Here is a 57,671-nt window from a genome sequence, read left to right as displayed (position 1 = left end):
CCAGACGGCAGGCGACCTCCAGCAGCTCACGCTTGCCCGTCGCTTCATAGTAGGCAACCGCCGCTTCAATCAGGTGGCCGCCGTTGTACATCTCATGCTTCTCCATATCCGTCCATTTGCTCTCTGGATTCTCCAGTGTGAAGTAAGCACACAGGTAGCCGTCTTCTTCCTGCGCTGCGGCGATCAGCCCGATGATCCGGTCGGCCTCAGCCTCAAGCCGGGCATCCCGCTCCGACATCAGCGTATAGGCAATGCCTTCAAGCACCTTATAGACATCCGAGTCATTATAATATTTGCCCTCGTAATGCCCTTCCAGCAGGCCTCCGGCCTTGGCGAAGTTCTTGATGCGGCCGGTCTCCTCACATTTGGACAGACAGTCCGGCAGTGTGGTCTGCCGGAGCACCTTCAGGCGCGGCAGCCAGAACCGATCATTGATTGTAACTCCCGTAAAAGACACACCCTGCCAGATATGCAGCTTCGTTTGGTGCTCTGTCATTTCCGTTCCCGCCTCCTTTATCCTTTCAATCCCGTTAAGGTAATGCCCTCCAGAAAGTAACGCTGACCGGCCAGAAACACAATGACGCAGGGCAGAACGACGGTGGCCGAAGCCGCCATCAGCAGATCCCACTGCGCGGTGTAGGTACCCTGGAACATTTGCAGGCCCAGAGCAAGGGTGAAGAGACTGTCGCTTTTCAGGTAAATCAGCGGCCCCATAAAGTCGTTCCAGGAAGCCAGGAAGCTGAATAAGGCAACCACGATAATCGCGGAACGGCTTAAGGGGAAGATGATCCGGGTATAGATTTTCCAGTAGTTGGCCCCGTCCACAAAGGCCGCTTCATCGAAATCACGCGGAATGGTCAGATAGAATTGCCGGAGCAGGAAGATATTGAAGATTCCGCCGCCGAAATAGGCTGGCACAATCAGCGGATACAGCGTATCGTAGAAGCCCAGCACCTGCCAGCCGAGAAAACTCGGGATCATCGTGACCGCCGCCGGCAGCATCATGCTGGTCATCAGAATGGCGAATACCGTGTCCCTGCCCTTCCACTGAATCCGTGAGAACCCGAACGCTCCGATGCTGCTGGTAATTACGGTCCCCACAAGCACGGTGACCACAATAATCAGCGTGTTCTTGAAGAACACATCGAACGGCAGCACCGTAAGCGCCTTATGGAAGTTGCTCCACTGAAACGGCTTCGGTATCCACTCGGGGGGCATGGTGAAGATCTGCGATAAATTCATCAGCGAGCTGCGGATCAGCCAGACAAACGGAATGATGAACATGCCGGAGATCAGGATAAGCGCTCCATAGCCTGCGGTAAGTGACAGCTTCGATGGTCTCAAGCCCGGTCCCCCCCTTCGTAATACACCCACGACTTCGAGGTTCTGAAGACGATGAAGGTGAAGAACAGAATGATGATGAACAAGATCCAGGCCAGCGCGGACGCATACCCCATCTCGGCATCCCGGAAGCCCGTTCTCCACAAATAGAATACATAGAACAGACTTCGGTTGTTGGGTCCGCCCTGAGTCAGAATATAGGCTTCGTTGAAGACCTGGAAGGAGCCGATAATCGTCATGATCGTATTGAAAAAGATCGTGGGGGTGACCATCGGAATCGTCACGTGGCTCAGCTTGCGCAGCCAGCCCCCTCCGTCCACCTCAATCGCCTCGTAATACTGCCGGGGGATGCCGGAGAGTCCGGCGAGGAAAATAATCACCGTGCTGCCGATGCCCCACAGCGTGGTCAGCACCACCGACGGAATGACGCTGCCTTCCCCGTACAGCCAGTCACTGGTCGGCAGATGCAGCCGGCTGAGCAGCGAATTAATGAGGCCCAGATCGGGGTTGAGCAGCCACATCCAGATCATGGCCGAAGCCACCGCCGGAACAATGCTCGGAAGATAGATAATCGTACGGAAGATCGCTCTTCCTTTTACATTGAGATTCAGCAGCAGCGCGATCCCGAAGGAGATGAGAATCACCGCAGGCACACGGAGCAGGACGAAATAGAAGGTGATCCCGAGCGATTTATAGAACAGCTCATCCTCTCCTGAGAACAGCCGCATATAATTATCCACACCGACAAAAGCAGTCTGCTCCTTGAATACATTATAGTCGGTCAGGCTGAGCACCAGGCTTGCGATCATCGGACCCAGCGTAAAAATGGCAAATCCAAGTATGGCGGGGGCCGTGAACAGCAGCCCGTAGAACATTCCCTTTCGCATACCGGCCTCCAGTCTCGAAATTTCGGCAAAAAGAACGGCGAACGAGGATTCGGACGCCGCTCCCTGCTGCTAGTTTCGCAGTTGGTTATTCCTTAATATCACGGCGTCCCTTAATCTGGGCCTGAGCTTTCGCAGCGATCGAGTCCATCGCTTCCTGGGCGGTCTGCTGGCCGAGCCATACCTTATCCAGGGCGGGATTGACCAGATCCATAATATTGTTGAAGTTCTTCACATATCCGGTCGGCGTCTGGTGGCCTTTGGTCAGAATCACATCCACGATAGCTTCTTTATAACCGGAAGGTCTGGCATCCAGATTCTCCGTCCATTTGGCGAGCAGCGCCGGATCAGTGTACCAGTCCTTGGGAGATGGCATCCAGGTTCCGGCTGTAAGCATGTCAATGGAGGCTTCGGGATCGAGCAGCGCCTTCAGCAGCTCCCAGGTCTCCTGGGGATGCTTGGTGGATTTGAAGATGGAGAACATGCCGCAGACCACGGTGGTAACCGGCTCCTTCATTACAGGCATAACTCCGACATTGAAGTTGAACTTCGACTTGGCGAGGCCTGCGCTTGCCCATTGCCCGTCCACAGTCATCGCCACCTTCTTGGTCTGGAGGGCTACATTCGTTGCCGGAATATTCTTGGACTGCACGGGGGAAGGGGATACGTGATGCACATTCATCAGATCGGAGATCTTCTGAAGGGCCTCCACCGCCTCCGGCTGGTTCAGCCCGAAGGTTTTGCCGTCCGCCGAGATGAAATCTCCGCCATTGGAATAGATAAAGTTGCTGTACACTCCCCACCAGGTGGAGACATTGGCTCCATATTGTTTGATTTTCTTGGGATCAAAGCCCTCCTGGTCTGCTGTTTTGCCATTCGTGTCCACCGTCAGCTTCTTCGCCACCTCGACAAATTCATCCCAGGTCCAGGCATCGGCCACATTCGACGGGGGAGGTTCAATGCCGGCTTCCTTGAAGATATCCTCATTGTAGAACAGGCCGAAGGATTCCGGTCCCGGTCCGATCCCGATTACATTGCCCGGCTCCAGGGAGTAGATAATATTGGGAACCAGCGTATCCGGACTGATGTCGGCATCCGTATCGAGAAATTCCTGGAGATTGTAGAATTTGCCCTGCTCCGCCATCGGAAAGGCGATCGTGCCCGATTCCATCATGGCGATGTCCGGCACATCATTACCGGCGACCATCGTCGTCAGCTTGGTATCATAATCAGCGGCAATATGCTGAAGCTCAACTTTGACATTAGGATACTTGGTTTCGAATTTCTGAATAGCTGTTTTGTAAGGAGCCACTTCCTCCGGTGATCCCCAGACGGTCATCCGCAGCGTAATCTTCTCCTTCGATCCGGAATTCCCGGAAGATGCGGACGTATCGGGGCCTGCGGTATTGGGTTTCGAGCATGAAGACAGCACAGCGGCAAGCATCAGAACCAGCGCCAATATAAGGAAGACCGATTTTCTTGGTTGCAACATATTCCGAGCCCCTCTCGATTTCTAAGTTCCACGGGTGGTTCATAGCTGCAGTCTATGATGGCTTTATTATAAAAGATTAGATAGCGCTTACATAACCCTAATCTCTTTGGATTGGTGGACTGTGATTGGGCTTACAGAGGTAGCGTAATGATCACCCTTGTGCCTTGTCCGGGAGCGGAGACCATGGATATTCCGTAGGCGCCGCCATAGGTGATCTGAATGCGGTCAATCGTATTCTTGATACCCACGGAAGAAGACCGCTCATGCAAAATCGCTTGTACAGCTTCCTGGCTCATGCCGAGGCCGTTGTCGGCCACCTCATAATAGCGGGTACCTCCGTTAATCCAGCCGCGAATCCCGATGAGGCCGCCCGAATCGGTCTGCTCGAAGCCGTGCAGAATCGCGTTCTCCACGAACGGCTGGAACAGCAGTCTAGGCACATCGTATTCAAAAAGACGCGGGTCCATATCCACCTCTACGGTGAACTTGTCCTCGAAGCGGATCGACATAATATAGAAATAGTTATTCATCCAGCTCATTTCCTCCGACAACGGAACGGCGTCCCAGGTCTTGCGGGAGGTATAATGCAGCATATTGGACAGGCAGACTAGCATCCTGCTTAGCTCCTGCTGATCATTCTCAATTGCCATCCAGTTCATCACGTTCAGCGTATTGTACAGGAAATGCGGGTGCATCTGCATGTTCAGCGCCTGAATCTCGGCCTCCTTCTCCTTCAGCTTGATCTCGTAGTTCTCCGTCACGAGCAGATGAATCCGGTCATTCATGCGGTTGAAGCGCTGCGTCAAAATGCCGAACTCGTCATTGCCGACCACCTCGACGCGGGTCTGGAAATCGCCTTCGCCCACCGATCTCATCGCGCTTAACAGCCGCTTGATCGGCCTGGTAATTTTGCCGGCAATGAAAAAAGCGAACATCAGCGCTACGATTCCCATCACCACCGCCAGTACCGTAATAGAAGTCCGGATCACCGGCACCAGGCTGCTCACCAGGCCCGCTTCAGGAATCCAGACCACAGACATCCATCCGGTCACCTCCGAACGGTCGAAGCAGACAATTACCGCTTCGCCGTTCAGCGTCATACGCCGCGCCCCGCTGTTCTCCCGCTGCAGCTCATCCAGCCATGCCTCCTTGTGTGTCTGCGCAACGGCCCCCGGATCACTGCTGGCCACCACCTTATCTTGCGGATCAAGCACCATATAGTGCGAGTTGCCCGGAATGCTGTCCGCATACAGGGATTTAAGCACCTCGGATTTGAAGCTTATGGCAAGTACGGGGCGTTCCACCCCCGCAGCCATTTTCTCCAGCTTCGTGTTGCTGAGGTAGGTGAAATCAAGCACACGCGTGGCTGAGAACAAATAACGATACTCCAGATTTCCGTTCTGCAGATAGGGCTGATTGAACATGGACACGAAGTCAAAGGTAGGAATCCACACCAGCTTCCCCCCCGCCTGCCGGGCGATCCCGTAGATGTCCGATTGAGTCGGGTCTCCTTGCGGGAGCGATTGTCCGAAGGTGAAGTAGGAGGTCCAGAGCTGGTAGGCGTAAATATCCTGGTTCTGGGAGAAATACTTGCTAAGCACTGCCGTCACCTGACGGTCCGCTGCGAACAAATCCGTCTGATTCGCGGGGTCGAGCTGGCTGAAAATGCGGAACAGATCCTTATCGAGAAATAGGGACATGCTGTTCTGGTCCACAATCCGCAGCTTCGTGTCCATGACTTCATTATTCTTTCTGACAATCTCATACACATTGTTCTGCGCCTGCTCCGTGATAATCTTCAGGCTGGTCCGGTAGAACAATGCCCCGAGTACGAGCAGGGGAATCGCAATCAGCAGAATGTAGCTTGCCAGCAGCCGGTAACGGAAGGTGATTTTCATATCTCACGTTTCCTTTGCGAGCGTACGTGCTGATAGGCTTTGGGAGACAGGCCGTGAACCTTCTTGAAGACGCGGCAAAAATATTTCGTGTCCTGAAATCCGCATTCCAGGGAAATTTCATATATTCTGAGCTGCTCCCCGGCAAGCAGTTCCTTGGCCCGCTTCATCCGGGCTGCCGTCACATGCTCGGAGAAGGTTTTGCCCGTCTTGCTCTTGATCAGCGTACTGAAGTAGGAGGGGTTGAAATGGAACAGCTCGGCTGTCCGCTCCAGCGTTATATTCTTTTTCGTATGGTGCTCTATCCAGTCCAGGCATTCGGCGATAACCGCCTCCCCCTTATCCTGTCTGGATAAGGTGAGGGCCAGATGCACTTCCCGGAGCGCATGGTTCAGCAGGTCGATCAATTCCCCGTACGAGCGGCATGAACGGATGAGCAGTGTGGCCGTATCGGTCAGGATCTGCCCGGCCCTTTTGCCCAGAAGATCCTGATGGTCGCTGCGGATCTGCAGCAGCATCAGCGATGCTTGCTCCTTCAGCCGCATGGGGCTGGCCTGTCCGCCCTCCGCAAGCTGGCAGACAGCCTCAAGGCAGGCTTCCTGAACAAGAGCGGCATCCTCCATGAACAAAGCCTCGTACACTCTGCCCCAATCGGGGGCCACCGCCCCGGCAGCCGAACCAAGCTCATCCGCGAACAGCAGCCCTTGCCGGAAATCGTAGAAGTTATAGCTGTTGGCCGTTCTGGCAGCCAGATAAGACCGCGGCGCTTCAGCCAACAGAGATTGGCATTCCGGCCCGATCCCGTGGACAAGCTGTCCTGTACTTGCCCATTCTTTCGCCAGGGACCGGGAGATGGACCGGGCCTGCTCCCTTTTCTCCGGGGTTAGCCGTTCCAGTGTAACCAAGGTAACGGCTGCCAGAAGCCCCTCCTCCAGCATTCCGCCGAGCGGAACCGTTATGGCTTCCCCCCATTTGCACCAGGCCTGCTCCAGCGCACGGACGAACAAGCTGCTGTCCGGCCCGCCGCCGCTGTCCCGGCCGTATTTCAGCTCCGAATACACAGCGGCCCCGCTCCCCTGAAGCCATTCATAACGCTCCAGCTCCTCCAGCTCCTCCAAGGCTGCACCTCCATTCAGCCAGGACAGCATCAACCGGCTCAGGTAAGCGGAAGAGGCCAGCTTCAATTGGTGCTGCCGCTCCTCCTCTTCCCGGTGCTGCTCCTTTTCCGCTGTCAGCAGAAGGTCAATCCGGCTTAAGACATCCGCGATTTTGTCCGTCTCCACCGGCTTGAGCAGATAATCATAAGCACCATGACGAACCGCCTTCTGCGCATACTCAAACAGATTGTAAGCGGATACCATTACAACCCTGGTTCGCACGCCCTCTACCTTCAGCCGTTCCAGAAATTCAAGCCCGTCCATGCCGGGCATACGGATATCTGTCAATATGGCTTCCGGCCGCTGGGATTTCACCAGCTCCATAGCCGCCAAGCCATCCTTCGCCGTCACCACCTGATCCTCCGGCCGAAGGCGCCCAATCAGATGAACCATCCCTCTGAGATGCCTGGGCTCATCATCTACGATCAATATTCTCACTGTACTCAGCCCCCCGACATTAAGTTTGCAGTGCAGATCAGCCTCAGCTTTGCCCTAATTATAAAAGTCATTCCGGCTTAATCATAGTGCACTAATATTGGATTGGTGGATTATCATTGGGGCCGGGTGGAGTAGGCTATGCCACGCAAAAAGAAGAACCACCTGTTTAGGAGGTTCTGGGGTTCTGGGGTTCTGGGGTTCTTGGCGGTTCATAGCAATTCATCCCTCTTCTTGGCTCTTCATGGACTGCGGACTATAGCCTTTCTCATTATCACATCAACGGCCCTGCGGCCCGCATATTGCTGTCCCTGTTCCTCTCCCTGTTCCTCTCCCTGTTCCTCTCTCTGTTCCTGCATCTCTCCCTGTCCCTCCAAGGTACAGCAGTTGGATTTCCTCCACTTAATCATTCCGGTTGGCTTGCTTTACGGAAATTAATTGGATTTATGGCACTTGCTTCTGCCTATATCCCCGCTATCAGCGAATCCGGCTGAAATTAAGTGCCCTTTTTCCAACTAAGTCACCGGAATCAGAGATTCTGCCAACAGCAGATGGAGTTTTTCCACTTAATGTTCTACCACGCCGTATCATCCATACTCCATCCTGCACCCTCAATCCCCTACTCTCCATCCTCCATACTCCATCCTGCCCCTCTATCCGCTAATCTCCATCCTCCATCCTCCATACTCCATCCTGCATCCTCTACCCTCCATCCTCTACTCTCAACCTCTCCATCCTCTAACCTATATCCCCCATCCCTTCCCCTCACCTCAACCCTTAACCCTCCATCCCCCTAATCACCACTGCCTGAATTAGCTCCGGCACTCCCGGCATTACCGGCATTCCCCGTATTCCCGCCGCTCCCGGCATTTGCCCCCGGCGCAGAGTTGCCGCTACTGTCCGGCGAGTTATTCCCACCGTTGTTCGCATTCCCGCCCGGCCCGCTTCCGCCCGCTGGCGTGCTATCCTTGCCGGTACTGCTATGCTCTGTATTCAGCGAAGGTGCCGGAATGGCGATTCCCGGTGCGCTGCTGCCGTTCTCGCCGACAGGCTGGCCCTGATTATCATAGTAATACATCGGAACATCGCCGACGACCATCAGGTAGGAGACGGGGATTTCTGTATCTACCACCTGCGGCTCCATATCGAATGGAATCACGACTGCAACCTCGGTCACAATATGGATAAAGACTTCTACGAGAATCATATTGATTCCGGCGTTTTGCTGCCGTGTGTTCAGCTCTACCTTAACGGCGCCCTGAGGCTCGATCTTGATCGGAATATCAGGACCATAGGAGGCAATCAGCGGACTGCCGAGCGCCTGGCCGAGCGGAATATGTTCCGTCTGGTTATGCAGCTCCTGCAGCGTGGACTGGATGACCTCGGCAGCCTGGGAGGTAATCCGCATATGCTCCTTGTAGTTGAGCATGAACCCGGAGATCTTGCCGTTCTTATCGGTCTTCCAGTCGATCAGCGCCTCCGCATTCCCGCCGTCCGCAACCTGGGAGGTAATCGCCTTGTTAATGGATTCTGTGGCAATCTGCTTCACCCGGATCTGCGCCAGATGGAGAATCGGCGGCTTCAGATGCTGCTCCACATATCGCAGTCCCTGAAGCACCGCCAGAATCAGCAGCAGGCTCACAATGATCCAGAACCTGCCCCGTCTGCGCGGCTTCCGCCCCCTGCCTTCGCCGGGTTCCGGCCTCTTCCCGCCCCTGCTGCGGAACAGGCTGAACCCGCCCCCGGTCCGGCTGGCCTTGCGCCAGACCCGCTGGCCCGGAGCGCCCGGTCCCGTGCCGGACGCAGCCGCTTCGTTACGGCCCGCCCGGCCTCCGGATCTGGAGGGCTTCGCCACGAAGCCCCCGCTCCGGCCCCGCGCCGCCGGTCGCGGCCCCGATCTTGACGGCTTCGCCTCGAATCTGGTCCCCGGACCCGGCAGCCTGAACCCGGCCCTGGATGGTTTGGCCTTGAAGGCCGAACGGCGTCCGGCCGGTCCCCTCAGCCCGCCCCAGCTGAAGCCCGGCAGACGCAGACCGCCGAAGAATGGTATGCCTGCACTGCGCTTCCCCCATTTTCTGATTCTGCCCATGCCCTGCAGTCCCTCCCGACATTTCTGCGGTCAAGCCGCTCTCTTGTACTAATAGGCTATTCAGGGCAGACGCAAAAAAGAAGAACATCCCTGCGGCAGATCACCGCAGATACATTCTTCATAGGCAAGTGGAAACGGCAATGCTGTCCTTGTAAAGGACGTAGCGTTCAAGCAGACATAACTTCGCCGTCCTAACCCTAATGCCCCGCCCGCTTGCGCTTATCCTCCTGCAAATGCCCCCAATGCAGCCGGACAAAGATCGCAAGGAGAATCAGCATAAACACCGCATACCACGTAAGAAACCCGTTCCATTCCTCCCTGGGGACAATCAGCGAGGAGCTGATCGTGCCGAACAGCCAGATATAAGACAGATTGCCAAGCACCGTTCCCCAGACAAAAGCCGCCGGCTTAATAGGAGATACTGCCGACATCAGGTTGATGATATTGCTGGGCACAATCGGAATCGTACGCAGCAGCACCAGGGTCCAGATGCCGTAACGGTCCAGATAGACCTGCCATTTCTCATACTTCTGGAGCTTGTAGCCCCATTTCCGGTCAAACCAGTCAAAGAGATAACGCCGGAAGAGAAAATAAACAAATACCGCACCAATATTGCAGGCCAGCCAACTGACAGCCATCCCGCCTATCACTTCAAATACAGAGACATGGAGCACAATCAGAATCGCCAAGGGGAAAAATCCGAACAAACTTTGCAGCAGGGCGAGCGGGAAGGTAGCGAAAACAATGTAAGGGCCGCTGAGTCCGAGACTCTGCAGCAGCCAGTCGATCCAGGCATTGATGGTCTCAGTCATGGAGCGCTCTCCTTTCCCGACTTCTTGCAGGTAATCCTTTCAGCCAGAAACATAAAGAACCGCCCGTTCATTAACGTATTCGTTAATTTTCAAGAAAAACACCCCTCTCGGGGTGTTCGTTGAATAAGTCTGCTTATGACATACAAAGATAAAGTACTGCGGGTAGCCTACAAGTTACAGAATTGTTGCTTATGTTCTTGTATCATAGCACACATCGATCTCCGCTGCCAGATCACATTGAACACACCAGCTTTCCTTAAGAAGAAATACCGGTAATCCATTCATTCACTTTGGCCTCATTGTTCTCTACCCATTCTTTGGCCGCATCCTCCGGCGATTGTCCGCCCTGGATCTTGACCATAACCTGAGCCATATCCTCTGCCGTCCACTTGAACTGGCTTAAGAACAAATGCACATCCGGCATATCTTCCTTGAGGCCCTTACGGACCATCGTATGAATCTGCTCGGCACCGCCGTATACATTCTTCGGGTCATCCAGATATTTCAGATCCATATTGGCGAACATCCAGTGCGGAGTCCAGCCGGTTACCACTATAGGTTCATTCTTGTCAAAAGCCTTCTGCAGCTCCTGAGCCATCGCCGCCGAGGAACTCTCCAGCAGCGTATATTCGCTCAAGCCATAGGCTTCAAGCGCAGACTCCGTAGCCGTCATAATTCCGGCACCCGGCTCAATCCCGATAATCCGCTTATCCAGCGTGGCCGCAACCTCCGCATTGTTCAGATCTTCAATGGAGTTAATCTCCATATAAGCCGGAACGGCAAGGCCGGTCTTTGTTCCATCCAGATTCACACCGGCATCCTCAATATCCTTGCCGTATTTCTCCAGATAGGAGGCATGAGTGCCCGGCAGCCAGGCGGCTACCATCGCATCCGCACTTCCGTCGGCAATCCCGGCCCACATCGGCCCGGCATCGACCTGGAGCATTTCCACCTTAACATTAAGCTTGGATTCAAGCACTTCCTTGACTACGTTTGTACTGGCGATCTCGGAATCCCAGGCTACATAAGCCAGCTTCACCGTACTGCCGTCCTTGGACGAGCAGCCGGCTAGCAGAACAACTGCCATCAGCAGCAGCACCAAGATTAACGGACGGCGCTTCATTGATTTCATTGTATTCATATTTATAATACACTCCTATCCTTGTGGTTTGGATTTGAACAGCTTCTGGGTCAGACGGTCCAGCAGTATGGCAATAATAACAATGGCGATCCCCGCCTCGAAGCCCGCGCCGGTCTTGGCCTGCGATACCGCACGGTATACATAGGCTCCGACCCCCTGGGCTCCAATCATGGACGAGATAACGACCATCGACAGGGACAGCATGATCGTCTGATTAATACCGGCCATAATGGTCGGCAGTGCGATCGGCAACTGCAGCTTGAACAGCTTCTGGCTTGCGGTTGAACCGAAGGCATCCGCAGCTTCCACCAGCTCCGGCGACACCTGACGGATGCCCAGGTTGGTTAAGCGGATCGTTGGCGGAATCGCAAATATAATAGAAGCAATGACGCCGGGAACAACCCCCAGCGAGAAGAATGAGACAGCCGGAAGCAGATAGACGAACGCAGGCATCGTCTGCATGAAGTCTAAGATAGGGGTGGCAATGTTCTGGAAGGTCTTGCTCTGCGCACAGAATACTCCCAGCGGAACTCCGATAACTACAGCCAATAAGGAGGCTGTCAGCACAAGGGCCAGCGACTGCATCGACGGGCCCCATAACCCCAGATTATCTATCAGCAAAAGCCCGAGCACTGCAAACAGCGCCATCCGCCATTTGCCGATCCAGTAGGCCAGAGCAGCGATAAGAAGGGTCAACACAATCGCGGGCAGGAAATTCAGCGCCGCATCAATCCCGCTCACCATTCCCCCGATCACAGCATGAATGAAATCAAATATAGGGCCGAAGTAGGTCGTGAGCCAATCTTCGATCCATTCTACGCCCTTTCCGAGCGGTATCTTGGGTATATTCATGAACCTAATCCTCCTTCAGGAACCGCGTTACCGGCCAGGGCAGATAGCACAGCCCCTTTGATAACAATGCCCTTCAGCTTCTCGCCTTCCCCTACTACAGCAACGGGCAGATGTGTCTCCGACATCAGCTCGAACAGATCATTCAGCAGGGTATCCGGCTGAACGCGGGGAATCTCACGCAGCATTACGTCGAGTATGCTGCGGTTCTCCTTCAACGCCTGTGAGGCATTATCCGCAGTCAGCAGACCTTGCAGCCGCATCTCGTTATCTGCCACATACAGGCTGGATACGCCGCTGTCCCGCATAAGCTGCAGGGCAACCCGGGGTCCGCGTTCCGGGCGGATCATCTCCGGCTGGCGCATCACATGAGAAGCAGTCAGGACCTTGGACAGATCCACATCCTCCACGAAGCGCTCTACATATTTGTTCGCAGGCTGGATCAGAATTTCTTCCGGCGATCCGATCTGGACAATGACCCCGTCCTTCATCAGGGCAATTCGGTCCCCGATCCGCAGCGCCTCATCCAGATCATGCGTGATGAATACAATCGTCTTCTTCACTCTGGACTGCAGCTCCAGCAGCTCCTGCTGCATATCCTTGCGGATCAGCGGATCAAGCGCACTGAACGCTTCATCCATCAGCAGGATGTCAGGATCATTGGCCAGACCGCGCGCCAGGCCGACACGCTGCTGCATGCCCCCGCTAAGCTGATCCGGACGGTGATTCTCCCAGCCTTTTAGGCCCACCAGCTCAAGAGCCTCCATGGCAAGACGGGTTCTCTTACTTTTCTCCACCCCTTGAACTTCCAGTCCGTATTCAGCGTTGGCCAGCACACTGCGGTGCGGGAACAGCGCGAACTTTTGAAAGACCATGCCGATGTTCTTCCGCCGGAATTCTCTTAGCTGCTCCGGGTTCATCTTGACAACATCCTTGCCCTTGAACAGCACCTGGCCCCCGGTGGGCTCAATCAGCCGGTTCAATAGACGGACGAGCGTGGATTTACCGCTGCCCGACAATCCCATAATGACGAATATTTCTCCTTCTTCAATGCTGAATTCGGCTTTGTTCACTCCGACCGTCAGCTTGGCCTCCTTGGCGATTCTCTCTTTGGACCAGCCTTGCTCCAGTAATGGAAGCGCCCGTGCTGCATCATGACCGAATACTTTGGTTAACTGTTTCACCTCTATAATTGCCATGGTGACCTCCTTCTCCCCTTTTACTTTCGGGTTAAATGCTACTGACCTAGTGTAACGGACTTACGAAAAGAGAAGCAAAGCGCATATTCGGTTAAAATTTAGTGTACAGTTTTAACTTTACAAACTTTACGTATAGAATACTCTGTTTAACGCCATATTCCGTTACTGATGAATTCTTTACTTCTTGCCAAGGATTTGATTACAATACACTGGAGAGGTTTCTAGCCTGTCAGCCTATTCCTCAGGAGGGACATCATGAACGATTTAGAGGGGCTTCTGCCCGAGCAAATAGAGAAAATCAGCAAGGCCCGTGAACGAGTGATCGATTCTATCGGCAAAAACATGGATTTATACGGAATCACCTTGTCCATCGGGCATTTATACGGTTACATGTACTTCAAGGAGGGCCCGGTCACACTGGATGAACTGAGCAGTAACATGGGCATGAGCAAGACCTCAATGAGTACTGGAGTGCGTACCCTGCTGGATTTGAAGATGATCGACAAAGTCTGGGGCAAGGGCACCCGCAAGGATCTGTTCGAGGTGGTCCCCGACTGGCATCAGAACTTCAGCGACTACTTCTCCATTAAATGGAGAAAAGCGGTTGAAGGAAATATGACCGCACTTAACAAATCACTGGCCGAGATCCGGCAGATGAAAATCGACTATGCGGACGAGCCTGACACTACCCGCCTGCTCCAGACCGACGAGATCAAAATTGAGGAAGCCATCAAATATTACCGCTGGCTGCTGAAGCTGATTGAGTCGCTTGAAACCGGCAAGATCTTTGAATTAATCCCTAAAGAATAATATCAGCTATATGTGCCCATCCTATTCCACAGCCAAGCGGAAAAAGCTATGCCGTCCTCTAAATGGACGGTACGGTTCAGCAATGGACCAACAACAAAAAGCAGCGATTCTCCTATAACGGAATCGCTGCTTTTTTAAATTGTACCCTTACAGATTCTCCACCAGGCTGACGTCATCCATGTAAATATGATTGCCTGCTGCGATGGCAGCATTGGTCTCCGGGCTGTTGCCTTCGATCAGACCCAGCAGGAATACCAGATGCGCTCCGGCATCCGTTCCACCGTTCATGGTGAAGGTGTAGCTGAAGCGCTGCATTTCGCCTGTTAATGCAGCCGGGGTTGCCGGCAGATATTTCGTGTAATCCCCGCCGAAGTGCTCCACCGCCACCTCAACCAGCCGGTTCACATCTGAGCGGGCATTGAAGCTCAAGGTGTAGCTCTTGCCCTGCACCAGCTTCAGATCTCTGTAATCAACCTGGGCGGCGTAGTTCGCTGATCCGGTATAGTTCAGCAGGACTTCCAGTTCCCCGTCCCTGGCTGCGGCTGATCCGGGCCCTTCGAAGTATTGCGTCCAGCCCTTCATGCCTTGACCGGCATCGAAGGTTCCGTTCTCCAGCGTGCCGCTGACCGGTTCAATGACCGGACCGCCTGTAACCTCCCGGACCGCAATATCGTCCAGAGAGATCGTATGCGCTGTGCTGTTGGCCGTTCCGTCTTCGCCCAGCGTTTTGCCGATCAGATAGTTCAGCTTCAACAGATTGTTATTGGTAACCGTGAACTGCGCACTATAGGTCGCCCAGGTTGCCGTGACCTCAAACTTCGCTTGGGCTGGCTGGGCAGAGGTGCCGCCATACTCCACAATCATCTGCCGCGGAACCGTAGACTTGGCTTTGAAGCTCAGTTCATAGGTTGTGCCTGCTTCAAGCCGGATATTCTCCTGATAGAGCTGCGTATGCCAGACTTCTGAACCGGCAGCGTTAATCTGCACCTCCGCTACACCGCCAGCCACTTGGAAGGACGACATGCCCTTGTCCGGGGACCAGATTGACCAGCCTGCATCGCCTGCGCCGAATGAACCGTTGAACACCAGATTATCGCCGCTTTCCAGAATGTACTGGACCACCGGTGCAGCAACATATCCGTCTGCTTCTACGGAGATCATATAGCGGTCCTCTGCCGGGAATACCGCCGCATCCAGCCGAATGATACCGGATTGAACCGCGTACAGCTCCTTCCCGAGCGTTGTTCCGTTTACCTTCACTGCCTTAATCTTGCTCGACCAATCCTCTTTCTCGGCAAAAGTGAGCTCGACCGGCTGCAACACCCGGTTATTGGTGCTGTCCGCAACCAGTTCCTGCGGCTTGGCCGGAGCATCCTTAACCTCGAATTTCACATTGTCGATCATAATATCATGCGCCTGCGCAATGCTTACACCCTCCACTTTGCCGAGCAGGAACTTCAGCGACAAGGTATCCTTGGTCAGTTGTGTAAATTCCATTGCGTAATGCTTCTTCTCCGGTGACAGCTTCACAATCTCGCCATGCGATGGGGAATTTTGTCCATTTTCTGCCCTTACGCTGATCTCACGGGCTACACTGGAACTGGCATCGAATTCGATGATATATTTCGAACCGGCGGCAGCCTTCAGGCCATTCTGGAACATCATAACCGAATAGGCCTCGTTGCCGGTATTCGTAATGTGGAACCTCGCGGCCCCGTCTCCTGCCGCTGAACTGCTCTGTCCGCCCTTCTCGAAGAGCAGCTGATTCCAACCATTGAAGCCATTGCTGAAATCGCCGTTCTTAAGCGGAAAGTAGTCGATATCGGGATCGTAATAGAAGCTTGTGCGCAGCAGCAGGAACTGATCCAGCACCACGGTTCCGGCATCGCCGCCAAGCCGCAGCACGAATTGGCCCAGATGATCCGTTACTCCCGCGAGATCAGTGAACACAGCTTCCGCCTGCTGCTTGCCTGCAGTAAGCTGCACCGGCTGTGAAGCATATACCGAACCGTCATGGCCCCGCAGTTCAACTGTGGCCGTCCGTGCGGAGGAGCTGTCCGCCTCGAAGGTCAGCTTGTAATCATGCCCCTGCACCAGGAAAATCCCCTTCTGCAGCAGGGTAACATCGGCCTCCGCGCCTCCGTTTCCTGCAATCCCCAGCTCCAGCCGGCCGTCCTTAACCACCGGGCTGACCTCAGCACCTCCCGTACCTTCGACATGCCAATAACTGCGTCCGTTCACTTCTCCCAGATCGAAGCTGCCATTGTAGAGATGGTTGCCGCTGCCGAGCGGCGTTTTGGCACTGTCATGATCGAAGGGAATCTGATCAATCTCTTCTAGTCTTGCATTGCCGAGCCATACCGGGGAAGCATTAGTGCCCATGTTGAACTCGACCCGCGCCGCATTATCCGAGTTCTCCTTCATCTGGAACATCGTCTCGAAATGCTGAATGTCCGGTGTCAGCCCAGCCTTGAACGCCGGAGAATACGACGGGAATCCCAGCGTTGCGCCGCCGGTCAGCCGGGCTGTGAACTCCCGGGCCGTATCTGTCTTCGCGTCGAAGCTCAGCTTGTAGAATCTGCCCTTCGCCAGAGAGACAATGGCCTGCGGCTGAATGGAGTAGGAGTTGCCTCCGGGCTTGCTGATGTTCACCTGAAGGAAATTCTTCCCGCCGAGCTGCTCAACGGATAGAGCCGCATCCGCTCCTTCATCCTTATACAGTACCCAGTGTGCTGTATTCGGGATGCCCATTCCGGCATCACCCTCCACTTGTTCAGTGAAGCTGCTGTTATGAATGAAGTTGCCGTCTGCAAGCGGCAGCTTAGCCCCCTCCAGATACGGCTCCTTCTCCCACTGGACCGGAACCGGCTGCCGGTAGTCGCGTCCGGTCAGCTCGTATATTCGTACATAGTCAATCTCCATGGAACTCGGAAATACCGTATCCTCCGTTGGATTACCGTCAAAGTTACCGCCAACCGCCAGATTCATCAGCAGGTGGAACTTCTGGTTGAACGGTGCCGGGTAAGCATTCATGGCCGGCTGGCCGCTGCTCTTGCTGTACCAGTCATTATTCGTGGAGTATAATACGCCATCCACGTACCAGCGGATCTCTCCAGGCTCCCACTCAATAGAATAGTTGTGGAACTCTTCAATCGTGGAGCCGCCCGGCAGCACATATTCCTTGCCGGAATAGACATTATCCGGCCACTGGGAACCATAGTGGATGGTGCCGGCAACCACATTCGGACGGCTGCCCCAGCCTTCCATAATATCAATCTCCCCGGAGGCCGCCCAATTGCCGTAGGCATAGTCTTCCGGCAGCATCCAGATCGCAGGCCAGAGACCTTTGCCTGCCGGAGCCTTCGCCCGGATCTCGAATTTGCCGTACATTTTGCTGTACAATCCATTTGTTTTGATTCGGGTAGAGGTGTATGGCTTGCCGCCTACGGCCTCCTTGCGCGCGGTGATGATCAGCTTGCCGCCCTGTTCCTGCACATTCTTCGCATCATTGGTGTAATACTCCAGCTCATTGTTGCCCCAGCCCGGATTCCCGACAGCGGTGCCATCACCGAGATCATAGGTCCACTTCGCGGGATCAATGACATTGTCATCGAATTCATCATTCCACACAAGGCTCCACGGATCTGTGGTTGGCGCCGGGGTTGCTTCCGGCGTCGGCTCTGGCGTAACTACTGGTGCAGGCGTCCGTGTCGGCTCCGGCGTAGCTGTGACAGCCGGTGTAGCCGTGGCCGTCTCTCCGCCGCCTCCGGCAGCAGGCGCCCGGCTGGCCTGCGGTGCAGCCGGATTCAGGTTCGTGCTGCTGCCCTGCTTGAGGGCGAAGCCGCCGACAGTAACATCCTCCGCCTGGTTCAGCACAGTGCCGAAGCTGCCGCTGCCACGGATCGCCAGGCCTTTGGCACCGGCCCGGATGAGCAGCTCGGCTACCTGTGCTTTGTCCTGCAGCACAATTGTGCCGGGAGCGCCCCAGATCAGCTTGGCGAGCTTGCCGGAGAAGTTCAGCGTAAGGCTGCCTCCGGCCGGATCTGCGGTGGATACCACTCCATAATTCCCTTTAAGGGCGACCGTCTTCTGCCCTGCCGGAAGTATAACATCGGTGAATCCCTCTCCGGTCAGGCTGCTTTCTTCAAGGCTGGCACCGGAGTTCAGGTATACGGTTCCCGTCACGGTGGACCCGCTGGCAACAATGCGGATGGTGCCCCGGGGCTTCGCAACCTGAACAGCGCCGAGGCTGCTGTTCAATAAGGTCACGCTATGTTCACCGCCGCCGCGGATATAGGTTGTGCCTTTTACCTGCACACCTTCAATCCGGATATCGCCTTCTCCGATCCCCTCGGTAAGATACAGATTCCCTTCGATTACGCTGTCCTTGAGCGTAGCTCCTTCATGGTTCAGCACCACATTTCCGTGTACCGTTCCCGGCTTCACTTCCCCGCCGGAGGAATACAGCTCCTGCACCAGTGTGTCTGCCAGCTTGGCCAGCTCGGCGCGGGTAATACTCCCGCCCGGCTTGAACAATCCGCCAGGGTAACCCTGGATGTATCCGGCTGCCGTGAAGGCATCCGCTGCCGATCTGACCTCACTGTCCGCCCCGGCCAGATCGCTGTATAAGGCCCCGGTATGGTTGACAGTCTCCAGCCGGAAGATCTTCTGCAGCGCCACAACCGCCTCCCCGCGCTTCAGCTTGGCTGCGGGCTGGATATGATGATCCGCTCCCGCGCTTAGATATCCCGCCGCTACCGCCTTGGCGATATCGTTCTTGTACCACGCTCCCGCAGGCACATCAGCCGGGAGCGAAGCAGCCATCTCCGTGTAGCCGAATATACGGTTGACGATTGCCGTGAATTCTGCCCGGGTCACCTGCTGATCCGGCCGGAAGCTGCCGTCCCCGTAGCCGGAGATCACTCCGCTGCGGCTCCAGCGCTGCACGGCATGTGCCGCCCAGCTATCTGTCTTCACATCAGTAAACGCTTTCAATTTATCGCTGGCCAAGCTTCCGTTCTGCATAGCAGCGGCGGTCTCCGCCTCTGCTGCATGCCCACTCTTGGCCGGCAAGGCACCTGCCGTTCCGCCTCCCAGCGGCGACAAGAGTCCAGTAACGATTACAGCAGCTGCTAACAACGCTGATATATTCTTTTGCATAGGGTAAATGCCTCCTCTAATCTCAGTCTCGTCCTTCGCGTAATCACACGGTCAGGCCTTGCTCAGCTGCAATAATCGAAATCGGTTTCGATCATATGCGTACTTGTTCCCTGGCTGTAATTAACCTTTGACTTGTTTCGGTAAGTTGAATAGACTCTAGGAAGCGGGGGTGGCAACAGCCATGCAAATGAATATCAAAAAAATTGCCGAAATGGCCGGGGTCTCTGTATCCACTGTCTCAAAAATTATGAACAATTACAGCGATGTCTCCGAAAAAACGAAGCGAAGAGTGCTCGATATTATCGAACAAACCGGATATACGCCCTCAAGCTCCGCCAAGACGCTGGCGACCAAGAAGTCGAACCTGATCGGGGTTATTTTTGCCGGTGAGCTGAATGTGGAATTTACCCATCCTTTTTTCGTAGAAGTGCTGAATTCCTTCAAGAAACAGATGGGCGTACTGGGTTACGATCTGATCTTCTTCTCGAATGAGAAGTTCATTAACAGCGGCGATTACTATTCGCGTTGCCTGCATTTCCATGTGGACGGCTGTGTCATTATCTCCGGTCAACAGATGGAGCCTGCGATCCAGGAGCTGGACCGGAGCCATATCCCCTGTATCGGCGTTGATCTGGAGCTGACCGGCAAGAAATCAGGGTATGTCATGTCGGACAATTACCAGATTGCTTCCAAAGTGGTGGAGCATTTCTACCTGCTCGGTCACCGGGAGCTTGGATTCATAGGCAGCACAGCAGATTCGGACATCTCCAACCGCCGTGAAGCGGGATATGTCAGCGCCATTGCCGGGTTCGGCCTGGTCATGAATCCGCAGTGGTTCGTACACGGTGACGATTTCTTCGAACCCAGCGGCTATGCGGCGATGAGCTCGTTAATTCATTCGGGAGATTTGCCAAAAGCAATCTTCGCCGCCTCCGACCTCCTCGCCCTCGGCGCAGTCCGCGCCTTGAAGGAGCAGGGTCTGCGTGTTCCCGAGGATGTGGCCATCATCGGCTGTGACGATATCGAGGCCTGCCAGTATACCAGTCCTACACTGACTACCATCCGCCAGAACAAGGAACGGCTGGGTGTGCTTGCGGCCCATATGCTGTTCGATCTCATCAACAATCAGTCTGAAGGCGGCTCCTTTGTCGTCGAACCGGCTCTGATCGTCCGCGAATCCTGCGGTAGCGGGCTAAGCCGGTGAACCGCAGTCTCCTCCGGGTACAGATTACACTACCTCCCCTCTGTTTCTTTGTTCTGCTTGCTTGGCTGAACCCTGCTGAAACCGCTTTCGATTATATAATCTCTCATTTGATAGGATGGTTCAAGGCACCATTTTTCTGATTAGGGGGACCATATTTCGGCTTGGTCCCCATTATTTGTGTTTAATTTACAAAGCTGTTGGAGCAGCTACCTGAGGGTCCAGCGATAGTCTGACCAATTGACCCGCATGGGCAAGGCCTGCTCCGAAGCCGTACAGTAATACACGCTGGCCGCTGCGTACCTTACCTTCGCGGATACCCAGGTCAAGGGCAAGCGGAATACTGGCTGCTGAGGTATTGCCGAAATATTCAAGACTATATAACGCCTGCTCAAAAGGATAGCGGAGCCGTTCACAGATCGGTTCAATCATCCGCAGATTGGCGCTGTGCGGGATGAACCAGTCTACTTCTGCGAGGTCTGCCCCTGCGTTCTCCAGCACCTGCTGTACCCCCTGCGGAACTGTACGGACCGCCCATTTGAAGACCTCCCGTCCGTTCTGTACCAGCTTGCCAGTACCTGCGAGTTCTACTCCGTTCACCTTGTCCGCCAGCCCCGTGCGGTAGACATGCTGCGCCCCGCTCCCGTCACTGCCGAGATGGAATCCCAAAAAATCATCCTGGCCGCTCCCGCTCTCCACCAGCACCGCTCCTGCTCCATCACCGAACAGAATGCAGGTGCTGCGGTCGGTGTAATCGGTTATTTTAGACAACGCATCGGCACCTATAACCAGCACTTTATGATGGAGTCCCGAGGACACCAGCGCATGGGCCGTATGCAGTGCATAGACGAATCCGGCACAGGCGGCACTCAGATCTATCGCCCCTGAAGTCAGCGGAATGCCCAGACGATGCTGCACAACGGACGCCACAGAAGGGAATGTGAAATCAGGCGTGCTGGTAGCCACGAGAATCATGTCGACATCCTCTACACTTTTACCGTAACGCTGCATCAGATCCTGCACGGCGGCCGTACATAGATCACTGGTGTGTTCATCGCTGCCGCTGATTCTGCGCTCCCGGATACCCGTCCGCTGCACAATCCATTCGTCATTGGTATCGACCATCTGCTCCAGATCATGATTCGTAAGTCTCCGGGCCGGCACATAAGTTCCAATCGCTGTAATTCTTGCACCCTTCATCTTCATTTAAGTTCACCTCATATTTAAATTTAATTTAGTATCTACTATTAGTACTTGGTACTAATTATAACTCTGCTCCGTATATTTTGCAAAAATGTTTTCTCGGAAGCGTCAAGTGTTTGCGGAGCCTGTAGGGAATGTTGTAACCCATCGCATACTAAGAGTTTGCCGTGCCCGATTAAAGTACATGTCGTCTACTTAATTGCACTCCGTACACCTAAATCATCTGATATTCCAACTATGATACGTTTAGTTGTATTTCGTACACCTAAAATTCCGTCTCTACCGGGTTTCTTCCTATTCGGGCAGATTTAGTTGTACAAATTACAGTTAGAAGAGGAAATTCTTCCTTTTCACAGTTTTTAAATGTACAGAATACAACTATCCCTTTGTTTGATTTTTTGCAATCGTAGTATAGAATATCTCTTACATAGTCTGCCAAAAAGGGGATGCCTATGAACAGGTTAGGAAAGTTATTATTAGCACTTATTCTTATAGTGATAATCACTGGGTGTAGTAAATTCAATTCTATGCCGTTACCTGAGATGGTTGCTACTTTGGAGACCGGGGAGACGGTTCCTGTGGAGATTAGTACATATAGTTGGGGTGCCAAAGAATTATATGGTGGCCCATGGGAAGCTATGGAGGACAAAGATCCCGAGATCATTCCGGGCGGATCGACAATTACTATACAATTCGACTCTACACCTGATTCCATACTAATAAGAGAACACTTTAGTAAATACAAGTTCAAAGATATAACCGAATCTAACCAATTTCATGTCCCGGATAGTAAAGGCACCTACATTTATGGAGTAATGGCTACTTGGAAGAAGGGTTCTGCGATTTATGCCTTGAAGATTCAAGTTGAATAGAGCAAACTTCTATTTAACCTTAAAAGCCCGGTCCCCTAACAGGACCAGGCTCTTTCACTTACAAATTCTATTCGCACGCCCCAAGGAACGACTCCCCCTGATCTCACCAGATCTCACAGGTCTCTCCTGATCTCACTGGCCCCCAAGCTTTTATCGTTCCGCCAACTCCCCACCAACCCGCTCCACCAGTTTCTCCGGCTTGGCGGTGTTCCGCGAACGGCAGTTCAGAAGCTCCACTGCTTCTCCATTCTCGATGTAAAAGGCCGGGCCGTCATGGTTCTCAATGCTGACCTGCTGAAACTGCACATCGCGGACATTGCCGAGATAGAAGCCCCGGCGCTGCATATCCTCCATGCCGCTCATCATATCAGGATGGCCGGGCACCGCATGTTCCGCCATGGAAATATCAATATTGGTGAAGCTTATCTCCGAGATCACCTGCTCGGCCAGCCCGTACAGGAATCCCGCCGCAGCGTGGACATTGCGGGCCGTAATATTGGCATAATGAATCCGCCGGAACTGCGGCGTCTCCTCCGTCACCGGATACGGATTCTTGTCCCAGACGTATTTCTCCTTGCCCCGGGGTCCGCAGTAATAATAGAGATTAAGTGTGAAGGGACAGATCACATCCTCCATTACAATGTTGCTGACCCGGACATCCTCGATGATCCCGCCGCGCCCTCTGCGCGATTTCATGCGGATGCCGCGGTCCGTCTGCTTGAATACACAATTGCTGATCGTCACATTGCGGATATCTCCGCTCATCTCACTGCCCAGCACCACGGCTCCGTGGCCGTGGACCATAACGCAGTTCGTAATCGTGATATTCTCGCAGGGAATCCGCTCCTTGGTATCCTCGGTGCCTGCCTTGATGGCAATGCAGTCATCGCCTACATCAATATGACAATTGCTGATGCGGACATCGCGGCAGGACTCGGGGTTAATCCCGTCTGTATTGGGCGAATCAGCCGGATTCAGAATCGACAGATTGTCAATCAGCACATTGCTGCAGCCGATAGGGTTCACTGTCCAGCTGGGAGAATTAATCAGCTGGACATCCCTGATCGTTACCCGGCTGCAGTTGTCGAAGCCGATTAATCTCGGGCGGGGATACTCCAGCTCTTCCGGGTGGTTCCGGTGCTTCTCCCACCAGGGCGCACCATTCCCGTCGATCGTCCCGCTTCCTGTGATGGAGACATTCACAAGCTCCGCCCCATAAATGCAGGCTGCATGAACCTCCTGCTTCACGCCTTCCCACCGGGATTCCACGGCCGGATAATCCGCCGGATCAGTGCTGAAGGACAATACCGCTCCAGGGCTTAAATGCAGCTGAATGTTGCTGCGCAGGCGCACCGCACCTGTCAGGAAGATGCCAGCCGGAACATACACCGTGCCTCCTCCGGCGCTGTACGCCGCCCAGATAGCATCCGCAATCGCTGTCGTTGCCGGAACCCCACTATCCCGGAGCGCTCCGTAGTCCACTATATTAAACACAGTACGCCTCCTTCATTCTAATCCGCTGCTGATTCAGGCGGCTCAAGCTTTGCTACGCTTTCCGCCGCATACAGTCACTTCAAGCTTCACTACGATTCTGCCGAACCCCCAGTCTCAGGCTCTGCTACACTTTGGCCGGGTACAACGCCTGCATCTCCACACAAGCCATAACCAGCGCCCCCACCCCATGCAGATCGTTGCTGACCTTCGGGCGGGTGACATAGCTCTGGTAATCTCCCGCCGAGGTTCCGATGCAGATATCCGGCAGAACCAGCCGGTCCTGCTCATCCCACTGCAGCACCTGAATTAAGCCTTCATAGCCTTTGCGTGCTGCAGTTACGGCTTCTTCCTCCACGGAAGAGGGCAGGATGCCCAGCTTCACCGCACGGGCAATCGTGTAGACGAACAGGCAGGAGCCGGAGGTCTCCAGCCAGTTATCCGGCTCTGTTCCCTTATCGACTACCTGATACCACAGACCGCTCTGCGGGTCCTGATAGCGGATCAGCGCCTGCACGAATCCGCTCAGCTCGGCAGCCAGCTCCACCCGCCCCCGATCTTGCTCCGGCAACTCATCCATAAACTGCGAGAGCGCCAGCCCGTACCAGCCGAGCGAACGGCTCCAGAACTCCGGCGAGCAGCCGGTATCCGGGTTCGCCCAGGGCATTCTGCGGCTCTCATCCCAGGCATGGTAGAGAAGTCCCGTGGCCTCGTCCTTCATATATTTGCGCATCAGCCGCTCCTGATGCAGTACCTCGCTGCGCAGGCCCTCTTCTCCATAGGCATTCGCATACTTCAGCGAGAACACCCCGGCCATATATAGTCCGTCAAGCCACATCTGATTCGCATATTTATCCTTATGCCAGTACCCGCCTTCGGAGGTCCGGTTCAGCGTCAGCAGCAGATGGCGGAGCTTGGCCGCTGCTTCCCGGTACTTCGGCTTCCCGGTCCGTTCATGCAGCTTGAACAGCAGCAGCCCCGCCTGTACAGCATCCAGCTCATCGCGGGCAAAGTCGAAATTCCCCTGCTCATCCACCAGATCATCCACATACTGCTGGATATATTCGATGTAACGGTCTTCCCGGACCGCCTCCCACAGCAGCTCCATTCCGCACAGAAATACGCCTTGGTGGTAATGCCAGCGGTGTGCAGGCGGGAGCTCTCCCGCCTGATACGTATCCATCAATGAATCACAGGCCTTTTGCGCCCATTCTATCGGTGTTTGCGGCAGACTGCCAATCATCGTTATTCCCCTTTCAATCATTCAGAATATCCGGTCTTCCCTTAGCATCAGCGATTTCCCCGTCAGCATCAGCCCTTCATCGAGCCTAGCATCGCACCTTTGGCAAAATGCTTTTGCAGGAACGGATACACCATCAGAATCGGCAGCGTAGCCACCACGATAACAGCCATCTTGATCGTCTGATCCGGCGGCGGCACCGTGCCATCGAGCGCTGCACTGTGATCCATCCCGCTGGCCAGCACGACAATCTGCCGCAGCAGGACCTGAATCGGCCACTTGGCGCTGTTATCCAGATACAGAATGGCGCTCATATACGTGTTCCAGTACGTCACGGCATAGAACAAGGAGATCGTGGCAATCGCCGGCAGCGACAGCGGCAGTACGATTTTGAACAGAATCCCGAAGTCATTGCAGCCGTCAATCTTGGCCGATTCCTCCAGTCCTTCAGGAATGTTCTGGAAAAAATTCTTCAATATAATCATATTAAACGCACTGATCGCGGACGGAAGAATAAGCGCCGCATACGAGTCGATCAGTCCCAGCTCCTTCACCACCAGGAACGTCGGAATCATTCCGCCGTGGAACAGCATCGTGAACACCACCAGGAAGTTGAAGACCCGGCGGCCGTCCAGATCCCTGCGGGAGAGCCCGTAAGCCATCAGCGCCGTGACGAACATACTGAACAGAGTTCCTATCAGCGTTACCCCGATGGATACGCCGAGCGCTCTGAAGATCGTATTCGTTGAGAAAATAAATTTATAAGCCTCAAAGCTCCATACCTTGGGAATCAGCACAAACTTGTTGGCGGCCAGCTCTGCACTGGTAGTGAAGGAGCCTGCGACTACATGGACGAACGGAAGCACTGTTACCAGCGCGATGAGTGCAAGCAGCGTAAAGTTGACGGCAGAGAATATTCTGCCGCTGATCGTGCGGTCTTCTACCATTTCAATTCCTCCTGCGGCATATTAATAAACGCCTTCTTCTCCTATTTTCTTGGAAATCTTGTTGACGGTCATGACCATGATCAGACCCACGATTGACTTGAAGAAGCCAATGGCGGTACTGTAGCTGAACTGCCCTTGCCGCAGTCCGGCGGTGTAGACATACGTATCAATAATTTCCGCCACCTCACGGTTCATGGAATTGAGCAGCAGATAGACATGCTCGAAGCCCAGATCGAGGACGGAACCGATTTTCAGAATAAACAGGGTGATGATCACTCCCCGGATGGCCGGAAGGGTAATATGCCAGACTTGTCTGAGCCGTCCGGCTCCGTCCATGCGCGAAGCTTCATACAGCCCGGGATCAATCGCAGCAATGGAAGCCAGATAGATAATCGTCCCCCAGCCCGCTTCCCGCCAGATCACCTGAAGGATATACATCGGCCGGAACCAGCCGGGGCTGAGCAGGAAATTGATTTTGGAGAATCCGAAGTAGGCCAGCAGCTCGTTGATGATCCCCCCGTCCATCGTCACCATGACGAAGGAGATCGAGACGACGATGACCCAGGACATGAAATGCGGCAGATAGACCAGGGTCTGGAAGAATCTTTTGAAGAAGGTGCCTCTCAGTTCATTAAGCATCAGGGCCAGAATAATTGGAATCGGAAAATAAATCAGGATATTCATCCCGAACAGAATCAGCGTATTCGCCAGAATGTTCAGAAAATCAGGTTCGGTGAACAGGCGGCTGAAATGCTTCATTCCAACCCACTCGCTCCCGGTAATCCCTTGGTAGGGCTTGTAGTCCTGGAAGGAAATAATCAGCCCGTACATCGGGAAATATTTGAAGACAATGAAATACAGCACGCCGGGGATCAGCATCACATAGAGTAATTTGTTTCTCCACAGCCGCTTCTTCAGCTCACTGCTGCTCTTATATTGCTTCGGCTTCGGTTCGGGAACTGCGCGGGGCGGGGCGGTAACTTCCTGCATGATTCTCTTCCTTTCTCTGTAAATTCTTCTATAGTGGAGAAAAAAGCTGCCGGAGCGCTAACCCGAGGCAGCCCACTTCCTGTTCAGCTCACAGCCAAAGCTGCTGCGCTCTGTTTATTTGGTGTAAGCGGCATTATATTCTTCGATGATGTTCGCCCCGCCCCGGCTTTTCCAGTTCTCGACTTCCTTCTCGAATCCGGCCTTATCGAGCTGACCGTACATGTATTTATAAGTGGCATCCGTAATAATCTGCTGAAGCTCAACACCCTTAGACGTATAGGTTGCCGAATCCAGTGCTGCTGTAGGATCTGCTACCCCTACCTTCACATTCTCCAGCACCAGCTCTTCCGCATGAATCCGGCCCGGCAGCACGTTCAGACTCTGATACATACCGTTCGTTTCGTATTCGCCAATGACGCTGTCCTTGAAGCCTTTGACTTCACGTTCAATCAGCTCTTTATTGTCTGTAGCCTTGGCCTTGCCGTCCACTACGGTGTAATGGGTGCCTTCAATGCCCCAGTACATCAGGTTGGACACTTCAGGGGTCATCATATAGTCGAAGAACTTCAGAATTTGCTTCAGCTCCGCTTCATCCTTTACCGCAGATTTCGGGAACAGCACTACGTTGTTATAACCGGGAATCATCCACTGGGCGAACTTGCCTTCGGGTCCGGCCACCATACTGTGGGTATCCAGCACGGCATCCGGCACGTTCTTGATCAGGTCCTTGTTCAGGGAATCAATATCCTGCATCGAGCCGCCGATATAGAGGCCCGCCTTGCCGCTGACGAACGTATTCACCGCATCCGTCTTACTGGTTGCTGCGAAGTCCTGGTTCATGTATCCGCCTTCACGCAGCTTCCGGAAGAAATCCATCGTGTCGATATATTGCGGGAAGGTGAACTCCGGTGCCAGCTGGCCGTCCTTCTCTGCCCAGTTGTTCGGCGTGCCGAACCAGGAAGAGACCGTTTTGAATGCGCCATACACCAGCTCATTGCGGTCTACCAGTCCGATGGTATCCTTCACGCCGTTGCCGTCCGGGTCCTGCTCGGTGAAGGCTTTGGCCATGGCGAACAATTCCTCGGTATTGGCGGGTGCGGCCAGTCCCAGCTTATCCGCCCAGTCCTTGCGGTAGATAATCCCCTGGCGGGCCAGCGGACGCCCGATGTACAGGGTATAGAGCTTGCCGTCCACCTTCGTGTTATTCAGGATCTCCGGCTTCAGCTTGTTCAGGTTCGGGAATTCGCTGAGGAGCGGCCCGATCTCCCAGAACTGCCCGTCCTTGATCGCTTCCTTCATCTGCAGGAAGGTCGTCTGATTCTTCAGATAGGTCACCTGCGGCAGAGAGCCTGTGGCGAACGAGGAGTTCAGCTTCTCTTCATACGTATCTGCCGGGAAAAACTGATAGGTCAGCTTCGTATTCGTTATTTTCTCCACTTCCGTCTTGATCGTGTCCGGCGGAGTATCTGTCGTGTTCAGCGGTAGCATAATCTTGATCTCTGTCGGCTTCTCCGGCTCTGCGGCCGGGTCCGTGGTTGCGGTTGTGTTGGTCCCGGTGCTGGCGCCCGGGTCTTTCGTAGCTGCCGCCTCTTTGTTGTTGTTACCGCCGCAAGCGGACAACATGCTGAGTGTCAGCAGCGAGCTTAGGAGCAGGGTGAAGGATTTTTTTGTCATTCCTTTGTGACCTCCGTTTAACTTGTATTGGTTACAAGCCTCACAATACAGGGCACGAAGGATTACGAATACAATCATTTCCTCATAAAAGCGCGCTGGGCGTAGGGGTGTGGGTTAATGATTATCGTGTGATGGGGGGAGGGGGATATGCATTGGAAGCTAACCCCTTGGGGAGCGCGGGGGGCGGGACTGCGTGAGCTTTGAACTTTCGGCCGCTGTTGTCTCCTGATGTTGTTGATTATATTGCTTGCAGCAGATAACATCCGGAGACAAAGGCGGACGCTATCGCTCCTACAGTTCCAAATCTCCCTCCGTCCCTTTCTGCCGCTCCAGGGGTGGGGCCTTTCAATGCATATCCTTGAAGGGGGGGCAAAAAGGCTACCCCGCCGCTTCGCGCGGCGGGGCTTGGATTAAGAGCTGGGGGAGGACGGTGAAGCTTGGGTTCAGAGTGGCAATGCAGGAGCTATACCAACAGCGTGGGCGGAACTTGGTGGCGACAAAAGTGCGGCGAAGAGCAGGAATGAGAGGTTAACTTCTCCTGCAAACAAGCAAGTGGAAAAAGGTATCTTAATTAGGCTCACTTCTGAGAAAAGGCGGAAGTAGTTGGAAAAAAGGCATCTAATTATGTTAGTTTTGCCTACTGCGGCTGAATTGGGGGAATTTAAGTGTTGTTTTTCCAACTGTTGCTTTAACAGCGTTTATTTGCTCGTCAGCAAGCGGAGGAATTCCAACTATTTCCGGAGTCATAACATCTGTGTTTGTTTAGTCCTCTACTTCCAGCGGAGTTAGCCGCATTTTACGTATGATAAGGCGGGGGATCATGAAGGAACTCATTGACTTTTTGTCCTGACAATAATATATTATTGTCAGGACAAAAAAGGAGGTGAAGCGATGTCCTCCAAAAAGATAGGGCGTCCACCATCTGACAAACCCAAAAGCCAAACAATTGAGATACGTGTCGATCAGGAAATCATGAGCAAGCTTGATGCTGCTGCCGATAAGCTGAATACGTCACGTTCTGCAATTGTCCGCAAAGGGATTGAAAAGGTGTTTGACGAGCTCCAAAAATAAAAAAGGAAGCAGCGTAAGTCCCGCAAAGAACACCGCTACTTCCTACCACGCAACCGCTTGGATAAGCAGACTGCATAAATATCCTACCATGTGCAGGAAGCTCATTCAAGCGATGCGATGATAATAGTGGGAGGACGAATATGACAGCAATTTTGGAAGCCTTGTACCGCGGGAAGCTTCAACCCGATATGACCATTGTGCCATCTCATCCAGAATATCGCTCTGCATGCAAACAGGTAACAGCGGAGACACAGCAATGGCGCGAACGGTTAGGGGAAGAAGTGTTTCGAGAATTAGAGGAATATTTGGACTTGTGCGACAGCGTGAACAGTATGCATGTGGAAGCTGCCTTTATTGAAGGGTTCAAGTTAGGAGCAAACCTATTAATTGAAGTAATGAGTAATCGGGAGACTTCATAATAGTCAGCTGGCCCGAATCATTCCCGGGAGAAGTACAGCATTAGACCAACTCTGAAATAAACATAGGCGTAGCACCATGCTCACTCGAAAATCCACACTTAAAGTAGAAATCTACTGCATTCGGATAAGAAATTAGCACTTTATTTTTATATTCTTTATATCGATTGAGCATAGTGGTCATCATTTCTTTACCTACTCCTTTCCCCTGATAACTGGGATTGATAAGCATATAAGGGAAATACACTGTTAAAATACCATCAGACAGGGCATTTACGAGACCAACGAGCTTCTCTCCATCCCAAGCTCCCACAATTGAATGAGAGTTTTGAATTGCTTGCATAAGCTCATTTGGATATTTCCCGGACTCCCAATTTACCGATAGAAATAACTCTTGAAGCGTCTCCTTAGTGATAAACTCAATATTTGAAGCGTAACGGATATTCATCTCAGCACCATCTTTCCTAAATGTTTGTTAGATACAGATCTTTTCCTCTGGTCAGGTTAACATTAAATAGGTATAAAGATAATGGAATGTTCGAAGAAACTTTTGTACTAATTAGCATAGCTGCCTGTTAACTTAATGAAGAATCATTAGGGTCAAGGAGTAGCTCTTGGGAGTGCAAAGAGGATCTTCTCTACATTTATGCTAATAGATGAATTTGTCGCGGAACGCCTGATTATTCTATACTTATCCTTATGAGGTGATTATCATGAAGAAGAAAATAAATCTTGATGATGCTGCTCGTCGGTTTGCAGGCGGTCATTACGTTGAGCAATCGATGCCCGGCGCCAATCCCGAGCGTGACAAAATGGTTAGCGATGCAATAGCTAAATTAAAGCAGGGTCAATCTGCTACCAAGGTTCGCCAATAGGGCGGGCCTTTTTTGTTAAAGAATAATGAAACAAGTATAGTCGACTACCCCTCTGCAAAATATCATGCAAAGTCTGATATAAAAGCGCATCCGTTCAAAGCAAACAGAACCCAATTGTGTCGCACTAATCTACACTGGTTTAATAGTGGAGAATGATGTACATTGCTTAAGCCCCACCGCTGTAGCAAGTGGTAGGGCTTTTATTTGGATCATCGGATTATGTCCATCAAAGATTGTCAAGGAATAACTCAGCCTTCCCCGTGAGTGTATATGGATATCCCTGGCGGATTTGGTACGGTTGGCCCGGCAATAACGGGCACTAGAATGATACTAAGAACAGTTAGAAGTACAACTACAATTTTCTTCATGATTTCCCCCTCCTGAAAAAGTTGTTAGTAGCAGATATTTTTGGCTGACAGGTTGCAATATAGCTTAGCCGTCTCCGTGATTAAATAAGGATAAAATAGGGGAGTTCGGTGCTTCCACCACTACAATAATCGGTGACAAGATGATGCTAAAAACCGTTAGAAGTACAACTACTTTTTTCTTCATAACATACCCCTCCTAATAGTTGAGTTTGATACTGATCCTGAATTTCTTGATTCGCAACATTTCTAAACCTTTCAAATAGAGTCACACATTCAAGTACATTCCTTTCATTATTTAAGTGTTGGAAATTTATTATAGTTTTTAACAATAAATCAAAACCTTTAGTGTACTCCTCTTTATATAAATAATAATAAGCGAGTTCATAGATTAAATTAGCTTGACGATCCATAGCAAGGTTTCGCGAATACCTACTTTTAATAAGCTCAATTAATATTTCTTCTACTTCTTGCTGATAAAACTCTAGCGTCCTATCAATATTAAGTTGATTTTTATTAGCTGCTCTCAAAATATATAACAAACCAATAACTAGTTCATTTCTATGTTTATCAATATAGGCGACATAAGATTCCAATACTGTGGTATCCCCACTCAGTAACTTTGTAATATAAATATTTGCTTTTGACCATTCATGAAACAAGTTCTTCCAGTGTTCTACAGCATCGCCCTGCTCTCTTACCCAGCTTAAATCAGCATACGCATCTTTGTATCCCAATGCCCCCTCATAATCCCCCAGCTCATCACAAACGTTCCCCCGCAGCAAGTCACTGTATGCAATATAAAAGAACAAAGGCCTTATAGGAAGTTTGCCGGATTCGGCCGATTTCAGGTCAGAATGGTATTTCAGGTCGTATTGGATTCTGGCCTTGTGACCCATTGTAGAAGCAAATTCATCGACCTTGTCCCAGCGCTGTAGCGAACGGTATGTATTGGCAAGCTCTTTGAGTGCGTCCAGTTGGTCCACTTCATCCAGTCGCTCGACAAAAGGCTCGAACCGGTTAGCCGCCCACAAATTTCTGTCCTGATCATCACTGAGCGATATGGTGAACAGCCTGAACTGGCATAACGCCAGCCGTTCCGAATGCTGGTAGCGTTCGGCTTCGGCGACAATCTCATAGATCATGGCGGCGGCCTTCATTTTACCGGCAGTCAACATCTCTTCGGCAATATCAAACAGCAAGGGCGCATACATCAAATTGTCCAGAATATGGCGGGCAATCCGCTGCATGCTATCCAGCTTATTCAGATCTGCACAGCGGAGCAGCAGCGGACCAATTCTGCGCCAGTCAGAAGAACCGCCGATAATGTAATTATCAATATACAGGTCGTAGAAGAATCCCTCCTCCTGCCCCATAGCCTGCGTGATCCGGTCAAGCTGCTGCATCGCAATCGGCCGGTACCCATGAAGTATATTGCTAAGTGTGCCGGAATGAAGCTGGGAACGCTTGGCGAATTGAGTGATCGTCAGAGCCTTTTGCCTCAAATACTCCTCCAGTTCTCCTAATATCGTGGTTGTTGTTGCCTCCAAGTCCTAACCACCTCTCTCATTCAAATTTGGCAGTAAATAGAATTTTATCCCTTTTGTTATACAAAATATACCAGTGGTCGATTCAATTATCAAGCTTTATTTATGTATTTTTCCTAAACTTTTAAAATTTGGCATTACAGTTGCCACTTTCGCCATCCAAGGCATCTTTTAACTTATTCAGGTGCGGAAATAGGAGCTGGACGCTTCGAATTTCCACGGGTAGACGCGGCTCGCTGTTCTGCAATAAGTGAATCGGGCGGGCGTGGGTCTGCCGGAGAAGGCAGGACTGAATCCATTGGGTGATGGTGATGCATAGAGTCAAGGTAGCTTACGTGCATTGCTGAGCGCGGCGGATGATCTAAATGGAATTTGTACATCTAATTTTACAACATTAGCACATTTACAGAGAATAATTGGATAAACAACACTTAATCGCTCCGATTTCTGCTAAATCCAAAAGGTTCGGTGAATTAGATGTACTTTTTCCAACTGCTTACCCCCAACACTACGTTACAGAAGAATTAAGTGCCTTTTTTCCAACTCCTGTTTGCCCTGCCCTCCTCGCCCAAAGCAGGACATCAATGCAAAAAGCCCCACCGCTTCGCGGCAGGGCCTTTCAGATAATAACGGGTTCCATATTTTATCCTCATAATCCAGCAAGTTATAAATAACCCTTATCTTACCACAATTTAGAAGTTATACGCGACATAGCGGCTTATCTCTGAGCTAGTTGTAACCCCGGCTCTATACATCTGTCCCTCACTCCTCCAGACTCCTCGCCTTAGCCTCCGCCTCCGAGTACTCCTGAATAATCAGGCTGCCCCCGCTGATCCGCCATTTCTCGACCTCCCCGGCGAAGCCGGCGGCGTCGATATTGCCCAGAATATAATTGTAGGTCGCATCCACGATAATGGCGGACAGCTCGGCGTTCTTCTCATCATAGGTGGGGGAGGTTAGACGTACGGCCGGGTCATCGACCAGGAACTGCTCGTTATCCCGGCTGAGCTGGTCGGCAAGGGCTGTAAGCTGCTCTTTCCGGGCGACTTCTTTGATATGCGGGTTGCCCACATCGGCGATCATCAGGGAATTGAGCGGATTGACCTCATACACCCGAAGCTGGGACGTTTCTTCCGGAAGAATCACTTTGCCTTCCCCGTCCAGCTTATAGTGGCGGCCCTCGAAGCCGTAGGCCATCAGGTTGGCTACATCCTCATCCATCGTGCGGTCGAAGAATCCGAGGACCTGCTTCAGCTCCTGCTCGGTGGCAATGGCTTTGCGGGAAAAGAGATACAAGCCGTTGTACTTGGGAATGGACCATACCCTGTATCCTTGCGGCCCCTTAACCCGGTTAATTAGCGTCAGCTCCGCCCTGGGGTTGATTGCCTTGGCCTCAATGGAGAGCCGCTGCACATCTGTCATGCTCCCGATAAAAATCCCCGCTCTCCCGTGGATGAACTTATCCCGCTGCACCTCTTTGCTGGTCAGGGCGAAATCCTGGTTGATGATCTGCTCCTTATACAGCTTGCGCATGAAATTCATCGTGTCCATATACTCAGGGGTCGCAAATTCCGGGATGAACCGGCCGTTCTCGATCTTCCAGTTATTCGGCGTGCCGAAATAGGAACTTAACGTCTTGAATACACCGTACACCAGATCGTTGCGGTCCACCAGTCCGAGGGTGTCTGCCTTGCCGTTGCCGTCCGGATCACTATAGGTGAACTGCTTCATCACCTCGTACAGCTCCTCCAGCGTACCGGGCGGACTGAGGTGCAGCTTCTCCAGCCAGTCCTTGCGGATAATAATGCCCTGCCGGGAGGCAGGCCTTTCTGTATAGAGTCCATAGATCCCCCCGTCCACCGTGGTCTGCCTGAGAATCGCCGCATTCAGCCGGCTGAGATTCGGGAATTCCTCCAGGTAGGGGCCAATCTCCCAAAAAGCGCCGGAACGGATCATATTCTTAACCGGATTATAATCGGTGAATTTCACGAACGTCACTTTACCCAGAGATCCGGTGGTCAGCGCTGTATTCATTTTGTCGGTGTAGACCCCCTCCGGCACCCAGGTCATATCCAGCTGGGTCCCGGTTAATCTCTCAATCTCGGCGATCAGCTCCCCCGAAGGCGTCTGCGGAAAATGCAGCGGTGCCAGAATCGAGATCGGCGCAGGGGCACCCGCTGGATCGGAACGCTCAGACTCATCCCCGCTGCAAGCGCTTAACATAATGAACGATAAAAATAATATGAAGTACCCTGCAAGAGTCCCCTTCCTGCGCGCCAATCCTTTGAACATTCCATAACCTCCTGAATCGAAATATTCATATCATTTCAGCCCTAATGTATTGAATAATTCAGCGTATGTATGAATGAGTAGAGAAAATGATTATTGCGGCACCAGATGATTATTGTTATTATCCTTCGTGATGCATACACTTAAGACAGTGATTTCCATATTTCATGCAAAGGTGCTGAACGCTGTTGAAACATCTTAGCTTTCTCAGTAAATTAACCATGTTCGCGTTTGCTATCAGCATCCTTCCGGTGCTGTTCATTGGCTCCTTCTCTTATTTCACATCCTCCAGCGAAATTCAAAAAAATGTTAACGAAAGCAAAAAGGAGCTTATTTTACAAATTACCTCAAATGTAGAGCATAAGCTGAATACTGTCAACCAGACATTGAACCAGGTCGTGAACTCATCGGTGCTGAAAAAGGCGCTTAACAACCCGCTAAATGAAACCGATTTCATTTTATATAATGATATCCGCAATGAGATCCGAAATATGCAGTCGTTCGATACCCGGCTGGAGGATGTCATTCTGCTCAATCAGCGGCAGAACTGGATGATTAAGAATTCCGGGCTCTACCGGCTGAATGAATATCAGAATTACGAGCAGCTCACGAACCTCATGAATGTGGAAGGCAGCTCCTCCTGGGTGCTGAACCCCTCCTCCCTGTTCTATAGCGAAGAGAGCATTAATGTGACCGGCTGCAACTACAGCATCAGCCTGATCAAGAAGCTGCCGACCACCAAGCTGCAGAAATATGGACTGGCTCTGGCGAATATTCCGGCCTGCAGTCTCCAGGACTTCATCAACCCTGATATGCAGCCGCTGGACAGTATTATGGTACTGGATAAAAGCGGGCGGATTCTGCTGCATTCTGACCGCAACTTGATTGGAGAGCCTGCCGAGGCTGGCGGATTCACGGGCTTCCAGCGGATTGCCACTGCAGCCGAGCCGTCCGGACAATTCAAGACCCAGATGAATGAAGCGGAATATTCCATAACCTATATGCGTTCCCAGCTTAACGGCTGGATCTATCTGTCGGTGACTTCAATTGAGAGTCTGACCCGCGAATCCGGCAAAATCGGCACCTATACGGTATTCGTCTGCACGTTCATGCTGCTGCTGTCTGTGCTGCTGGCCTGGCTGGGCTCCCGGCGCATGTACTCGCCAATCGAGCGGCTGCTCACTCAGATCGGACTGCGCCGGCCAGGTCTGCGGGCGGGACGTACCGATGAATTCCAGCTCATCGGTGAGCAGGTGCATTCCTTATTCCAATCCAAGTCACAACTGGAGAAGGAGGTCAGCCAGCATATCGGGCAGGTGCGGACCTTCTTCCTGATTCAGGCCTTCGGGGGCAATCTTCGGAGACGGGAGCTGATGGAGGAGCTGGAGCAATACGGGTACCGCAAGCAAGTCGAGGAATGGAAGACGATGGCTGTCATTACGCTGAGCATCGACTTCTCGGAAGAGAGCAGCTATGAGAAAAAGGATCTCAATCTGCTGTTATTCGCGGCGCATAATATGACGCAGGAACTGGTCTCTGCGGATCACAGGCTAACCCCCGTGATGATGGGTCATGCCCTGGCTGTCTTAATCGGCAGCCACGATGAGGACACGGAAGCTTTTCACCGGATGCTCTATGCCTTGACGGAGAAGCTCCAGCAGGAGATTAATCATGTCTTGAAGCTGCAGGTCAGCATCGGGCTTAGCCTACCGTTCCATTCTTTTGACAAAATGTCCATTGCCTACAGGGAAAGCCTGGAAGCGCTGAAGCACCGGATTACCCTGGGCAAAGGCATCATCATCCAGTACGAGAATATCAACTCCGGCAAACACTATCTCAATCTGAACTACCCGACCCATACCGAAAATGACCTGATGGATGCCATCAAGCTGGCGGACAGTGATAAGGCGAAGGAGCTGCTGCATAAGCTGTTCAAATGTGTGTTCGCGCTGGGACTCTCTCCGCAGGAATATCAAATTCCGCTCACCCGGCTGCTGAACAACACACTTATTATGATGCAGGAATCTGGGATCACTCTGAATCAGATCTATCATGCAAGCGGATCATTGTTCGAGGAGCTGACGGATCTGCATATTGTCGCAGAGATTGAAGACTGGTTCTGGACGATCGTGATCCAGCCGGTTATCGCGATTTTTCACAGCAGGCAGAATGCCCAGTACCATAATATCTCCGAGAAGCTGATCGACATCGTCCAGCATGAGTATGATCAGGATCTAACGCTGGAGGAATGCGCTTCCCGGCTGCATTATAACGCCAACTATATCAGCAGTGTGTTCCGCAAGGAGACCCAGTATTACTTCAGTGACTACCTCACCATGTACCGGTTCAAAATGGCCAAGAAATGGCTGGAGGAGACCGACATGCCGGTGAAGGATATCGCCTCCCGCTTAAGATACAATAATTCGCAGAATTTCATCCGTTCCTTCCGCAAGCAGGAGGGAATGACCCCCGGCCAGTACCGGGACAGCTTCCACTCGAAGCCTAGAGCTGTCCAGGAGGATGATTAAGCGCGGTTGCCTCAGGCGGAGCCTTGGGCTTGCGCAGCTTTCTTTTTCTGATATATAAGGTAAGCAATACGGCCACAATCAGCACTATACCGCCCACAGTAATGGCAATATTCTTGATATCCGGCACATATACTACAAGCCGCAGCGGCTCGGAATCAGCAAGTGAAACAGGCCAGGTTAAGGTATTGCCGTCCTGCTCCGCCGCATTATTAGGCCCGTACAGGTTATAGGGGATTGTTAATTTGAAATCAACGGAGAAGCTGCCCATCAGCAGCCGGACCAGGGACTTCGGCACACTTATGCTGCCAAGGCCGTCAATAATTTCATCTGAATAGGCGTTCAGCTTAGGCTGGGCCACCACATCATACTTGGTATACAGCCACCGGTCACTCTGTCCGACCTCAGCGTCCACAATATCAAAGCCGCTGCTGCTGTTCTTCAGCTCCTCCATCGAGGCATACGTTTTGTGAAACTGATATTCCGTGGATTTGCCGCTTGCCGTCTTATTAAGCTCAATGCCTGCGGCGGCGAGCCGGGTGGTCAGAAGCTCCTCCACTTTGCCGCTGACCAGCTTCTCTGCCCGGGCATCCAGCAGCAGACTGAAGGCCAGATCCAGTGAGCCATCCTTCTTCACGGTCATATGGGCCGTTCCTTGCGCGCAGCCCGTGAGCAGCAGCATAAGCATGATCATAGTTAGTACAATCTTACCTGTGAATCCGTTCATAATCCGTTCCTTCAACCCTATTCCCTCCATCCGCTGCCTGCTTGTCCAATTGGTACTATCTCGAATTCAGCTTACCACAATTTCAGCTTTCATTGAATATTACCGCAGAAGCCCCCCGTCACCGGATGACCGGAGAGCAGAGGGCTTCTGCGCAACATTTTGTTATTTTTTCAAATGATAAGGAACGGTAGTGATAATGACATTTCTGCGGTACAGCAGATGCGCACGGATCAGCAGACTGGACTGGTTATGCAGGATATTATGCCAGCCCTTCTTCGGAATGAATTGCGGCACAATGACGGTCACCTGATAATTCGATTCACTGGCCTTGCGCTGAACCGTATCAATGAACTTGGTCAGGGGATGGATAATGCTGCGGTATGGCGAATATAGCGTGACCAGCCGCACCTCGGGATGGAATTTTTTCCATTTCTCTTCAAAAATAGCGTCATCCTCCCGCTCGAACGGGATGTGTACCGCGATTATCTGCTGGGCCCCCAGAGACTGGGCATACCGCAGCGAATTCTCCACCACATGCGTAATTCCCGCTACCGGCAGAATAATGATATTCCCTTCAATCGCAAGCGGCGGCTCGCCGCAGGTCGTGATCCGCAGCTGGTCGGCAACCGATTCATAATGCTTATGGATGCGGTAGAAGAACAGGATAATCAGCGGCAGGAAGACCAGCACCGGCCAGATTTGTGCGAATTTGGTCAGGAAGAACATAATGGTGACGATGAAGCTGATGAGCGCCCCCGTCGTGTTGATTATCAGCTTGGGCAGCCAGCCTTCCGGCCTCTGCCGGATCCACTTGACCATCATACCGGTCTGCGAGAGCGTGAATGGAATGAATACCCCTACCGCATACAGCGGGATGAGATGCTCGGTCCGGCCTTCGAAGGCAATGATCAGAATAATCGACAGAATGCCAAGGCTGAGAATCCCGTTAGAGTAACCCAGCCGGTCGCCGCGCACGGTGAACATCCGGGGAATGAATTTATCCTTGGCCAGATTCACAGCGAGCAGCGGAAATGCAGAATATCCGGTATTCGCTGCCAGAACCAGAATTAGGGCGGTAGTCCCCTGAACGAAGTAATACATGAAGTTCCGGCCGAAGACCTGCTCGGCAATATCGGAGACCACCGTAACTTCTTCCCGCGGGGCAATGCCGTAATAATAAGCCAGGAACACAATACCTGAGAATAACAGCGCCAGCAGGATACCCATCGCCGCCAGTGTCTTCGCTGCATTGTTCGGTGCCGGAGCCTTGAAGTTGGGAATAGCGTTCGAGATTGCCTCCACCCCTGTCAGCGCCGAGCTCCCTGAGGAGAATGCCCGGAGCAGCAGGAACAAGCTGACCCCGGCCACAGGCGTACCAAGAGAAGTATGAAGCTCAGCCGGCACATTCCCGCTCACAATATTGAACAGGCCAAGCCCGATCATAATGAACAGCGCCAAGACGAACAGATAGACCGGATACGCCAGGTAAGAGGCCGATTCTGTAACCCCGCGCAAATTCAGGGTCGTGATCAGAAGCACGAAGATAATGGCAATGGGCACGTTATACGGATGAAGACTTGGAAAAGCTGAAGTAATGGCATCCGTTCCGGCAGATACACTTACCGCTACGGTCAATATATAGTCGACGAGCAATGAACCGCCGGCCACCAGTCCCGGATATTTGCCCAGATTCTCCTTCGATACCACATAGGCGCCACCGCCTTGGGGATAGGCAAAGATAATCTGCCGGTAGGACAGAATCAGGGCCAGCAGCAGCACGAGCACCCCTACAGCGATAGGAATCGAATACCAGAAGGCCGCTGTACTGATGGTAATCAGCACCAGCAGAATCTGTTCCGGCCCGTAAGCAACCGAAGACAAGGCATCCGAGGACAGAATGGCAAGGGCTTTGGTTTTGTTCAGCTTCTGTTCGCCCAGCTGATCTGACTTGAGCGGCCGTCCAATCAGGAATCTTTTTACGGAAGACATCATCTTCACCCGACTTTTTTTAATGTTATATTACCCATGGCATGCAATAATAATCTGAACTTATAACTGGAAGGCACGCCTATATTTGCTGCGTGTTCGATACTACAGTAATCCTTTTATGACCGTCTGTATAGATGCAGATATCCTAGACAAACTGCAAATATTTAAGAATAAATGGATACTGCCGAAAGACTCAGCAAACAGGACGAAGCAGGCTTTCTGCTTCGTCCTGTTTGCTTATTTCAGCTTTTTTTGCTATATTCAGCCAAATTCAGGCTTAGATAATACACTGACCGCCACTGTCTCAGAGCCAAGCCTGTGTAAGCAGCTTACGCAGCATCTCTACCTGCTCCTTGCCGATCCGGGCCGTGATCTCGGCTTCAATAGTCTGTTTGATCTCCAGCATACTCCGGCAGGCCTCTGCTCCCTTCAGAGTTAGCAAGATAGGCTTGTCCCGGCTGTTCCCTTCCTTGGCCGCAGTGTCTACGTAACCCTCGGCCAGCAGATTGTTGATCGTCTTTTGTGTTCCCTGGCGGGATATGCTGATCAGCCTGCTGACCTCCGAGATGGACAACGTGCCGTGCAGCTCCAGCATCGCCAGAATATGCGTCTCCGTCTTATTGAGCGGCTCCCCGCTCAACTGGTTCACCTTCTCCCGCAGCACCTTGTGCTTCTCGCTGATTAAATCGACCAGGTTCAACCCGGAGATATACTCATTCATCTGCAAGCCTCCTTCTAGAAATAGTTCATACCCCAACACCACTATATAAGATGGGATAAGCTCAACTTAAGTTTCCCACTGAAATCCTGCATAAAATACAATAACTACCTCCTAATATCGGGCGTTATCCGCAATTTGTTGTACAGAAGGCAGCATTCCTCCTCATACAAACAGCTTAGCAGAACAATTCCTGCATTTCATGCAACAACCCTTCCGAATCCGCCAGTATCTGCCCGTCCGTCATAATTCAAGGCTTGTTCCGGCCGCCTATTTTTGATGGGCTGAGGCTTGCTAACCTTAGTATGGTGCATTTTGGATATACACAAGAGGTGGGCAAAAATATTGTCAACCAGGTTGACAATAACCATTTCCACTGCTACTATAAATGAAGTTTGAAAAACTTACATTTAAGGGAGTTCGGAACATGGACAGCAACAAAAAAGAAGCTTTAATTTTCACCAGCATGATGTGTTTTTGCATGGTCGTCTTCATGTCTTTTTATAATGTGATTATGGTTAATGGGGTGAGCAGCAGGCTGTTCGCGGATGTGGCTGCAGGCTTGCTCCCGGCCCTTGCCGTTGCCTTGTTCTGCGATATTGTGGTGGTCGGCAGAATCGCCAAAGGGCTGGCCTTCCGAATAGTGAAGCCCTCCGCGCCCAAGATCCGAAAAGTCCTGACGATCTCGTGCTTCATGGTATGCGGGATGGTCATTCTCATGTCTCTATACGGCACACTAGCACACTACGGATTCGGAGACAACTTCTTCCGTCATTACTTCTCCGTGCTGGGACTTAATTTCATCTGTGCCCTTCCGCTGCAGCTGATCGTTGTCGGTCCGCTGACCCGCTTCCTGTTCACCCGGATGTTTCCGGTACGGACTGCCGCCCCGGGCCTCTGAGACTGGCGGAGATAGGACTAACGTTGTTCGCGGCCTTGGCACTCAGGTAGGCGCGATAGTCTGCACCAAGGTCGGGGAGCGCCGCGCTGCCTACGCCGGAAGAGCCGACTCGTCCTGTACAGGCTGACCGAGAGCTTATAGGATTTCATTTGTACCAAGATGGCCCACAGCCGCTCGTGATACACACGGCTGTGGGCCATCTTTTTTGCTTTGGCGCTGAGAAGCCAATCATTCCCTGCTGTTTTGATCACAGACACCTATGCCTAGTCGTAATATGATAAGCACATTATCATACGACTGAAGGAGCAGCTTTTGCATGAGAACGAAACAAGAATTCGATAATCTCCTGGCTTTTGCCAAGGATTTAATCAACGAGAATCTCGGCTTTTATTATGATATCAACTATGGCTACTTCCAGCCTGAGACCCACCCCATTGTGGACTTCATACGTCTTATAGGCAGACGGGTTCAGAGCCAGCTCATGCTGATGCCCGTGCTCCATGGGGAGATTGACCAGGTGGAGCGGATATTCTCGGACAACCTGTTCTTTGACGAATGGGCCGAGGTTACGCTGGACGGAAAGAGCTTCCACTTCCTGATGAGACAGATTGACAACAGCAGCCGGATTATTGACCTCGCACGTGACCTGGTCTTTCCCTCCCCCTGGATTCCCCGGAAGCTGCGCGATAGTCTGATCCGCATAGGGGAAGGCACCCTGAACGGAAGCTGGCGGCAGGATATTGGTCATGAAGTCACCCTCTGGCTCCCCCTCGGCATCTCCTTCGTAGAAGGCTCGGGACATCATTCCATAACCTCAGGTATCGCCAAGGGTGAAGGAGAGCTTTACCCTACCTCGGTGTATGACATCAGCCTCATCTATGATCATGTGTACACCGATGGCAAATACTACTACCGGACGCACGACCATTCCATCATCTCCGAGGTTCACTTCGTAGAGTGTGCAGCCATCTTTGAAATCGGCCGGATCATGGCGGCGCAGAAGATTATTTTCTGACGCTCCTGCGGGGGAGGTCAACTTGAAGGAGGGCTATGCCAAGTGCCGTAAATGCTGCTTGGCAGGGCCCTTTGTCTGTTTTACGAGGCGCCCCGCTTCGCGCGGAATCAGAGGGATTTATACCTCTCGTTTGCTCCTCCCGCCCGTTTGCACCTCCTTCCCTCAGCCCGCCGCCCACTTCCGGCGGATTCAGGTGCACTTCTGCCCCTCTTTCCCTCGTCCCGCCCACTTCCGGCGGATTCAGGAGCACTTCTGCTCCTCCTTCTCTCATCCCGCCCACTTCCGGCGGACTCAGGTGCACTTCTGCTCCTCCTTCCCTCAGCCGCCCACTTCCGGCGGAGACAACGCAAACTTCCTTTCAGCATGAGCAACTCAAAAAAGCCGCGAACCCGCCCAAATCGGACGGTTCACGGCTTATTCAAGTAGTTGCTCTCTGTACGAGCTGGAATTCAAGCTCCTGCTGCCCGTTCTCTTTTCCCCCCAGCTTACCGAGAATCAAATAGAGCGCATTCTGCGCCTGCGCGGCAATCGGATTATCAATCGAGGTGATCCCCAGCGTATGGGCCAGCTCCGTATTGTCGAATCCGACAATCGCCAGCTCCTCCGGCACCTTGACCTTAAGCCTGCGGGCCTCGCTCAATATACCTGCCGCTACCATATCATTGGCGCAGAGGATGGCGTTTGGATGCCCTCCCGGACTCAGCAGCAGCCCCCGGATCAGCTCCTCACCTTGCCGGATGGAGTAGATGCCCGTCTGCGACCATTCCGGGTTCACCTCCAGATGATATTTGCGGGCAGCATCCCTGTACGCCTGTATCCGCCCGGAGGTATTCATACTGGTCGGCCTGCCCCAAGCATTGGCAATCCGCGTATAACCCCGTCCGATCACATGCTCAAGTCCCAGCATGTACCCGTCATATTGATTCATGGCAACACTCTGAATCTCCGGAAGCTCCATCCGCTGCCAGGAGACAATCGGCCCGTATTTGCAATAGGAGCCAAGGAGTGCCTGATCATTGACGCAGGTGCTGATCACCAGAGCGTCAACTCTTTTACGCCGCATATCCTCGAAGGCTTGCAGCTCTTTGGCCGGATCGCCCCCCGAGGTATAGATAATCGTCTGATATCCGTGCTGGCTGGCGGTCTCCACGAAGCTGTTCAGAAAAGGCAGCATCACCTCGTTGATCCCCTCCGTAACCATCCCGATCTGCATCGTCTGTCCTCTGGATAAGGAAATGGCATTGCCGTTCGGCACGTAGTCCAGCTCTTCCATAATCTTCAGGATGCTCTCCCGCGTCGCCTGACTTACATGGGGAGAACGATTCAGTACTCTTGATACCGTTGCCTTGGAGAATCCCGACAGTTTGGCGATTTGATCCAGATTCGACATGATGGCACTCCTTACATAAATTCTCATCTTTTAAATAATACTTGACATGTAACGCGTTACAACATTTAGCATGGAATTATGGGACATATTAATAGCTTACCATATCTGACCATAACTATAAAAAAGGCGGGATAATCCATGAGTACTCCATTTCCTGAAGGCTTCCTGTGGGGCGGCGCAGTAGCTGCCAATCAATTGGAAGGCGCATATAACGAGGACGGCAAAGGCCTGTCCACCCAAGACGTAGCTCCGCAAGGAATCAAGGGTCCGATCACCGAGGTGCCTACCGAGGATAATATGAAGCTGGTCGGGATCGACTTTTACCACCGGTACAAAGAAGATGTTAAGCTTTTTGCCGAAATGGGCTTCAAGGTATTCCGTACCTCCATCGCCTGGTCACGGATCTTCCCGAACGGGGATGAGCTGGAGCCGAATGAACAAGGCCTGCAATTCTATGATGACCTGTTCGATGAATGTCACAAATACGGCATTGAGCCGCTGGTGACCCTCTCCCACTACGAGACTCCGCTGCACTTGTCGAAGCAGTATGACGGCTGGGTTAACCGCAAATTAGTCGGCTTCTACGAACGGTATGCCAGAAAGGTATTCACCCGCTACAAGGATAAAGTGAAGTATTGGCTGACCTTCAACGAGATCAACTCTATTCTGCACGAACCCTTTATGAGCGGCGGAATTTACACACCGAAGGACAAGCTGAGCAAGCAGGATCTGTATCAGGCGATTCATCACGAGCTGGTAGCAAGTGCTACTGCGGTCAAAATCGGACATGAGATCAACCCGCAGGCCCAGATCGGCTGTATGATCCTCAGTATGCCTACTTATCCGCTTACGCCTAACCCGGACGATGTGATTGCGGCGATGAAGTCGGAGCATATGAACTATTTCTTCGGAGATGTTCATGCGAGAGGCGTGTATCCCGGCTATATGAAACGTTACTTCAGAGAGCACGGCATTGATATTCACATGGAGCCTGGAGATGCTGAGATACTCAAGCACACCGTAGATTTCATTTCATTTAGCTACTATGTGAGCATCTGTGAGACCGGAGACAGCAGCAAGCGTACCCAGGAAGGCAACCTGATCGGCGGCGCACCCAATCCATACCTGAAGGCTTCCGAATGGGGCTGGCAGATTGACCCGCAGGGTCTGCGTTACGTGCTGAATATGTTCTATGACCGTTACCAGAAGCCGTTGTTTATTGTCGAGAACGGACTCGGGGCCAAGGACGTGCTAGTCACCGGCGAAGACGGCGTGCCGACCGTTAATGACGACTACCGGATTGAGTACCTGAATGACCATCTGGTGCAGGTGGGCGAAGCCATCGAGGACGGCGTTGAAGTCATGGGCTACACCTCTTGGGGTTGTATTGACCTGGTCAGTGCATCAACCGCAGAGCTAAGTAAACGCTATGGCTTCATCTATGTAGACCGCCACGACGACAATACAGGAACACTGGAGCGCTACCGCAAGAAATCCTTCCACTGGTACAAGGATGTTATTTCCACCAACGGACAAAGCTTGCAGCGCAAAGGTAACTAAATAGACGTTCTACATTTAAACAGTATAGGGTTGTCCCCAAAAAGCCATGAGCAGGCGGATTGGGGGCAGCCTTTTTTCACTGCTCGATTTATACTGCTCTATTTATGGAGCATTAAGTAATTGTTCGAGCCGAGCCGAAAATGACTTATAGTCAAAATCACTTGTAATCGAATAATTTTGTAGAGATTCTTTGTATTTTTTATCATAAACGTATACATATTTTTCATTAAGAAATGCGATGCGAAAGAGCAGCTTATGATTCTCTTTGGAATAAATAAACACATCATACTCAGAAGAGGCATCTGATTTACCCATTTTAGATGTTTTCTTTAATTCAAGATTAGACATTTGTTTAAACACATTACTAATCTGATTCTGATCAGTGATGCTAACCTCTTTACTTGCAATCGAATCAGCTTTAAGGGGTAACCGGATAATTTGAAGAATAACGCTAGTTTCATCAACCTTATTAAGTACTGCTTTATCCATAGTTGTAGTCAGACTCAATACATAATAAATCCCGTACACAATAATTCCGACAATCACCACTACTGCTATGATTAAATTTGTCTTCCGCTCCTTCATTTTAATCGCTTCCTTTATAAGTATTATATGGGGATCAACAATCTCATCAATGTAACGTGATCATCGTCCGCTTTCCAATTATATACCATTTGTATGACGTTCCACCGAGCTCCCTTTACCATTTTGCAACTAATTGCCAGAAGGGTTGGGATATACTAGCCACAGATGAATCATAAGGAGCGTAACTCTGATGAACAAATATACATTCGGCCTGTGCGGCCTTCTATTCTTAAGCCTGGTCACGTCCGGCTGCGGTACCATGAAGACGCCCAGCGATCTGCTGCAAGCCCCGTCACAGGGTAATGCCGACGGCAACCTTACCGGTATTGTAAAATCCTTTCTGCCCGCTAGTGCACGCTTAACTGTACCTGTGCACTCCGAATCCGGCAGCGCCATTCAATTGCAGGACCTGAACAACGACGGGCAGGATGAACTGCTGGCCTTCTACAAAACAGACAAAACCGATTACGAGATCAACACCCTGCTCCTCTCGCAGCAAGACGGCAAATGGCAGAAGCTCGCCACCCTCACCGGGGTCGGAAGCGAGCTGGATTACGTATCCTTCACGGATGTTACCGCTGATGGGGCAGCGGATCTGCTGCTCGGTTACAGCGGAGGCGAAGGACTAAGCAAAGAGCTGTCTGTCCACAGCCTGAGCGGCGGTACGCTGGCAGAGCTGCTCAAGCAGCCTTACGACCAGTTCGTATTGGCTGATCTGTCCGGAGCGGGACAGACCGAGATTGCCGTACTCCAGGGAATCTACACAACAGATACTCAGCCTGAGACTCATCTGAAGCTGCTGCAGCTTCAAGGCGGAACACTGAAGATTGCATCCGATCAAAAGCTTGACGGGAATGTGTTAGGGGCTGTGTTCGCCAAGGCATCCCCTACCCGCAGCGCATTAATCATCGACGCCGCAGTTGGCGCGCACTCTTCCTATACTTCGCTGTTGACTTGGGAAAATGGCAAGTTTACTGATATACTGGCAACAGAAGATTATCAGCGTGCTGCGCTCGCCTCCAGTAAGGATCTGGTACTGGCTCCGCCGGCGTCCCCGCCTGATGCGCTGCTCGGCAGCAACAGCATTGCGATTAAGGACTACATGCAGACCAGCTCGGATATTAACGGCGACGGAATTATGGAGATCGCCTTCCTTGTCCCGCCCCCAGGTACGGAAGGTTTCCCTCCGCTGGCTACTCCATTCATCAGCAAATATTATCAATGGGATGGACAATCCGGCCTGAAATTCGTACAGGAGCAGTTTGACCGCTGGGGCTTCAACTTCCGCATTCCCCGGTCTTGGGCTGCCCGGACGCTGCTGGAGGTTCCTGGAGAGTCTCCGGCTCCCTGGGAGAATATCCGGTTCAGCTACAAAAATACCGGATCTGCTGCGAAGACTCCGCTGCTGGAGCTTCGTCTGCTGACGAAGAAGGCCTGGATTATGGCAGAGGCCAAGCTGAAGACTGAGAATAGAGAATATAAGATGCTGTATGAACTGGCCAATACCAATGATGATAGGGAGCCGACAGTGTTCGTTGCTGTAATGCCTGCTGCCGATGCAGCAGGCAAGCTGCAGGGGCTTGAGCTACAGGAGTATAAACAGCTTAAGCTGACACTCGATGAGGTCGTGCAGCTGGCGGGAACACCGCAGCAACCCCGGCTATAATGAAGGAGGCTGTTCATGAAAGTACTGATACTGGAAGATGAGAAGCCTATCCGTGATATGCTGTCTGTGAATCTTAAGCGCGCAGGCTTCGAAGTAGCTGAGGCTTCTACTGGCGAGGAGGCGCTGAGAACTGCTAAGGAGCGGTTGGATTTTGACATCGCCATTCTGGACCTGATGCTCCCCGGACTCAGCGGCTTCGAGGTGTGCACCCGCCTTCGCGGACAGTTCCCCCGGCTCGGAATCATCATGCTTACCGCCAAAAGTCAGGAAATCGACAAGGTCATGGGCCTGGAATCCGGCGCAGACGATTACGTGGTCAAGCCCTTCAGTCCGGTTGAGCTGATCGCACGGGTGCGCTCGCTGTACCGCCGGATGTATCCCGGAGAGACGCTGCCGCACGAGAACCGTATCGAGCTTCCGCCTTTTACCCTTATGCTGGATGAACGGAAATTACTGAAGGACGGGCAGGATATCCCGCTGACCCCTACAGAATTCATGATCGTCAAGCTGCTGATGGAGCAGCCGAACAAAGCGATGAACCGGAACGAGATTCTGACGGCTGTATGGGGGCAGTACTTCATGGGCGACCTTAAGATTGTAGATGTGAATATCAGCCGAATCCGCCAAAAAATCGGGCAGGAGCCTTCCGGGCCGCAGTTCCTCGAAACGTTGTGGGGATTCGGATACATATGGAGGGGCTAAATTTGCTGAAGGGAATCAGGTCCAGGCTTATCGTCTATATTACCCTTATGCTGCTCCTGATCGTCCTGCTGCTGGAGGGGGTTTTTATTGCTGCCGTCCACTCCTACTATCTGGGCAGCGCGATGGAAACGTTGAATTCCCGGGCCGCCACTTCCGCTACCTTTTTCAACAAGTATCTGGAGGGCTATAGCTTAAGTGAACGGGCGAGGTATATCCTGGAGAATCTGTCTCCTGAGGAGAGCAGTAAGGTGGAGGTGCTGAATCCGGCGGGGAGTGTGATTATTAATTCGTTCGGCTTCTCAAGTACAGAGAGGGTGAGTACACCGGATGTCAGAGCAGCCCTGATCAACGGCAAAGGAAGCTTCCAGAGCATTAAGCCGGTACAAGGGGAACGGATCATTGCCGTATCTATCGCACTGAGGGAATCCGGGAACACGATTGGCGTGCTGCGCTACTCGGTTTCGGCAGAGCCGCTATATCATGTTATTCTGACAATCGCACTGAATGCCGCTCTCATCGGGCTGCTCGTCATTGCCTTCGGCTTCATTCTCAGCCTCATTATCGCCAAACGGATTGTAGGTCCGATTCAACAACTGACCGGGGTCGCCAAGGAGATGGCCACCGGTAATTTTGCCGTACGTGCTACCAAACGGTATGACGATGAGGTCGGCACACTCGCGGTGACGCTGAATTATATGTCCCAGGAGATTCTCAAGAGTGAGAAGCTCAAATATGACTTCATCTCTTCCGTTACCCATGAGCTGCGGACCCCGCTGACTTCGATTAAAGGCTGGGGGGAAACACTGCTGGTCGGGGATTTGTCAGATAAGCAAGAGACCTTGCAGGGTCTTGAGGTCATGACCGGGGAGACGGACAGGCTGATTGGCCTGGTGGAGGATCTGCTGGACTTCTCCAAATTCCAGGCCGGAGAGATTCGGATTGTGCGCCAGCCGTATGATCTCAGGGGTCTGCTGGAGGATTTGCTGCTGCAGTTCAGATATAGGGGGCAGACGAAGCAGATCCGCCTCTATGCCGACCTTCCCGATCAGCCCCTGCCGGTGGACGGTGATTTCAACCGTTTGAAGCAGGTTTTTGTCAACTTGTTGGATAATGCCTTCAAATTCACTCCTGCCGAGGGGGAGATCCGCCTCAAGGCAGTGGTGGACGGAGAGCTGATTAGCGTCACCGTCACCGACAACGGCGAAGGCATCGAGGCCGCAGACTTGGCGCAGCTTGGCACCAAATTCTTCAAGGGACGATCCCGCCAGTCGGGAAGCGGCCTGGGCCTGGCCATCTGCAAAGAAATCATCGAGCTGCATGACGGACGTCTGCGGATTGAGAGTGAATTCACCAAGGGCACCTCTGTAATCGTAGAGCTTCCCCGCTTCCAAGTAGCGCAGCACGAGGCTCCGCAAATGCCGCTCTAATGTTGTGCCTCCGCTACTTCAATGACAGGCTGCGTCTCAATGGAGACGTTCCCTGCCACGGCTCTGGAGATCATACAGGACTCTTCCGCCTTATGCGCCAGCCGCTCTGCCATCTTGAGCACCACCGCTGAGGCACCCGCCTGAAGCACAATACGCGGGGTATGCACGATTTTTTCATAAGTGAATACATTATTCGTCACATCTACTATCGCTTCAGAGGCTAGTGTCAGCTCCTGCGGTACAATATCCGCACGTTCCAGCATCGCTGCCAGGGTGATCAAATAACAGGTCGCTGCCGCGCCGAGCAGCATCTCATCAGGGTTCGTGCCGGTTCCCGGACCTCCCATCTCCTGCGGAATCGATATGACCGTTTGCAGCCCGCCAGCATCAATATGCCCTTCATCGTTCCGCCCGCCATTCCATACAGCCTTCAGGTGAAAAGGATGCTTCATCTCATTCCCTCCTCTTGTTCAGATTCGTCCAATCCGTCTTGTCTCCAGCCGTTGATCTGCCTGTCTATATACATGGTAGATCATCTCCGTCAAATTCACCATACCAAGCGACCGCTCTTCAAGCACCTGGTAGGTATTGGAGCCCATATCACAGTTCATCCGTACTCCGTCAAAATAAATCCGTTCAACCGGCGTATGCCCGTGAATCACCGGCCTGCCGCCTGTTAAGCTAAGCAGCGGTTCATGCGGCTGCCGGTAGAACTCATATTCCGTCATCCATAGAATCTCCCGGCTCTGCTGCTCCAGAGGCTCTTCCGGATACAGCCCGGCATGGGTGTACACATATTCTTCATCCTCGAAATAGAGCGGCAAGGAGTAAGCCCATTCCATAAGTGCCTGCTGCTCATCCTGACCGGGACAAGTCCGGGCAAAGCTCCTCAGCGTATCATGCCCGCCATGGCTCAGCCAGAGCTTATCGCCGTGCTTGATATAATTGCCCATCATTTCCTCATGATTGCCGATAAGCGCGTGAACCTGACCGGGGTGCTTTTCCGTAAGTTGCTTGATATGTTTGACTACACCTGCCGAGTCCTTTCCCCGGTTAATCATATCGCCCCCAACAACAAGCTGATCCTGTTTCCAATCAACCTCAGCCTTACTTAGCAGGAGCTCCAGCCCCTTTGTATCACCATGAATATCTGTTATGAAGAATTTGCGCATGGAATCCCCTTCCCTCTATTGCCATTTAATCTCTTCAAAAAGACCGGGCTGCGGATCAGTCTGACTCAGAGATACCCCTTCGTTCCCTCTTCCACTTCCGCCCAGGTATTTAGCGAGCAGCTCCTCTACCTGTGCCAGAGTGGCCGGCTTCGCGGAATCCTGCAGTTCGTATCCCAACTGGCCGTTAGGTTCAATCGTAGCTGTTTTGACGTCGCTCAGCCTGGAGATTCCTTGCCCCCGCAAGCTCATCTCCAGCTCATCTACCGTTAATCTCAACTTCCTCAGATTGTTGATATCAGGCTTACCCTCTTCAAGAACAATGACTGAGGGTCCTTTGATCAGCTTCTCAAAAGTACTCCACCGGACCTGCAACCATTCCACCCCTAGCAATACGGCAATGAAGACCGCAGCAGCCACAATCGTAATCAAGATGTTATGATCCGCTATCGGCTGTACAATAATTGTACCGATTGAGATCATAGCGATCGTCGTCGAATGGTCATTTGCGAGATAGATTTCCGTCCGGCGAGCCGCAGCACCAGCATTCCGACAATGATGAGCACCAGCGCCTTCCATATTTCACTCCAGATTTCATGCATAGGGCCGTCTCCTTTGGGAATTTTTCTTCGAGCTATTTTTTGCCAGTTAGGAGATTAATATTCATGGTACAGAGTGCTTGGCGGCTGACTGCTGGCATCAGAGAAGGGGGGCCCTGCAAATACCGGCATGAATCCCTAAGCTGTTATAATGCTGCTTGATGTTAATTATGGCATGTCCGCTGATGACGCGCGAGACCTTCTCTTCAATTGGATCGGCATCCACCTGTTCCTTCTGAAGCAACCGGCTGACCGCATTCCTGATTTCTTGCGGATATATATTTCCGGCAACACTTGAGAGGCCATTGCATCTGCCCGTGTTGAAATGCTCCACAACATTCACATCCCCGGCAGCAAACATAATGAACTCATCCGGATAAGTGACCGGCAGATGCCGCTGTAAATCGCCTGTTTCTTTATAGCCAACAATATTCGGATAGCGGCTGATTAACGTATATAGAGACTCCGGGGTCAGGTCGAATCCGGTCCGTCCAGGATTATTATAGAGGGCGACCGGCTTGGTTGTATGGCTTAGCAGCTCTTCCACATAAGTAATCGCCTGCTGCTGCGTGGGCCGGATGTACGGCGGGAATCCAATCAGAATCACATCTATCACCGATGTCTCCAGCGCCTGGACCAGAGTCACAGCGTCGCGGGTTCTTATGGCAGAGACCCCGAATATAAGCTCTATCCCCTGGAAACGCTGCTGATCGAAATACCGGATAATCTCCAGTCTCTCCCCAATACTCATCGAATGCTGCTCGCCCGTGCTTCCTGAGAGAAGCAGCGATTCTATACCGTTTTGCTTCTGGTAAGCAACGATGCCTTCGAATCCCTCCACATGAAGACTCTCATCCCCATGAAAAGGAGTAGGGATCGCTACATTTAGTCTTTTCATATTACATCCCTTTCTATCGGCATCGGCATCGCTCCACCCCTTCTTCAACAAATACCCGCCGCATATTTTTTCTATCTCCAATGTAACAAAAAATCCTGATGAATCAAGAAATACTTGATCATCAGGACGGATTCAGTCATATAACAATACAGCTTCCGGCTTATTTAGCCTTACCGGCAGGCTCATAGATCAGACAGCGCAGCTGCTTACCCGGATAGCGGAATTCCGCATTATATTTGCTTCCATCTTCCAGTAATACATCCACCGCTACCATCCCGCGTTTGTTGTTCACCTCGGTGTCCGTCAGATAAGCTTTGACTATCTTTCGTTTCTCTCCCTGCTTGTCCTTCACAATCCGGGTAGCTTCCTTTATCCAGCTGTCATCCTTCTTCATGGCAGTCGCTGCTGCCGCGTCGATAGGGGTTCTTTTCATAGCAAAATTCATAACTGTCGTATCTAATACCACTCCGGTATCAGGATCAATCCGCACCTCGTATTCCCAGTATTCCAAGCCTTGTCCCAGCATGGTGAGCGACTTGTGTGGAGCGGAGTGGACCGCCCAGGTTGAAGGTATGCCATAACCCGGTTCAAGCAGCATAACATTCGTCTCCAGCTTGGAGATATCGGCATCGAACAGCTTGCGTACACTTTCAGCTGCCCTTACCTCTATCTGAGACTTACTGTATTTCTGCGGTAGGGCTGGAGCCTGTACATATCGTTTGGAAGATATATAATTTAACCGGAAGGTCCAGTCAATCATTTGCAGCAGCTCTTCATCCGTCCAGCTGCGCCCCGGTTGATGGTACGTATTGGCCTTTATATCGAAATACAATTCTCCTTGGCCCGCCTGTAGCGGCAGAGGCTTCCGGGGACGAAGACCCTCATACACATACTTATCTTCCAGCACCCGCCTGCGGTTGACCTCCGCATCGGTTATCTGCCGCCCAGAGGTTTTGGGATCGCCCGGCAGCTCCAGATAGTCATAGACCTGCTGGATTTGTTCCTTCGTCATCTGCTTGATCAGGTCATCATTCAAGGTAGATACCGGCTTCGGCACCCCCACCTTCAGCACAGGAACGGTGCTTCCTGCCGGACTTACCTTAGTATGGACCTGAGTTGCCATACTGTTCTTCGCGACGACTGCCGAGTTCGCCAGGCTGGGTACGAGGAATGCGCTGAATGCGAACATACCCCCAGAGCATAAGACGACAGCCATAGTAACAGACCACTTCTTCTTGTTCAATTGTATTACCTCCATCGGGATTTAGGATATTAACTCTATCCATAGCTTAACCCCGGGATATTATAGAGTAGGAGGGCAGTTGTTAGGAAGTTGTAAAAAGATACGGATGCTCGTCCCCTGCCCGGGGACCGATTGCAGCTCAACCCTGGCCTGATGCGCTTCGGCAATCTGACGGCATAGAGAGAGACCGAGACCCGCATTGCCATAAGCCCGCGAGCGTGACGGATCTGCGCGGTAGAACGGCTCAAATGCACGCCTTCTCTGTTCTTCCGTCATCCCGCTTCCGCTGTCCTGAACTTCAAGCACCCCTTCCCCGTCCTGCGGATAGGCCAGCAAGCGGATTGTGCTGCCTGGCTGAGACGCAAGAATGGCATTCTCGATCAGATTCACCAGAAAAGAGGCCAGAAGATCTGCATCTCCCCATACAGCGGGAATGGAGCTGTCCAAGTGCAGCAATAATCCGTTATCAGTTATCCTCTGCCGCTCGGTCTGCGCCGCTGTTTCAAACAGAGTAGCAACGTCCACCTCTGCCAGCAATAGCGGCTGATGCCGCAGAACGGACAAATCAAGCAGCTTGAAAGCCAGATTCTTCAGCCGCATAGTCTCGCTTAAGATATATTGGCCGGCCTTGATCTGATCCTCCTGGCCGATATTGGCCGAGGTCAGCAGCTCCGCGAATCCCTGCATACTGGTCAGCGGTGTCCGCAGCTCATGGGCCAGATTATCGACCATCCGCTGTCTATCCTCAGCCATACCTGCGAGATCGCTCATCCGCTGCTCTATCACAGCCGCCATCTTGTTAAAGTTGAAGGCCAACTCCCCGAATTCATCCCTGCTGTTCAGCTTCACACGGTTCGAATAATCACCTTCGGCAATCGTTTTGGTCGTCTCGGACAACAGCTTCAGCGGCTTGGTCAGCTGCCGGATCAGAAGATAGAGCAGCACCAGCAGGAGGGGACCGACAATCCAGTTAATCATCACAAAAAAACGGTTAAGCTCCTCCTGCTGGGCATACAGCCCGCTAATATCACGCTTGTACGCCAGCTCCAAATGCTCATAAGGAGCAGGGAACGGCATCGCTAACGTCATGATATGTTCTTCCTGCGCCGCACGCACCTCTTCCTGACCGGAACTCCCCCCGTCCTGAACGGGATAGAGCAGCAGTCCATTCTCCCGTAGCTCCAGTTCTATGCCCTGTTTGCGGTAGTACTGACCATAAGATTTAGCTACACTGACCAGCAGTGCCGGGTCCAGGGACACGCCTCTTGCCTGAATCGAATCCAGATTCTCATATATATTGTTTGTGATCAGCAGCTGCTCGCTGGCTGCGCGTTTGCTCTCACTGTCCATGTTCAGCTGCCAGCTCTTTTTCATCACCATCACTACACTTACATCAAGAGCTGCTATAAACAGCACCAGTACAGCAAGAAGAATCTTATGCCAGAACTTCATAACTAGACCTGAACTTCCAGCCGGTAGCCCAGCTTGAATACCGTCTTAATCCGTTCTTCCCAGCCCAGTTTCTTGCGCAGCTGACGGATATGTACATCTACAGTGCGGGTATCACCGGCAAAATCATAACCCCAAGCCAGTTCAAGCAGCTTCTCTCTGGAAAGAGCGATATTACGGTTGCGGATCAGAACTTCGAGCAACTCAAATTCCCTGGCCGTTAGATCCACCGGAAGCTGATCCACCCGGACCTGACGCTCCGGGAAGCGGACCTCAACCTCTCCACAGATAAAGACAGCCCCCGCCTGTTCATTCCTGCGCAGCACGACATTGATGCGGGCCAGCAGCTCCAGGATCTCAAAGGGCTTGATAATATAATCATCCGCACCCAGCTCGAATCCTCTGATCCGGTCAGAGAGTGCATTCCGGGCCGTAATCAGAATGACCGGAATCTGCAAAGGGGCAATCTGCTGCATCACCCCGAATCCATCCAGACCGGGAAGCATCACATCGAGCAGAACCAGATCCGCCCGCTCCTTCTCCAGCATTCCCGCAACCTCTGATCCCGTATATGCCTTGGAGTAGGTGTGTCCTACCAGCTTAAGATTCATAGTAATCAAATCATTAATCGGCTGTTCATCCTCAACAACAAGTATATGAGCCATCTGCTTAAATATCCTCCTCCGTCCTGCGGCAGCAGCGTATGCCGTCCATTATTAACCTAATCTTTATCATACCAGATTACAGAGCATCCATAACCTGTTAGCTCGACTTAAATGTTACACACCCACCCGCAAAAAAATCCTGACGAATCAAGAACTGCTTGATCCTCAGGACGGAACAATAATTACTCACTGTCAGTCTTAGCCTGGTATTACCCTGCATGACTCCACCGGGAAATCAAATTATATCTCTACCAATACCCTAATCCCTGCATGTTATAGAGTAGAGTGGCAGTTGTTATGAAGTTGTAAAAAGAAACAGGAGCTTTCCCTTCACTAAGGGCAAAACAGAAGTGGAATTGGGAGAGAGACCTGGACTGACTGGATTGACACTGGAACCGAAACGGCATGTACAGCAAGCAAAAGAAAAAAGGTATTGTTTGAGTGGTATGTCCTATTCCACAAGGAAAGGCTTTCGTAATTCCTTGAAGAAAACAAAAAAGCCATTGTCGATGACTCAACAATGGCTTCATGTGCTTGGCAACGTCCTACTCTCCCAGGACCCTTCGGTCCAAGTACCATCGGCGCTGGAGGGCTTAACGGTCGTGTTCGGGATGGGTACGCGTGGAACCCCTCCGCTATCGCCACCAAACATGCGTCTGTGAAACAGACGCTGCCGCTTGAAATTCGGTTCATCACAGATGTGTGAATGAATTTCATGGCGTACAGGCTTGATCGCCTGAAAACTGAATCCGAAACGAATTTGTGTGTTAGTGTATTTGGATAAGCCCTCGACCGATTAGTATTGGTCAGCTCCATGCATTGCTGCACTTCCACCTCCAACCTATCTACCTCGTCGTCTTCAAGGGGTCTTACTAATTGGGAAATCTCATCTTGAGGGGGGCTTCACGCTTAGATGCTTTCAGCGCTTATCCCGTCCGTACGTAGCTACTCAGCCATGCTCCTGGCGGAACAACTGATGCACCAGCGGTACGTCCATC

The 57,671-nt window shown here is 52.2% G+C and carries 47 protein-coding genes and 2 rRNA genes (1 of these 49 running past the window's edge); 13 read left to right on the top strand and 36 right to left on the bottom strand.

All coding sequences use genetic code 11. From position 1 onward, the window contains the following. The 11 genes from HQN87_RS09920 to HQN87_RS09870 form a co-directional block, all read right to left on the bottom strand. Nucleotides 1-496 carry the beginning of a glycoside hydrolase family 127 protein gene (locus tag HQN87_RS09920; protein WP_173131577.1) on the bottom strand. 1,346 nt of this gene lie to the left of the window's left edge, so only the first 496 of its 1,842 coding nucleotides appear in the window; the start codon lies at nt 494-496; its stop codon lies off the left edge, out of view. A 17-nt stretch (nt 497-513) separates the two neighbouring features. Beyond that, nucleotides 514-1,284 (bottom strand): carbohydrate ABC transporter permease, encoded by a 771-nt coding sequence (locus HQN87_RS09915; protein WP_173132528.1) that lies wholly within the window; start codon nt 1,282-1,284, stop codon nt 514-516. Nucleotides 1,285-1,340: 56 nt separating this feature from the next. Continuing rightward, on the bottom strand, nt 1,341-2,228 hold the full coding sequence (locus tag HQN87_RS09910; protein ID WP_173131574.1) for a carbohydrate ABC transporter permease: 888 nt from the start codon (nt 2,226-2,228) through the stop codon (nt 1,341-1,343). Nucleotides 2,229-2,313: 85 nt separating this feature from the next. Continuing rightward, entirely contained in the window at nt 2,314-3,717 is a 1,404-nt protein-coding gene (locus tag HQN87_RS09905; RefSeq protein WP_173131571.1) for an ABC transporter substrate-binding protein, read from the bottom strand. A 131-nt stretch (nt 3,718-3,848) separates the two neighbouring features. Beyond that, nucleotides 3,849-5,615, bottom strand: a complete 1,767-nt coding sequence (locus HQN87_RS09900) for a sensor histidine kinase (RefSeq protein WP_173131568.1) — start codon at nt 5,613-5,615, stop codon at nt 3,849-3,851. Continuing rightward, nucleotides 5,612-7,207 carry a response regulator transcription factor gene (locus HQN87_RS09895; protein ID WP_173131565.1) on the bottom strand — a complete coding sequence of 532 codons (1,596 nt, stop codon included), beginning with the start codon at nt 7,205-7,207 and terminating at the stop codon, nt 5,612-5,614. Before HQN87_RS09895 ends, HQN87_RS09900 begins: the two co-directional genes overlap by 4 nt. Before the next feature lie 790 nt (nt 7,208-7,997). Then, the gene (gene yunB / locus HQN87_RS09890) at nt 7,998-9,293 is read right to left on the bottom strand and encodes a sporulation protein YunB (protein ID WP_173131561.1); all 1,296 of its coding nucleotides are present in this window, start codon (nt 9,291-9,293) and stop codon (nt 7,998-8,000) included. A 197-nt stretch (nt 9,294-9,490) separates the two neighbouring features. Beyond that, entirely contained in the window at nt 9,491-10,105 is a 615-nt protein-coding gene (locus tag HQN87_RS09885; protein ID WP_173131543.1) for a TVP38/TMEM64 family protein, read from the bottom strand. Nucleotides 10,106-10,361: 256 nt separating this feature from the next. Next, nucleotides 10,362-11,228, bottom strand: a complete 867-nt coding sequence (locus tag HQN87_RS09880; protein WP_173132525.1) for a glycine betaine ABC transporter substrate-binding protein — start codon at nt 11,226-11,228, stop codon at nt 10,362-10,364. A 33-nt stretch (nt 11,229-11,261) separates the two neighbouring features. After that, nucleotides 11,262-12,098 (bottom strand): ABC transporter permease, encoded by an 837-nt coding sequence (locus tag HQN87_RS09875; protein WP_173131540.1) that lies wholly within the window; start codon nt 12,096-12,098, stop codon nt 11,262-11,264. After that, nucleotides 12,095-13,294, bottom strand: a complete 1,200-nt coding sequence (locus tag HQN87_RS09870) for a quaternary amine ABC transporter ATP-binding protein (protein WP_173131536.1) — start codon at nt 13,292-13,294, stop codon at nt 12,095-12,097. Before HQN87_RS09870 ends, HQN87_RS09875 begins: the two co-directional genes overlap by 4 nt. A gap of 255 nt (nt 13,295-13,549) precedes the next feature. Here HQN87_RS09870 and HQN87_RS09865 point away from each other — a divergent pair, with 255 nt between their 5' ends. After that, on the top strand, nt 13,550-14,104 hold the full coding sequence (locus tag HQN87_RS09865) for a GbsR/MarR family transcriptional regulator (protein WP_173131533.1): 555 nt from the start codon (nt 13,550-13,552) through the stop codon (nt 14,102-14,104). Between the two features lie 147 nt (nt 14,105-14,251). On the opposite strand, the gene HQN87_RS09860 is transcribed toward HQN87_RS09865, so the two are convergent. Further along, nucleotides 14,252-19,264 (bottom strand): carbohydrate binding domain-containing protein, encoded by a 5,013-nt coding sequence (locus tag HQN87_RS09860; RefSeq protein WP_173131530.1) that lies wholly within the window; start codon nt 19,262-19,264, stop codon nt 14,252-14,254. A 187-nt stretch (nt 19,265-19,451) separates the two neighbouring features. On the opposite strand from HQN87_RS09860, the gene HQN87_RS09855 reads away from it, so the two are divergent. Then, nucleotides 19,452-20,468, top strand: a complete 1,017-nt coding sequence (locus tag HQN87_RS09855; protein WP_173131527.1) for a LacI family DNA-binding transcriptional regulator — start codon at nt 19,452-19,454, stop codon at nt 20,466-20,468. 186 nt (nt 20,469-20,654) lie between these two features. Here HQN87_RS09855 and HQN87_RS09850 read toward each other — a convergent pair whose 3' ends face one another. Continuing rightward, entirely contained in the window at nt 20,655-21,665 is a 1,011-nt protein-coding gene (locus HQN87_RS09850) for a ketoacyl-ACP synthase III (protein WP_216857243.1), read from the bottom strand. A gap of 455 nt (nt 21,666-22,120) precedes the next feature. Here HQN87_RS09850 and HQN87_RS09845 point away from each other — a divergent pair, with 455 nt between their 5' ends. Then, entirely contained in the window at nt 22,121-22,540 is a 420-nt protein-coding gene (locus HQN87_RS09845) for a hypothetical protein (RefSeq protein WP_173131521.1), read from the top strand. Nucleotides 22,541-22,690: 150 nt separating this feature from the next. On the opposite strand, the gene HQN87_RS09840 is transcribed toward HQN87_RS09845, so the two are convergent. The 5 genes from HQN87_RS09840 to HQN87_RS09820 form a co-directional block, all read right to left on the bottom strand. Continuing rightward, nucleotides 22,691-24,034, bottom strand: a complete 1,344-nt coding sequence (locus HQN87_RS09840; protein WP_173131518.1) for a glycoside hydrolase family 28 protein — start codon at nt 24,032-24,034, stop codon at nt 22,691-22,693. Nucleotides 24,035-24,158: 124 nt separating this feature from the next. Then, nucleotides 24,159-25,295, bottom strand: coding sequence for a glycoside hydrolase family 88/105 protein (locus tag HQN87_RS09835; protein WP_301953169.1), 1,137 nt, complete (start codon nt 25,293-25,295; stop codon nt 24,159-24,161). A gap of 47 nt (nt 25,296-25,342) precedes the next feature. After that, nucleotides 25,343-26,218 carry a carbohydrate ABC transporter permease gene (locus HQN87_RS09830; RefSeq protein WP_173131515.1) on the bottom strand — a complete coding sequence of 292 codons (876 nt, stop codon included), beginning with the start codon at nt 26,216-26,218 and terminating at the stop codon, nt 25,343-25,345. Between the two features lie 21 nt (nt 26,219-26,239). Then, nucleotides 26,240-27,208, bottom strand: a complete 969-nt coding sequence (locus tag HQN87_RS09825; RefSeq protein WP_173131512.1) for an ABC transporter permease — start codon at nt 27,206-27,208, stop codon at nt 26,240-26,242. Nucleotides 27,209-27,322: 114 nt separating this feature from the next. Further along, nucleotides 27,323-28,882: an extracellular solute-binding protein gene (locus HQN87_RS09820; RefSeq protein WP_173131509.1), complete on the bottom strand. Its 1,560-nt coding sequence runs from the start codon at nt 28,880-28,882 to the stop codon at nt 27,323-27,325. 891 nt (nt 28,883-29,773) lie between these two features. Here HQN87_RS09820 and HQN87_RS09815 point away from each other — a divergent pair. Both HQN87_RS09815 and HQN87_RS09810 read left to right on the top strand, forming a co-directional pair. Continuing rightward, nucleotides 29,774-29,953, top strand: coding sequence for a ribbon-helix-helix protein, CopG family (locus tag HQN87_RS09815; protein ID WP_173131506.1), 180 nt, complete (start codon nt 29,774-29,776; stop codon nt 29,951-29,953). Between the two features lie 140 nt (nt 29,954-30,093). Beyond that, a complete protein-coding gene (locus HQN87_RS09810) occupies nt 30,094-30,372 on the top strand; it encodes a DUF6809 family protein (RefSeq protein ID WP_173131504.1) in 279 nt (92 codons plus the stop codon). 40 nt (nt 30,373-30,412) lie between these two features. On the opposite strand, the gene HQN87_RS09805 is transcribed toward HQN87_RS09810, so the two are convergent. Further along, nucleotides 30,413-30,817, bottom strand: coding sequence for a GNAT family N-acetyltransferase (locus tag HQN87_RS09805; protein WP_173131502.1), 405 nt, complete (start codon nt 30,815-30,817; stop codon nt 30,413-30,415). 265 nt (nt 30,818-31,082) lie between these two features. Between HQN87_RS09805 and HQN87_RS09800 the strand changes: the two genes are divergently transcribed. Continuing rightward, on the top strand, nt 31,083-31,244 hold the full coding sequence (locus HQN87_RS09800) for a hypothetical protein (RefSeq protein ID WP_173131500.1): 162 nt from the start codon (nt 31,083-31,085) through the stop codon (nt 31,242-31,244). 514 nt (nt 31,245-31,758) lie between these two features. On the opposite strand, the gene HQN87_RS09795 is transcribed toward HQN87_RS09800, so the two are convergent. Both HQN87_RS09795 and HQN87_RS09790 read right to left on the bottom strand, forming a co-directional pair. Continuing rightward, nucleotides 31,759-33,159, bottom strand: a complete 1,401-nt coding sequence (locus tag HQN87_RS09795; RefSeq protein ID WP_173131498.1) for a helix-turn-helix domain-containing protein — start codon at nt 33,157-33,159, stop codon at nt 31,759-31,761. Nucleotides 33,160-33,918: 759 nt separating this feature from the next. Then, on the bottom strand, nt 33,919-35,448 hold the full coding sequence (locus HQN87_RS09790; RefSeq protein ID WP_173131496.1) for an extracellular solute-binding protein: 1,530 nt from the start codon (nt 35,446-35,448) through the stop codon (nt 33,919-33,921). Nucleotides 35,449-35,666: 218 nt separating this feature from the next. Between HQN87_RS09790 and HQN87_RS09785 the strand changes: the two genes are divergently transcribed. After that, complete coding sequence (locus HQN87_RS09785) at nt 35,667-37,973, top strand: AraC family transcriptional regulator (RefSeq protein WP_254075444.1); 2,307 nt, start codon at nt 35,667-35,669, stop codon at nt 37,971-37,973. Here HQN87_RS09785 and HQN87_RS09780 read toward each other — a convergent pair. The 3 genes from HQN87_RS09780 to HQN87_RS09770 form a co-directional block, all read right to left on the bottom strand. Continuing rightward, nucleotides 37,948-38,712, bottom strand: coding sequence for a hypothetical protein (locus tag HQN87_RS09780; RefSeq protein ID WP_173131491.1), 765 nt, complete (start codon nt 38,710-38,712; stop codon nt 37,948-37,950). The two genes, HQN87_RS09785 and HQN87_RS09780, sit on opposite strands and share 26 nt — an antisense overlap. 147 nt (nt 38,713-38,859) lie before the next feature. Next, nucleotides 38,860-40,689, bottom strand: coding sequence for an APC family permease (locus tag HQN87_RS09775; RefSeq protein ID WP_173131488.1), 1,830 nt, complete (start codon nt 40,687-40,689; stop codon nt 38,860-38,862). 301 nt (nt 40,690-40,990) lie between these two features. Further along, entirely contained in the window at nt 40,991-41,407 is a 417-nt protein-coding gene (locus HQN87_RS09770; RefSeq protein WP_173131485.1) for a MarR family winged helix-turn-helix transcriptional regulator, read from the bottom strand. A 424-nt stretch (nt 41,408-41,831) separates the two neighbouring features. Between HQN87_RS09770 and HQN87_RS09765 the strand changes: the two genes are divergently transcribed. After that, a complete protein-coding gene (locus tag HQN87_RS09765; RefSeq protein ID WP_173131482.1) occupies nt 41,832-42,305 on the top strand; it encodes a DUF2798 domain-containing protein in 474 nt (157 codons plus the stop codon). Between the two features lie 316 nt (nt 42,306-42,621). Further along, nucleotides 42,622-43,320 carry a DUF6710 family protein gene (locus HQN87_RS09760; RefSeq protein ID WP_173131480.1) on the top strand — a complete coding sequence of 233 codons (699 nt, stop codon included), beginning with the start codon at nt 42,622-42,624 and terminating at the stop codon, nt 43,318-43,320. 418 nt (nt 43,321-43,738) lie between these two features. Here HQN87_RS09760 and HQN87_RS09755 read toward each other — a convergent pair whose 3' ends face one another. Beyond that, the gene (locus HQN87_RS09755) at nt 43,739-44,710 is read right to left on the bottom strand and encodes a LacI family DNA-binding transcriptional regulator (RefSeq protein ID WP_173131478.1); all 972 of its coding nucleotides are present in this window, start codon (nt 44,708-44,710) and stop codon (nt 43,739-43,741) included. Between the two features lie 138 nt (nt 44,711-44,848). Between HQN87_RS09755 and HQN87_RS09750 the strand changes: the two genes are divergently transcribed. Further along, entirely contained in the window at nt 44,849-46,270 is a 1,422-nt protein-coding gene (locus HQN87_RS09750) for a glycoside hydrolase family 1 protein (protein WP_173131476.1), read from the top strand. A gap of 102 nt (nt 46,271-46,372) precedes the next feature. On the opposite strand, the gene HQN87_RS09745 is transcribed toward HQN87_RS09750, so the two are convergent. Then, the gene (locus tag HQN87_RS09745) at nt 46,373-46,855 is read right to left on the bottom strand and encodes a hypothetical protein (RefSeq protein WP_173131474.1); all 483 of its coding nucleotides are present in this window, start codon (nt 46,853-46,855) and stop codon (nt 46,373-46,375) included. Nucleotides 46,856-47,045: 190 nt separating this feature from the next. Between HQN87_RS09745 and HQN87_RS09740 the strand changes: the two genes are divergently transcribed. From HQN87_RS09740 to HQN87_RS09730, 3 genes are read left to right on the top strand one after another with little or no spacing between them, the layout of a single operon-like run. Then, on the top strand, nt 47,046-48,521 hold the full coding sequence (locus HQN87_RS09740; RefSeq protein WP_173131472.1) for an FG-GAP repeat domain-containing protein: 1,476 nt from the start codon (nt 47,046-47,048) through the stop codon (nt 48,519-48,521). A gap of 15 nt (nt 48,522-48,536) precedes the next feature. After that, nucleotides 48,537-49,223: a response regulator transcription factor gene (locus tag HQN87_RS09735; protein WP_173131470.1), complete on the top strand. Its 687-nt coding sequence runs from the start codon at nt 48,537-48,539 to the stop codon at nt 49,221-49,223. A 2-nt stretch (nt 49,224-49,225) separates the two neighbouring features. Beyond that, nucleotides 49,226-50,650, top strand: coding sequence for a sensor histidine kinase (locus HQN87_RS09730; protein WP_367272691.1), 1,425 nt, complete (start codon nt 49,226-49,228; stop codon nt 50,648-50,650). On the opposite strand, the gene HQN87_RS09725 is transcribed toward HQN87_RS09730, so the two are convergent. The 10 genes from HQN87_RS09725 to HQN87_RS09685 form a co-directional block, all read right to left on the bottom strand. Next, nucleotides 50,647-51,102 (bottom strand): OsmC family protein, encoded by a 456-nt coding sequence (locus HQN87_RS09725; protein ID WP_173131464.1) that lies wholly within the window; start codon nt 51,100-51,102, stop codon nt 50,647-50,649. The two genes, HQN87_RS09730 and HQN87_RS09725, sit on opposite strands and share 4 nt — an antisense overlap. A gap of 18 nt (nt 51,103-51,120) precedes the next feature. Next, nucleotides 51,121-51,822, bottom strand: a complete 702-nt coding sequence (locus HQN87_RS09720) for a metallophosphoesterase (RefSeq protein ID WP_173131461.1) — start codon at nt 51,820-51,822, stop codon at nt 51,121-51,123. A gap of 15 nt (nt 51,823-51,837) precedes the next feature. Then, complete coding sequence (locus HQN87_RS09715) at nt 51,838-52,302, bottom strand: DUF421 domain-containing protein (RefSeq protein WP_254075443.1); 465 nt, start codon at nt 52,300-52,302, stop codon at nt 51,838-51,840. Then, a complete protein-coding gene (locus HQN87_RS32695) occupies nt 52,299-52,421 on the bottom strand; it encodes a hypothetical protein (RefSeq protein ID WP_301953168.1) in 123 nt (40 codons plus the stop codon). The genes HQN87_RS09715 and HQN87_RS32695 overlap by 4 nt, the downstream gene beginning before the upstream one ends. A gap of 97 nt (nt 52,422-52,518) precedes the next feature. Next, nucleotides 52,519-53,316: a dihydrodipicolinate synthase family protein gene (locus HQN87_RS09710; RefSeq protein WP_173131458.1), complete on the bottom strand. Its 798-nt coding sequence runs from the start codon at nt 53,314-53,316 to the stop codon at nt 52,519-52,521. 160 nt (nt 53,317-53,476) lie between these two features. Next, nucleotides 53,477-54,559 carry a hypothetical protein gene (locus HQN87_RS09705; protein ID WP_173131455.1) on the bottom strand — a complete coding sequence of 361 codons (1,083 nt, stop codon included), beginning with the start codon at nt 54,557-54,559 and terminating at the stop codon, nt 53,477-53,479. A 60-nt stretch (nt 54,560-54,619) separates the two neighbouring features. Further along, a complete protein-coding gene (locus HQN87_RS09700; RefSeq protein WP_173131452.1) occupies nt 54,620-56,011 on the bottom strand; it encodes a HAMP domain-containing sensor histidine kinase in 1,392 nt (463 codons plus the stop codon). 2 nt (nt 56,012-56,013) lie between these two features. Further along, complete coding sequence (locus HQN87_RS09695; protein WP_173131449.1) at nt 56,014-56,673, bottom strand: response regulator transcription factor; 660 nt, start codon at nt 56,671-56,673, stop codon at nt 56,014-56,016. A gap of 532 nt (nt 56,674-57,205) precedes the next feature. Beyond that, a 5S ribosomal RNA gene (rrf, locus tag HQN87_RS09690) occupies nt 57,206-57,322 on the bottom strand. 127 nt (nt 57,323-57,449) lie between these two features. Further along, nucleotides 57,450-57,671, bottom strand: a 23S ribosomal RNA gene (locus tag HQN87_RS09685); the annotation flags it as partial.

The organism is Paenibacillus tritici (genome assembly GCF_013204885.1).
Taxonomy (GTDB): Bacteria; Bacillota; Bacilli; order Paenibacillales; family Paenibacillaceae; genus Paenibacillus_AQ; species Paenibacillus_AQ tritici.
This window is presented reverse-complemented; position numbering and strand designations above follow the sequence as displayed.

What these genes read in the sequence shown, in the direction of transcription:
- HQN87_RS09915 (WP_173132528.1), bottom strand. Translation starts at nt 1,284, where the DNA reads ATGTTCATCATTCCGTTTGTCTGGCTGATCCGCAGCTCGCTGATGAAT.
- HQN87_RS09910 (WP_173131574.1), bottom strand. Translation starts at nt 2,228, where the DNA reads ATGCGAAAGGGAATGTTCTACGGGCTGCTGTTCACGGCCCCCGCCATA.
- HQN87_RS09905 (WP_173131571.1), bottom strand. Translation starts at nt 3,717, where the DNA reads ATGTTGCAACCAAGAAAATCGGTCTTCCTTATATTGGCGCTGGTTCTG.
- HQN87_RS09900 (WP_173131568.1), bottom strand. Translation starts at nt 5,615, where the DNA reads ATGAAAATCACCTTCCGTTACCGGCTGCTGGCAAGCTACATTCTGCTG.
- yunB (WP_173131561.1), bottom strand. Translation starts at nt 9,293, where the DNA reads ATGGGCAGAATCAGAAAATGGGGGAAGCGCAGTGCAGGCATACCATTC.
- HQN87_RS09885 (WP_173131543.1), bottom strand. Translation starts at nt 10,105, where the DNA reads ATGACTGAGACCATCAATGCCTGGATCGACTGGCTGCTGCAGAGTCTC.
- HQN87_RS09880 (WP_173132525.1), bottom strand. Translation starts at nt 11,228, where the DNA reads ATGAAGCGCCGTCCGTTAATCTTGGTGCTGCTGCTGATGGCAGTTGTT.
- HQN87_RS09875 (WP_173131540.1), bottom strand. Translation starts at nt 12,098, where the DNA reads ATGAATATACCCAAGATACCGCTCGGAAAGGGCGTAGAATGGATCGAA.
- HQN87_RS09870 (WP_173131536.1), bottom strand. Translation starts at nt 13,294, where the DNA reads ATGGCAATTATAGAGGTGAAACAGTTAACCAAAGTATTCGGTCATGAT.
- HQN87_RS09865 (WP_173131533.1), top strand. Translation starts at nt 13,550, where the DNA reads ATGAACGATTTAGAGGGGCTTCTGCCCGAGCAAATAGAGAAAATCAGC.
- HQN87_RS09860 (WP_173131530.1), bottom strand. Translation starts at nt 19,264, where the DNA reads ATGCAAAAGAATATATCAGCGTTGTTAGCAGCTGCTGTAATCGTTACT.
- HQN87_RS09855 (WP_173131527.1), top strand. Translation starts at nt 19,452, where the DNA reads ATGAATATCAAAAAAATTGCCGAAATGGCCGGGGTCTCTGTATCCACT.
- HQN87_RS09850 (WP_216857243.1), bottom strand. Translation starts at nt 21,665, where the DNA reads ATGAAGGGTGCAAGAATTACAGCGATTGGAACTTATGTGCCGGCCCGG.
- HQN87_RS09845 (WP_173131521.1), top strand. Translation starts at nt 22,121, where the DNA reads ATGAACAGGTTAGGAAAGTTATTATTAGCACTTATTCTTATAGTGATA.
- HQN87_RS09835 (WP_301953169.1), bottom strand. Translation starts at nt 25,295, where the DNA reads ATGATTGAAAGGGGAATAACGATGATTGGCAGTCTGCCGCAAACACCG.
- HQN87_RS09830 (WP_173131515.1), bottom strand. Translation starts at nt 26,218, where the DNA reads ATGGTAGAAGACCGCACGATCAGCGGCAGAATATTCTCTGCCGTCAAC.
- HQN87_RS09825 (WP_173131512.1), bottom strand. Translation starts at nt 27,208, where the DNA reads ATGCAGGAAGTTACCGCCCCGCCCCGCGCAGTTCCCGAACCGAAGCCG.
- HQN87_RS09820 (WP_173131509.1), bottom strand. Translation starts at nt 28,882, where the DNA reads ATGACAAAAAAATCCTTCACCCTGCTCCTAAGCTCGCTGCTGACACTC.
- HQN87_RS09815 (WP_173131506.1), top strand. Translation starts at nt 29,774, where the DNA reads ATGTCCTCCAAAAAGATAGGGCGTCCACCATCTGACAAACCCAAAAGC.
- HQN87_RS09810 (WP_173131504.1), top strand. Translation starts at nt 30,094, where the DNA reads ATGACAGCAATTTTGGAAGCCTTGTACCGCGGGAAGCTTCAACCCGAT.
- HQN87_RS09805 (WP_173131502.1), bottom strand. Translation starts at nt 30,817, where the DNA reads ATGAATATCCGTTACGCTTCAAATATTGAGTTTATCACTAAGGAGACG.
- HQN87_RS09800 (WP_173131500.1), top strand. Translation starts at nt 31,083, where the DNA reads ATGAAGAAGAAAATAAATCTTGATGATGCTGCTCGTCGGTTTGCAGGC.
- HQN87_RS09790 (WP_173131496.1), bottom strand. Translation starts at nt 35,448, where the DNA reads ATGTTCAAAGGATTGGCGCGCAGGAAGGGGACTCTTGCAGGGTACTTC.
- HQN87_RS09785 (WP_254075444.1), top strand. Translation starts at nt 35,667, where the DNA reads ATGTTCGCGTTTGCTATCAGCATCCTTCCGGTGCTGTTCATTGGCTCC.
- HQN87_RS09775 (WP_173131488.1), bottom strand. Translation starts at nt 40,689, where the DNA reads ATGATGTCTTCCGTAAAAAGATTCCTGATTGGACGGCCGCTCAAGTCA.
- HQN87_RS09770 (WP_173131485.1), bottom strand. Translation starts at nt 41,407, where the DNA reads ATGAATGAGTATATCTCCGGGTTGAACCTGGTCGATTTAATCAGCGAG.
- HQN87_RS09765 (WP_173131482.1), top strand. Translation starts at nt 41,832, where the DNA reads ATGGACAGCAACAAAAAAGAAGCTTTAATTTTCACCAGCATGATGTGT.
- HQN87_RS09760 (WP_173131480.1), top strand. Translation starts at nt 42,622, where the DNA reads ATGAGAACGAAACAAGAATTCGATAATCTCCTGGCTTTTGCCAAGGAT.
- HQN87_RS09755 (WP_173131478.1), bottom strand. Translation starts at nt 44,710, where the DNA reads ATGTCGAATCTGGATCAAATCGCCAAACTGTCGGGATTCTCCAAGGCA.
- HQN87_RS09750 (WP_173131476.1), top strand. Translation starts at nt 44,849, where the DNA reads ATGAGTACTCCATTTCCTGAAGGCTTCCTGTGGGGCGGCGCAGTAGCT.
- HQN87_RS09745 (WP_173131474.1), bottom strand. Translation starts at nt 46,855, where the DNA reads ATGAAGGAGCGGAAGACAAATTTAATCATAGCAGTAGTGGTGATTGTC.
- HQN87_RS09740 (WP_173131472.1), top strand. Translation starts at nt 47,046, where the DNA reads ATGAACAAATATACATTCGGCCTGTGCGGCCTTCTATTCTTAAGCCTG.
- HQN87_RS09735 (WP_173131470.1), top strand. Translation starts at nt 48,537, where the DNA reads ATGAAAGTACTGATACTGGAAGATGAGAAGCCTATCCGTGATATGCTG.
- HQN87_RS09725 (WP_173131464.1), bottom strand. Translation starts at nt 51,102, where the DNA reads ATGAAGCATCCTTTTCACCTGAAGGCTGTATGGAATGGCGGGCGGAAC.
- HQN87_RS09720 (WP_173131461.1), bottom strand. Translation starts at nt 51,822, where the DNA reads ATGCGCAAATTCTTCATAACAGATATTCATGGTGATACAAAGGGGCTG.
- HQN87_RS09715 (WP_254075443.1), bottom strand. Translation starts at nt 52,302, where the DNA reads ATGATCTCAATCGGTACAATTATTGTACAGCCGATAGCGGATCATAAC.
- HQN87_RS32695 (WP_301953168.1), bottom strand. Translation starts at nt 52,421, where the DNA reads ATGCATGAAATCTGGAGTGAAATATGGAAGGCGCTGGTGCTCATCATT.
- HQN87_RS09710 (WP_173131458.1), bottom strand. Translation starts at nt 53,316, where the DNA reads ATGAAAAGACTAAATGTAGCGATCCCTACTCCTTTTCATGGGGATGAG.
- HQN87_RS09700 (WP_173131452.1), bottom strand. Translation starts at nt 56,011, where the DNA reads ATGAAGTTCTGGCATAAGATTCTTCTTGCTGTACTGGTGCTGTTTATA.
- HQN87_RS09695 (WP_173131449.1), bottom strand. Translation starts at nt 56,673, where the DNA reads ATGGCTCATATACTTGTTGTTGAGGATGAACAGCCGATTAATGATTTG.